Annotated in this window: 44 protein-coding genes (1 of these 44 running past the window's edge); 29 read left to right on the top strand and 15 right to left on the bottom strand. The window is 72.8% G+C overall.

All coding sequences use genetic code 11. The features are described from left to right. Positions 1-427, bottom strand: partial view of a peptide ABC transporter substrate-binding protein gene (locus AB0J71_RS34325; RefSeq protein WP_352324117.1) — the beginning only. The gene continues 1,385 nt to the left of window position 1, outside the view; the window shows 427 of its 1,812 coding nt (coding positions 1-427); it begins with the start codon at positions 425-427; its stop codon lies off the left edge, out of view. Positions 428-647: 220 nt separating this feature from the next. On the opposite strand from AB0J71_RS34325, the gene AB0J71_RS34320 reads away from it, so the two are divergent. The 15 genes from AB0J71_RS34320 (at position 648) to AB0J71_RS34250 (ending at position 23,967) form a co-directional block, all read left to right on the top strand. Beyond that, positions 648-1,796, top strand: a complete 1,149-nt coding sequence (locus tag AB0J71_RS34320) for an ROK family transcriptional regulator (RefSeq protein WP_352324116.1) — start codon at positions 648-650, stop codon at positions 1,794-1,796. An 18-nt stretch (positions 1,797-1,814) separates the two neighbouring features. Continuing rightward, the gene (locus AB0J71_RS34315) at positions 1,815-3,290 is read left to right on the top strand and encodes a M81 family metallopeptidase (RefSeq protein WP_352324115.1); all 1,476 of its coding nucleotides are present in this window, start codon (positions 1,815-1,817) and stop codon (positions 3,288-3,290) included. A 211-nt stretch (positions 3,291-3,501) separates the two neighbouring features. Beyond that, the gene (locus AB0J71_RS34310; RefSeq protein WP_352320542.1) at positions 3,502-5,313 is read left to right on the top strand and encodes a trypsin-like peptidase domain-containing protein; all 1,812 of its coding nucleotides are present in this window, start codon (positions 3,502-3,504) and stop codon (positions 5,311-5,313) included. A gap of 133 nt (positions 5,314-5,446) precedes the next feature. Next, complete coding sequence (locus AB0J71_RS34305) at positions 5,447-5,836, top strand: VOC family protein (protein WP_352320544.1); 390 nt, start codon at positions 5,447-5,449, stop codon at positions 5,834-5,836. 213 nt (positions 5,837-6,049) lie between these two features. Continuing rightward, a complete protein-coding gene (locus tag AB0J71_RS34300) occupies positions 6,050-6,256 on the top strand; it encodes a cold-shock protein (RefSeq protein ID WP_055509312.1) in 207 nt (68 codons plus the stop codon). A gap of 180 nt (positions 6,257-6,436) precedes the next feature. Further along, a complete protein-coding gene (gene asnB / locus AB0J71_RS34295) occupies positions 6,437-8,251 on the top strand; it encodes an asparagine synthase (glutamine-hydrolyzing) (RefSeq protein ID WP_364418055.1) in 1,815 nt (604 codons plus the stop codon). A gap of 16 nt (positions 8,252-8,267) precedes the next feature. Further along, complete coding sequence (locus tag AB0J71_RS34290; protein ID WP_352320548.1) at positions 8,268-9,161, top strand: SseB family protein; 894 nt, start codon at positions 8,268-8,270, stop codon at positions 9,159-9,161. Further along, positions 9,158-9,562 (top strand): hypothetical protein, encoded by a 405-nt coding sequence (locus AB0J71_RS34285; RefSeq protein WP_352320550.1) that lies wholly within the window; start codon positions 9,158-9,160, stop codon positions 9,560-9,562. The genes AB0J71_RS34290 and AB0J71_RS34285 overlap by 4 nt, the downstream gene beginning before the upstream one ends. Before the next feature lie 94 nt (positions 9,563-9,656). Continuing rightward, the gene (locus AB0J71_RS34280; protein WP_352320552.1) at positions 9,657-10,052 is read left to right on the top strand and encodes a YbaB/EbfC family nucleoid-associated protein; all 396 of its coding nucleotides are present in this window, start codon (positions 9,657-9,659) and stop codon (positions 10,050-10,052) included. After that, positions 10,049-10,384, top strand: a complete 336-nt coding sequence (locus AB0J71_RS34275) for a hypothetical protein (RefSeq protein ID WP_352320554.1) — start codon at positions 10,049-10,051, stop codon at positions 10,382-10,384. Before AB0J71_RS34280 ends, AB0J71_RS34275 begins: the two co-directional genes overlap by 4 nt. Before the next feature lie 57 nt (positions 10,385-10,441). Then, positions 10,442-20,737: a hypothetical protein gene (locus AB0J71_RS34270; RefSeq protein WP_364418053.1), complete on the top strand. Its 10,296-nt coding sequence runs from the start codon at positions 10,442-10,444 to the stop codon at positions 20,735-20,737. Positions 20,738-20,783: 46 nt separating this feature from the next. Continuing rightward, entirely contained in the window at positions 20,784-21,308 is a 525-nt protein-coding gene (locus AB0J71_RS34265) for a hypothetical protein (RefSeq protein ID WP_352320558.1), read from the top strand. Next, positions 21,301-21,852, top strand: coding sequence for a hypothetical protein (locus AB0J71_RS34260; protein WP_352320560.1), 552 nt, complete (start codon positions 21,301-21,303; stop codon positions 21,850-21,852). The genes AB0J71_RS34265 and AB0J71_RS34260 overlap by 8 nt, the downstream gene beginning before the upstream one ends. Positions 21,853-21,970: 118 nt before the next feature. Continuing rightward, positions 21,971-23,071, top strand: coding sequence for a family 2 encapsulin nanocompartment cargo protein terpene cyclase (locus AB0J71_RS34255; RefSeq protein ID WP_364418051.1), 1,101 nt, complete (start codon positions 21,971-21,973; stop codon positions 23,069-23,071). A 41-nt stretch (positions 23,072-23,112) separates the two neighbouring features. Further along, entirely contained in the window at positions 23,113-23,967 is an 855-nt protein-coding gene (locus AB0J71_RS34250) for a geranyl diphosphate 2-C-methyltransferase (RefSeq protein WP_352320564.1), read from the top strand. Here the strand turns inward: AB0J71_RS34250 and AB0J71_RS34245 are convergent, their stop codons facing one another. From AB0J71_RS34245 to AB0J71_RS34230, 4 genes are all read right to left on the bottom strand, one after another. After that, entirely contained in the window at positions 23,968-24,771 is an 804-nt protein-coding gene (locus AB0J71_RS34245; protein ID WP_364418049.1) for an MBL fold metallo-hydrolase, read from the bottom strand. Between the two features lie 40 nt (positions 24,772-24,811). Further along, on the bottom strand, positions 24,812-26,002 hold the full coding sequence (locus tag AB0J71_RS34240) for a 4-hydroxybenzoate 3-monooxygenase (protein ID WP_352320567.1): 1,191 nt from the start codon (positions 26,000-26,002) through the stop codon (positions 24,812-24,814). Between the two features lie 69 nt (positions 26,003-26,071). Further along, entirely contained in the window at positions 26,072-27,253 is a 1,182-nt protein-coding gene (locus AB0J71_RS34235) for a cytochrome P450 (RefSeq protein ID WP_364418047.1), read from the bottom strand. 58 nt (positions 27,254-27,311) lie between these two features. Continuing rightward, positions 27,312-28,769 (bottom strand): MFS transporter, encoded by a 1,458-nt coding sequence (locus tag AB0J71_RS34230; RefSeq protein ID WP_352320571.1) that lies wholly within the window; start codon positions 28,767-28,769, stop codon positions 27,312-27,314. A 119-nt stretch (positions 28,770-28,888) separates the two neighbouring features. Between AB0J71_RS34230 and AB0J71_RS34225 the strand changes: the two genes are divergently transcribed. Both AB0J71_RS34225 and AB0J71_RS34220 read left to right on the top strand, forming a co-directional pair. Beyond that, a complete protein-coding gene (locus AB0J71_RS34225) occupies positions 28,889-29,626 on the top strand; it encodes a TetR/AcrR family transcriptional regulator (RefSeq protein ID WP_352320572.1) in 738 nt (245 codons plus the stop codon). Positions 29,627-29,664: 38 nt separating this feature from the next. Continuing rightward, positions 29,665-30,024, top strand: coding sequence for an arsenate reductase family protein (locus tag AB0J71_RS34220; protein WP_352320574.1), 360 nt, complete (start codon positions 29,665-29,667; stop codon positions 30,022-30,024). A gap of 4 nt (positions 30,025-30,028) precedes the next feature. On the opposite strand, the gene AB0J71_RS34215 is transcribed toward AB0J71_RS34220, so the two are convergent. Further along, the gene (locus tag AB0J71_RS34215; protein WP_352320576.1) at positions 30,029-30,877 is read right to left on the bottom strand and encodes an FRG domain-containing protein; all 849 of its coding nucleotides are present in this window, start codon (positions 30,875-30,877) and stop codon (positions 30,029-30,031) included. A gap of 110 nt (positions 30,878-30,987) precedes the next feature. Between AB0J71_RS34215 and AB0J71_RS34210 the strand changes: the two genes are divergently transcribed. After that, a complete protein-coding gene (locus AB0J71_RS34210; RefSeq protein ID WP_352320577.1) occupies positions 30,988-32,040 on the top strand; it encodes an aldo/keto reductase in 1,053 nt (350 codons plus the stop codon). Here the strand turns inward: AB0J71_RS34210 and AB0J71_RS34205 are convergent. Further along, positions 32,037-32,909, bottom strand: a complete 873-nt coding sequence (locus AB0J71_RS34205) for a patatin-like phospholipase family protein (protein WP_364418045.1) — start codon at positions 32,907-32,909, stop codon at positions 32,037-32,039. The two genes, AB0J71_RS34210 and AB0J71_RS34205, sit on opposite strands and share 4 nt — an antisense overlap. 71 nt (positions 32,910-32,980) lie before the next feature. On the opposite strand from AB0J71_RS34205, the gene AB0J71_RS34200 reads away from it, so the two are divergent. Next, complete coding sequence (locus AB0J71_RS34200; protein ID WP_352320580.1) at positions 32,981-33,547, top strand: hypothetical protein; 567 nt, start codon at positions 32,981-32,983, stop codon at positions 33,545-33,547. 44 nt (positions 33,548-33,591) lie between these two features. On the opposite strand, the gene AB0J71_RS34195 is transcribed toward AB0J71_RS34200, so the two are convergent. Then, positions 33,592-34,431, bottom strand: a complete 840-nt coding sequence (locus AB0J71_RS34195; RefSeq protein ID WP_364418043.1) for an NmrA family NAD(P)-binding protein — start codon at positions 34,429-34,431, stop codon at positions 33,592-33,594. A gap of 380 nt (positions 34,432-34,811) precedes the next feature. Here AB0J71_RS34195 and AB0J71_RS34190 point away from each other — a divergent pair, with 380 nt between their 5' ends. From AB0J71_RS34190 to AB0J71_RS34175, 4 genes are all read left to right on the top strand, one after another. Beyond that, complete coding sequence (locus AB0J71_RS34190; protein WP_364418041.1) at positions 34,812-35,378, top strand: response regulator transcription factor; 567 nt, start codon at positions 34,812-34,814, stop codon at positions 35,376-35,378. 88 nt (positions 35,379-35,466) lie between these two features. Beyond that, entirely contained in the window at positions 35,467-36,066 is a 600-nt protein-coding gene (locus tag AB0J71_RS34185; protein ID WP_364418039.1) for an NAD(P)H-dependent oxidoreductase, read from the top strand. Positions 36,067-36,077: 11 nt separating this feature from the next. Further along, positions 36,078-37,079: an ATP-binding cassette domain-containing protein gene (locus AB0J71_RS34180; protein ID WP_352320587.1), complete on the top strand. Its 1,002-nt coding sequence runs from the start codon at positions 36,078-36,080 to the stop codon at positions 37,077-37,079. Next, positions 37,076-37,918 carry an ABC transporter permease gene (locus AB0J71_RS34175; RefSeq protein ID WP_352320589.1) on the top strand — a complete coding sequence of 281 codons (843 nt, stop codon included), beginning with the start codon at positions 37,076-37,078 and terminating at the stop codon, positions 37,916-37,918. The genes AB0J71_RS34180 and AB0J71_RS34175 overlap by 4 nt, the downstream gene beginning before the upstream one ends. A 155-nt stretch (positions 37,919-38,073) precedes the next feature. Here AB0J71_RS34175 and AB0J71_RS34170 read toward each other — a convergent pair whose 3' ends face one another. Together AB0J71_RS34170 and AB0J71_RS34165 are read right to left on the bottom strand one after the other, a co-directional pair. Then, a complete protein-coding gene (locus tag AB0J71_RS34170) occupies positions 38,074-41,256 on the bottom strand; it encodes an AAA family ATPase (protein WP_364418037.1) in 3,183 nt (1,060 codons plus the stop codon). Positions 41,257-41,305: 49 nt separating this feature from the next. Then, positions 41,306-42,502, bottom strand: coding sequence for a cytochrome P450 (locus tag AB0J71_RS34165; RefSeq protein WP_352320591.1), 1,197 nt, complete (start codon positions 42,500-42,502; stop codon positions 41,306-41,308). Between the two features lie 141 nt (positions 42,503-42,643). Between AB0J71_RS34165 and AB0J71_RS34160 the strand changes: the two genes are divergently transcribed. The 3 genes from AB0J71_RS34160 to AB0J71_RS34150 all read left to right on the top strand — a co-directional run bounded on the left by AB0J71_RS34160 (position 42,644) and on the right by AB0J71_RS34150 (position 46,009). Then, a complete protein-coding gene (locus AB0J71_RS34160) occupies positions 42,644-44,161 on the top strand; it encodes an FAD-dependent monooxygenase (RefSeq protein ID WP_352320592.1) in 1,518 nt (505 codons plus the stop codon). Positions 44,162-44,251: 90 nt separating this feature from the next. After that, positions 44,252-45,205, top strand: a complete 954-nt coding sequence (locus AB0J71_RS34155) for an NAD-dependent epimerase/dehydratase family protein (RefSeq protein WP_364418035.1) — start codon at positions 44,252-44,254, stop codon at positions 45,203-45,205. Between the two features lie 51 nt (positions 45,206-45,256). Then, entirely contained in the window at positions 45,257-46,009 is a 753-nt protein-coding gene (locus AB0J71_RS34150) for a sulfite exporter TauE/SafE family protein (protein ID WP_352320596.1), read from the top strand. Here the strand turns inward: AB0J71_RS34150 and AB0J71_RS34145 are convergent. The 3 genes from AB0J71_RS34145 to AB0J71_RS34135 all read right to left on the bottom strand — a co-directional run bounded on the left by AB0J71_RS34145 (position 46,006) and on the right by AB0J71_RS34135 (position 48,591). Beyond that, positions 46,006-47,193 (bottom strand): FAD-dependent monooxygenase, encoded by a 1,188-nt coding sequence (locus AB0J71_RS34145; RefSeq protein WP_364418033.1) that lies wholly within the window; start codon positions 47,191-47,193, stop codon positions 46,006-46,008. The two genes, AB0J71_RS34150 and AB0J71_RS34145, sit on opposite strands and share 4 nt — an antisense overlap. Positions 47,194-47,210: 17 nt before the next feature. Continuing rightward, the gene (locus tag AB0J71_RS34140; protein ID WP_352320599.1) at positions 47,211-47,807 is read right to left on the bottom strand and encodes a PadR family transcriptional regulator; all 597 of its coding nucleotides are present in this window, start codon (positions 47,805-47,807) and stop codon (positions 47,211-47,213) included. Positions 47,808-47,871: 64 nt separating this feature from the next. After that, entirely contained in the window at positions 47,872-48,591 is a 720-nt protein-coding gene (locus AB0J71_RS34135) for a hypothetical protein (RefSeq protein WP_364418031.1), read from the bottom strand. A gap of 198 nt (positions 48,592-48,789) precedes the next feature. Between AB0J71_RS34135 and AB0J71_RS34130 the strand changes: the two genes are divergently transcribed. Continuing rightward, positions 48,790-50,349: a cellulase family glycosylhydrolase gene (locus AB0J71_RS34130; RefSeq protein WP_364418029.1), complete on the top strand. Its 1,560-nt coding sequence runs from the start codon at positions 48,790-48,792 to the stop codon at positions 50,347-50,349. A gap of 60 nt (positions 50,350-50,409) precedes the next feature. Here AB0J71_RS34130 and AB0J71_RS34125 read toward each other — a convergent pair whose 3' ends face one another. After that, positions 50,410-50,988 carry a helix-turn-helix domain-containing protein gene (locus AB0J71_RS34125; RefSeq protein ID WP_352320604.1) on the bottom strand — a complete coding sequence of 193 codons (579 nt, stop codon included), beginning with the start codon at positions 50,986-50,988 and terminating at the stop codon, positions 50,410-50,412. A gap of 144 nt (positions 50,989-51,132) precedes the next feature. Between AB0J71_RS34125 and AB0J71_RS34120 the strand changes: the two genes are divergently transcribed. After that, on the top strand, positions 51,133-52,662 hold the full coding sequence (locus tag AB0J71_RS34120; protein WP_352320616.1) for an MDR family MFS transporter: 1,530 nt from the start codon (positions 51,133-51,135) through the stop codon (positions 52,660-52,662). Between the two features lie 162 nt (positions 52,663-52,824). Beyond that, positions 52,825-55,728, top strand: coding sequence for an AAA family ATPase (locus AB0J71_RS34115; protein ID WP_352320606.1), 2,904 nt, complete (start codon positions 52,825-52,827; stop codon positions 55,726-55,728). Here AB0J71_RS34115 and AB0J71_RS34110 read toward each other — a convergent pair. Beyond that, a partial coding sequence (locus AB0J71_RS34110; protein ID WP_364418027.1) for a M28 family peptidase occupies positions 55,725-57,671 on the bottom strand: 1,947 nt, incomplete at its 5' end. The two genes, AB0J71_RS34115 and AB0J71_RS34110, sit on opposite strands and share 4 nt — an antisense overlap.

Raw genomic sequence — 57,671 nt, 5'->3', positions numbered from 1 at the left:
CGAGATTCCACCAGAACTGGATGTCACGGGTGGTGACGGGCTTGCCGTCGGACCACGTGTTGTCCTTCAGCGTGATCGTCAGCGTCTTGCCGCCGTCGCTCACCTCGGGCGGTTCGGCCATCGAGCGCCCGGGGTCGATGTTGTACTTCGCCGAGCCGTCCAGCAGGTACTCGTACAGGTGACGGTACTGGGCGGAGCCGAAGATGACGTTCTCGCCCTGGGTGAAGCCGGGTGCCGAGATCGGCAGGATCCAGTTCGGGGTCCTGAGGGCGACGGTCACGCCGTCCTTGCTCTGGCCCCCGCTCTGGGCGCCCTTCTGCGCGCCGCCGGCGGACCCGCTGCACGCGGTCAGCGCCAGCCCGAGGGCCAGCACGCCCGCCAGGGCGCCGGTGCCGCGGAGCCCGCGCCGGTGGAATCTGCTCCCCATGGGATCTCCTCGGTTGACGTCGCACGGCGCCCTGCGCTTACCGGGGGGCCTGGTGCGTTCGATGCGGAGAATGTATAGATGGTCCCGCACGAAGTCAACGGAACTAATGCGCTTTGTTCGCCGACTTGTTTCGGTTTAGAGTCGAAGTCGCCGGTGCCTCATGATGGGGCTCTGTTGCGACGACGGGCCTGCCGGGGAACCGGCCTGAAAGAGGAGCGGCATGCCGGAGCCATCGAGTCCCGCCAACCTGCGTGAGCAGGCGCTCAGCCTCCTGGCCAGCGGTGCGGCGACGTCGCGCGCCGATCTCGTGGAGACCCTCCAGGTGGCTCCGTCCACGGTCTCCAGCGTGGTCCGGCGGCTGCTGGAGGAGGGCGCGATCCTGGAGGAGGGCGTCGGCCGCTCCACCGGCGGGCGGCGGCCGCGGATCCTGCGGCTGCGCGACGTCCCTGGCGCCTTCGCGGTGTCCGAGCTGGGCGCCCAGCACGCGCGCGTGGGGCTGTGCGCGCCCGACGGCCGGCTGCTGGCCGTACGGGAGATCGCCACCGACATAGCGGAAGGGCCCGGCCAGGTCTTCGACGCCATCTGGCGGGCCTACGAGCAGCTCAGCACGGCCAACGCCCCCGGCCAGACGTTGCTCGGCATCGGCCTCGCGCTGCCCGGCCCGGTCGAGTACCCGCACGGCCGGCTGATCGGCCCGGCCCGGATGCCCGGCTGGAACGGCTTCGACGCCCAGACCCACCTGAGGGAGCGCTTCGGCGTGCCCGCGGTCGTCGACAACGACGCCAAGGCCGCCGCCATCGGCGAGTACGTCAGCCGGGGCCGCGACCCCGGCGACATGATCTACGTCAAGGCCGGCACCGGCATCGGCGGCTGCCTGGTCAGCGGCGGCCAGATCTACCGCGGCGGCCGCGGCCTCAGCGGCGACGTCACCCACGTGCGGGTGGCCGACAGCGGCGAGCGCGAGTGCTCCTGCGGCAGCCGCGGCTGCCTGGAGACGGTGGCCAGCGGCGCCGCCCTGGTCCGCCAGCTCAAGGACCGCGGCCTGCGGGTCAGCACGCCGCGCGACGTCGTCGCCGCCACCGTCGACGCCGAGCCGTCCGTCGTGACCCTGGTGCGCCACGCCGGCGAGCTGCTCGGGGTCGCCCTGTCCGGCCTGGTCAACTTCCTCAACCCCGACGCCGTCGTCATCGGCGGCGCGCTGTCCAGCCTCGACGTCTACGTGGCCGCCGCCCGGAGCATGCTCTACAAGCGCTGCCTGCCGTCCATGACCCAGTCACTGTCCATCGAGGCCAGCGCCGCCGGCCCGGACGCCGCCCTGATCGGCCTCGGGCACCTCGTGCGTGCCTCGGCCGACGTCCGTCCCTCCTAGGCAAGGAGTCCCCCGCCCGTGTCCCGTCCCCTCCGCGTCGCCGTCGGCGGCGTGCACATCGAGTCCAGCACCTTCTCCCCGCACCTGAGCACCGCCGCCGACTTCGAGGTCACCCGCGGTGACGCCCTGCTGGCGCGGTACGGCTGGCTCGCCGAGCCGTGGGCGGCCGACGTCGAGTGGATCCCGCTCGTGCACGCCCGCGCCCTGCCCGGCGGGGCCGTGGCCAGGGAGACCTACGACGCCTGGGCGGCCGAGATCGCCGCCGGGCTGGCCGCCGCGGGCCCCGTGGACGGCGTCCTGCTCGACATCCACGGCGCGATGAGCGTGGTCGGGCTGGAGGACGCCGAGGGCGACCTGATCACGGTGGTCCGCTCGGTGACCGGCGGCCAGCCGTTCGTCTCGGCGGCCATGGACCTGCACGGCAACGTCTCCCACCGGTTCTTCGCCGGCTGCGACCTGCTCACCTGCTACCGCACCGCCCCGCACGTCGACGTCTGGGAGACCCGCGAGCGCGCCGCGCGCAACCTGGTGGCGGCCCTGCGCCGCGGGCAGCGTCCGCACAAGGCCCTCGTGCACGTGCCGATCCTGCTGCCGGGCGAGATGACCAGCACGCGCGTCGAGCCGGCCAAGGGCCTGTACGCCCGCGTCCCCGAGATCGAGGCCAGGGACGGCGTCATCGACGCGGCCATCTGGATCGGCTTCGCCTGGGCCGACGAGCCCCGCTGCCGCGGCGCGGTCGTCGCCACCGGCACCGACGCCGCCGCCACCGCCGCGGCCGCCCGCGAGCTGGGCGAGCAGTTCTGGGCGGCGCGCGACGCCTTCACCTTCGTCGCGCCCACCGGTTCCATGGACGAATGCCTCGACCAGGCGCTGATCGCGGTCAAGGACCCGGCCCGGCGTCCGTTCTTCATCAGCGACTCGGGCGACAACCCCGGCGCGGGCGGCGCCGACGACGTCACCTTCGCCCTCGAACGCATGCTGGCCCGTCCCGAGATCGCCGGCGGCTCGGTCCGCGCGGTGTACGCCTCGCTGGTCGATCCCGAGGCCGTGGCCGAGGTCGCCGGTCTCGCGCCCGGTTCGCCGGTCAGCCTGCGCGTCGGGGGCCGGATCGACGCCCGCGAGCCGGGGCCGCTGCCGATCGAGGGCGTGCTGGAGGCGGTCGCCGACGACCCCGACGGCGGGTTGTGCGTCAGCGTGCGGGTGGGCGGTCTGAGCGTGTTCGTCACCTCCCGGCGCATGCAGTACCGCGAGCTGGCCTCCTACGCCCGGCTGGGCGTCCAGGTGGACGACGTCGACCTGGTGACGGTCAAGATCGGGTACCTGGAGCCGGAGTTGTTCGACGCGGCGGGCGACTGGCTGCTGGCGCTCACGCCGGGCGGGGTCGACCAGGACCTGCAGCGCCTGCCGTACGAGCGCCTGGTCCGGCCGGTCTTCCCCCTCGACCGCGACTTCGACGCCGACCTCACCGTGATCACCGGCCCTTCGGCGCCCTGACCGCCCGCTCCCTCCTCCGCCGCGAGCGCGGCGGAGGAACCGCTCGCGGCGAACGGGGAGCGTGGCGAGGCCGCCGTGAGCGGCGAGCGCGGGGGCTCGGGAGGGCCGGTTCGGGCAGGGCTTGGAGGGGGCTCCCAGTCGGCTCCAAGCCAGGAACAAGAGGGCTGACTCATCATTTCCGCCTGTGAGCGGATATTTCAGGAAAAGGCTGATGAGGGTCGCCGCGGGTGCGGCGGTCGTCGCGACGGTCATGCTGCCCGCGCTGCCGGCGGCCGCCGACGGCGCCCCCGACGAGCGGCCCGACGTCCCGGTCGGCACCTGGCTGGCGGCGCGTACGCAGCCCGCGGTGCAGCTGACCAGCTTCACCTACACGGCGACGGTGTCCGTCCCGTCCAACACGATCAACGAGGCGGCCTACAACCAGATCGTCCAGGAGGCCGTCGCCGCCGTTCAGTCCGGCAAGATCTCCTCGGACGAGCGCAGCATCGGCAAGTGGGTCTTCCAGCAGATCGCCGCCAACGTGGACACCTACGTGTCCTCGACCACGCCGATGCGCACGGTCGAGGCCGAGGTCGGCGGCATGTGCACCGGCTGGTGGGTCACCCCCGACGGCTACATGGTCACCGGCGCCCACTGCGTCCAGGTCGGCGAGACCGAGCTCAGCCAGCTCTTCGCCCAGCAGGCGCTGGCCAAGTTCAACAAGCAGGACGCCAAGGAGATCATCAAGGGCCTGGGCGACCTCAGGAACGACGAGGAGATCCTCAAGCTCGCCCAGCAGATCTACGTCACCTTCAACTCCAGCCACATGCAGCTCAGCAACCTCAAGCAGAGCCTGTCGGTCATGCAGAGCCTGCCCGGCGGCGGGGTGGACAAGACGGCCAAGGCGGTCCCGGCGGAGCTGGTGTCGGTGGGCGAGAGCTACCCGGGCAAGGACTTCGCGCTGCTCAAGGTGAACGGCCAGCAGAACCTGCCGACCGTGCCGCTCGGCGAGGACGCCGACGTGCGCACCGGTGACACGCTCTACATCAGCGGCTTCCCCGGTCTGGTCACCAACACGCCGTTCTTCAGCCTGGAGTCGAAGCTGGAGCCGGCGCTGACCGAGGGCCCGTACAACGCCAAGCGCACCACGCAGACCGGCGTGCCCTACATCCAGACGCAGGCGCCGTCCTACCACGGCAACTCCGGCGGGCCGGTGTTCAGCAAGGACGGCAAGGTCGTCGGCATGCTGATCGCGGGCACGGTGAGCGAGGGCGGCGAGGCGTCGGAGAGCGAGAGCTTCGTCCTGCCGGTCGGCATCATCAAGGAGAAGCTCGGCGAGAAGAACGTCAAGCCCGCCCAGGCCGTCACGACGACCCGGTACAACGAGGCGCTCAACGACTTCTTCCGGCACTACTACTCCGACGCGCTGCCGAAGTTCCGCGAGGTCCAGGCGCTGTTCCCGAACCACCCGTACGTGGCCAAGTACATCAGCGACTCCCAGCAGGCGATCTCCGCGGGCAAGGACGAGACGCCCAAGCCGATCCTCATGTGGGTGCTGATCGCCGGCGGCGTGCTGCTGCTCCTGGTGCTCGTCGCGGTCGTGGTGAAGGTCCTGCGCGGACGCCGGCGGCCCCAGCCGGCCATCGTCTCGCCCCAGCCCGGGTACGGCGCGGTGCCGCCGCCCCCGTGGCAGCAGCTCCCCGCGGCCCAGGCCCAGCTCTCGCCGCCGGTGCAGCCGATGCAGCAGGCCCAGAGCCCGTACGGCCACGGCGGCGACGGCTACGGCCCCGGCGGGTACGGCGCGAACGGCCACGCCGCGAGCCCGTACGGGTCGGCTCCGGACGCCCACTTCCACCAGCCCCCTCACCAGCAGCCCTCCTACGACCAGCCGTCCTACGACCAGCCCCGCGGCGACCAGACCAGGTCCGTGCGCTACGGCCAGTTCAGCCCGCCCGCGGACAACAGGTCCGGGCAGGTCGCGGACCTGGAACGGCAGATCGCCGACCTCCAGCGCCGGCTCGGCGACCAGCCCCCGAACGCCTGACGGGCCCGCGTGAGCCGAGTCCCGCCAGACACGTCAGGATGCGTGGCCCCGGAACCCCATGACGGGTTCCGGGGCCACGACGCGTGCCCGGCGGATCCGGGTCGCGGCGCCCGCCGCGGCCTACGATGACCACGTGGACGTGCTGAGCAGCCGCGTGCTCCTGCGGCCGACCGACCCCGCCCGGACCCGCCGCTTCTACGCCGACACCCTCGGCCTGGCGGTCTACCGCGAGTTCGGCCCCGACGACGATCCCGGCGTGGTGTTCTTCCTCGGCCAGGGGTTCCTCGAGGTCGCCGGGCGTTCCGACGGCCCCGCGACCGGCGGCACGCTGTCGATCTGGTTGCAGGTGCGCGACGTCGGGCGCGAGGAGGAGCGCCTGCGGCAGGCGGGCGTCACGGTGCTGCGCGAGCCGCGCCTGGAGCCGTGGGGCCTGGTCGAGATGTGGATCGCCGACCCCGACGGCCATCGCATCGTCCTGGTGGAGGTGCCGCCCGGCCATCCGCTGCGCCGCGACCCGCGGTGAACCGCCCCGCGTTTGCCTCCGGAGGAGACCGTGTGCTAACGTTAAGCCCGTTGCAGTTGTGGTACCCATAAAAGACTTTGTGCGCACCTGACCTAGCTGGACTTTCAGGTGCGTTTTTGTTTTCCGGTCATCTCCGGGATGGGCTCATCGCGGCGACACGGGGATCCGCACGGTGCGGATCCCGTCTCTGCACGTCATCTGAAGGAGATCGTTATGGCTACCGGTACCGTGAAGTGGTTCAACTCGGAAAAGGGCTTCGGCTTCATCGCGCAGGACGGCGGCGGCGCCGACGTCTTCGCCCACTACTCCAACATCGTCTCCAACGGTGGCTACCGTGAGCTGACCGAGGGCCAGAAGGTGGCCTTCGACGTCGTGCAGGGCCAGAAGGGCCCGCAGGCCGAGAACATCGTTCCCGCCTGACCTCACGCAGCCCGTGTCTGGGCCCGCACCCTCCTCTGGGTGCGGGCCCAGACCGCTTTCAGGGGCATTCGATCGGGTATGGACCGATCAGCTCCGCGCGGTTATGTTGCGAGAGCGTCAGCCAAGTTGTCAGACGACGCCGGGGAGCACCACCAGGACTGCGTCTGAGAGGACCCTCGCATGTGCGGCATCGCCGGATGGGTGGACTTCGACCGCGACCTGACCAGCGAACGGGCCACCGCCCTCGCCATGACCGCGACCATGAGCTGCCGGGGCCCCGACGACCAGGGCCTGCACCTCGAACCGCACGCCGCGCTCGGCAACCGCCGGCTCGCCGTCATCGACGTCGAGGGCGGCCACATGCCGATCGAGGCCGAGGGCCTGGCCGTCATCACCTACAGCGGCGAGGTCTACAACTTCCGCGAGCTGCGCGAGGAGCTGGCCGCCAAGGGCCACCGCTTCCGCACCAGAAGCGACACCGAGGTCGTGCTGCGCGGCTACCTGGAATGGGGAGAAGGCGTCGCCGACCGGATCAACGGCATGTACGCCTTCGCCGTCTGGGACGAGCGCGCGCAGGAGCTCGTGCTGATCCGCGACCGCATGGGCATCAAGCCCCTGTTCTACTACCCGCTGCCCAACGGCGTGCTGTTCGGCTCCGAGCCCAAGGCGATCCTGGCCAACCCGCTGGCCCCGCCCGTGGTCGACATCGACGGCCTGCGCCAGCTCCTCAGCATGGCCACCGTCCGGCAGCGGTCGGTCTACAAGGGCATGTGCGAGCTGCCGCCCGGCCACCTGCTGCGCGTGGGCCGGCAGGGCGCGCGGCTGCGCCGCTACTGGTCGCTGGAGGGCCGCGAGCACACCGACGACCTCGACACGACCGTACGCACGGTGCGCGAGCTGCTCGACGACATCGTCGGCCGGCAGCTGATCTCCGACGTGCCGCTCTGCACGCTGCTGTCCGGCGGCCTCGACTCCAGCGTCGTCACCGCGCTGGCCAGGACGCACGGCCCGATCCGCTCCTTCGCCGTGGACTACGCCGGTTACGCCGAGCACTTCCAGGCCGACGAGTACCGCGGCGACCCCGACCGGCCGTTCGTGCGGATGCTGGCCGAGCACGTCGGCTCCGAGCACACCGACATCGTCCTCGGGCCGGCGGAGCTGGCCGACCCCGGGCTGCGGGCCTCGGTCGTCCGGGCCTGGGACGCGCCGAGCTTCCTGGGCGACATGAACTCCTCCCTCTACATGCTGTTCCGCGCCATCCGCGAACATTCGACCGTGGCGCTGTCCGGCGAGTCCGCCGACGAGATCTTCGGCGGGTACGCCTGGTTCCACCTGCCGCAGACGGTCGAGGCCGACACCTTCCCGTGGCTGGCGATGGTGATGCGCGAGCAGCAGCCGACCGACATACTCGACAAGTCGCTGATCCGGCAGCTCGACCTGGACGCCTACACCGCCGACGGCTACCGTACGGCGCTGGCCGAGGTGCCCCACGTGGCCGGGCAGGACGCCCGCGAGCGGCGCATGCGCGAGATCTGCTACCTGCACCTCACCCGGTTCCTGCCCTTCCTGCTCGACCGCAAGGACCGGATGAGCATGGCCGTCGGGCTGGAGGTGCGCGTGCCGTTCTGCGACCACCGGCTGGTCGACTACGTGTTCAACACGCCCTGGTCGATGAAGACGTTCGACGGCAGGGAGAAGAGCCTGCTGCGGGCGGCCGGGGCCGGCCTGCTGCCCGAGCCGATCGCGCGCCGGGTCAAGGCCCCGTACCCGGTGACCCAGGACGTGGGCTACGAGCAGGCGCTCCGGGACGCGCTGCGCGAGCTGGCCGCCGACAAGGACGCCCCGGTGCTGCAACTGCTCGACGCCGACGCCGTCCGCGAGGCCGCCTTCGCGCCGGCCGAGAAGGTGACGACCACGATGAGCAGGTACGGCCTGGAGCTGGCGCTGGATCTGAACGTCTGGCTGACCGCCTACGGCGTGCGCCTGGAGGTGTAGCGGGCACACTGGGCGGATGACGTCCACTGATCATCTGCCGGCCACGCCGTTCGAGGAACAGTTGTGGGCGGCCGCACAGGACGGGCAGACCGCCCTGTGCCTGGGCCTGCTCCGCGACGCCGACCTGGCGTTGCCGATCACCGCCGCCGCGGCGGCCGGGACCGAGCCGCCCGCCTGGGCGACGGCCACGGACTCCGGCCGGACGTGGGTGCTGGCCTTCACCTCGGTCGAGGCGATGGTGACCGCGACCGGCGGCCTGGCCACGCACTGCCGGATCGTCTCGCCCGCCGAGCTGGCGGCCGGCTGGCCGGACCCGCGATGGGGCCTGGCGGTCAACCCCGGCCTCGGCGCCTCGTTCCTGCTGGAGCCGGGGACGCTGGCCAGGCTGGCGGTGCCCACGCTCGTCCAGGACCTGCGGCTCGCGCCCGGGTCGGGGGTGCCGGTGGTGCAGAAGCTGCTGTCCCCGGCCGACATCGGCGACCTGCTGGCGTCGGCCGAGCCGCGCGTGTCCGGCTACTGCCACCACGCCCTCGACGTCTCGCACATCGCCACGCCCACGGTGCTGGCCGACGCGCTGGGGCAGCCCGACATGCTGACCGAGAGCGGCTCGCTGAACATCCTGCGCTGGCACCCCGTCGGCCTCGACCTCTACCGCACCCCGTACGGCGGGCTCGACGAGCAGGGCCGGGACGCGGTGGCCGGGTGGGTGGTCGAGGAGCCGCCGTTCGTGGGCATGGGCCTGGTGCCCAACGTCGACCAGGTCATCCGCGAGTACAAGGTGTACGGCGTCGGCCTGCCGCACGGCGCGGAGATCTGGGAGCTCACCCGCCAGGGCACCGAGCACCGGCGTGCGCTCTACCACGGCGACCTGCGGCGATGGCTGCTGATCGGCCGGAAGGAGGCGGCATGAGCTGGCACTTCTACCGCGCCCGCTGGCAGGGCGCCGACTACGTGGCCAGCCCCGAGCCGCACCCCCTGGAGCTGTGGGTGCGCCTGCGCACCACCGGCCCGGCCGACGGCTTCGAGGAGGTCGAGCCCGGCTGCCACGTCCGCACGGTGCCGTTCACCGAGTGCGCGTCCCTGCAGTTCGTGACCACGGAGTGCACGTGGCGGGGCGAGCGGTTCCAGGTGCACGACGAGCGGGACGGCCTGCTCCTGCTCGAATACCTGGGCGGCTCCGCGCCCGCGGCGCTCGCGCTGGGGCTGGAGCGCGTCGAGCGGGGGGTGTACCGGGCGTGGGCCCCGCGGACGGAGATCACCGAGCTTCGCGAGGAAGTTGTGGCGATAAGTCCACAAGATGGGCCTTTTTGAAGATTAGCTCTTGTCTCCTGTTGTTCATGTGACAGAAACTGACCTGAAAGGTGGATGTGACGTAAGAAACACGCAGCATTGGGGCGGGGGTGTCATGGATTCTCCTGACGTGGCGGGGATGCGGGCATACGGCGACGAGCTGCGCGACATGTTCCGCCAGATCCAGGACGTGGGCATGGAGCTGCACGAGCAGGCCAAGGCCGTCCAGGTGACCGAGACCTCGAAGGACGGCCTGGTGTCGGTGACGGTCGGCTCGCGCGGCGAGCTGATCCGGCTCGACCTCGACCCGCGCATCTACCGCCGCCCCGACGCCCGCCGGCTCGCCGACACCATCGCCGAGACCACCCGGCTGGCCGCCGAGCGCGCCCAGGAGCGCGTCACCGAGATCTTCGAGCCGGTGATCCCGCGCGAGGACTTCGAGGCGCACCTGAGCGGCGACCTCGAGACCGTCATGGCCCGGCTGGCCGACCGCATGGGAGGCGCCCGATGAGGCCCTGGGACGGCACCCAGATCATCAAGCCCGTCGTGGACTCGGGCATCTCCCAATGGACCACCATGGCCGAGGACTGGGAGAAGGAGTCCGAGCGGCTGGTCGCCGCGGTCGTCGAGGCGCTGGCCGCCGCCCCCTGGGGCAACGGCATGGAGGGCCAGGCGTTCAAGGAGTCCCATTTCCGCGACGACGGCCCCAACCGCATGCTCAACCAGTGCGTCGACCTCTCCAAGCAGATGCTGGACGCGTGCGGCAGGCTGCGCGCGAGCATCGACAACACCCTCGCCGTGGACGCCGCCATGGAGCAGGACCTCAAAGCGCGAGAGGTCTGACGCGTGACGCACAGCGCCACCGGCTCCCAGGGGCCGACTTCCCAGAATTCGTCGAGTGTGTCCACCGTCTCGCCCCCGGTCCGCATCGACCGGGACGTGGAGCCGGTCTGGGAGACCGAGACGATGCCCGACTGGGTGGTCAACTGGTTGATCCCGATGTTGTCGGCCGGTCAGAAGTGGCCGGAGGCGAGCGAGAGCGGGATGTCCAAGCTCGCCCATGCCTACCACGCGCTCGCCGCCGGGGCGATCGCCACCGCGCCGCGCGCCGGCTCGGCCGTGCGGACCGTGGCGACCGGCTGGTCCTCGCCGGCCAGCGCGGACTTCGTCTCCCGCGCCAAGTACCTGTTCGGCCACAATGCCGGCATGGCGGGCACGGCCGGCAAGTCGCAGAACTACTTCGGCCAGTCGGACAACTTCGCGGTCGAGACCCAGTACTCCAAGCTGTCCGTCAACGTGGCCTTCTGGGTCACGGTCATCGCCATCGCCATCGCGCTCTTCGTCGCCTTCTTCACGGCCGGCTCCTCGACGGCGATCATCGGGCCGTACGCGGCCGCGGCCCGCGCGGCCATCAGCAGGATCCTGGTCCGGCTCGCCATGATCGGCGCCAGGGAGGTGGGCGCCGGCAAGCTGGCCCGGGTCGCCGCGCTCAGCGGCGCCACCGGACGCGGCGTCATCGCCCGGCTGCTGGGCTCCGCGATCGGCAAGGAGCTGATCGAGGAGATCGGCGAGGAGTTCTTCATCGACGCCGGCGCCCAGTACCAGCAGATCCAGATGGGCACCAGGAAGGAATGGGACTGGAAGAAGTCCCGGGCGGCGATCATCGGCGCCGGCAGCGGCGCGCTCGTCGGCACCGGCATGGCCGGGCCCGTCTCCTTTCTCACCCGGCCTCTGCCGGGCATCCCCGGCCGCGTGATGTCCACCGGCGTGACCAACATGATCGCCTCCCCGGTCGGCAGCTTCCTCGCCAACGGCCTGGTGTACGGACAGTGGGACAACCCGTTCACGGCCGAGGCCCTTGCGGGCGCCTACTTCGGCGCCGCGGGGCGTGTCACGTCGATGAGCCCGTTCAACACCGACGTGGTCACCGCGCTGGCCCACCCGGTCACCGCCCTGGCCTCGGCCTACGACACCGCGGCCCGTACCGACGCCGCCCGCGCGGGTGGCGGCGACCCCAACGCCGGGGGCGGGAACCCGCCGCCCGGCGGCCCGGCCCCCTCGGGCGGCGGGCCCGTCGTCCCCGCCGGGGCGACACACTCCGGCGCGCCCTCCTCCAGCCAGAACGACGACGTCAGGCGCGGCACGCCCGCCACGCCCGCCCCCGATTCGGACGCGAACCCGCGTCGCCAGGCGCCCCCGAGGACCGACCAGCAGCGGGACGACGACCGCGAGCCGCGCGCCGACGCCGACGAGACCACGCCGCAGTCCCCCGACGCGCAGTCCCGGAACAACCGCACATCGCCGGAGCAGAACACCCGGCAGAACGACCAGCGGAACACCCTGCAGGACGACCAGCAGGAACCGGCGCCGCGGCAGGACGCCCAGCAGACCAACCAACTGGACAACCAGCAGACCACCCAGCAGACCGACCAACAGGGCGACCAACAGACCGACCAGCAGGGCGACCAGCAGGCCGACCAGCAGGGCGACCAGCAGGGCGACCAGCAGGAACCGGCGCCGCGGCAGGACGGCCGGCCCGAGCAGGTCTCTCAGGAGAACGGCCGGCCCCAGCCCGCACCCCAGCAGGACGCCCAGCAGGGGCCTGTCGCGCCGCAGGCGGAGAACGACTCCTCCACGATGTCGGCCGACGTCCCCGACGGCGCCACCGTCCCGGCGGCCGTCCCGGCGACCGTCCGGGCGCGTACCGCGCTCATGGACGCGCTCGCCACGGACTTCCCCCGCTCGGCCGTGGCCCCGAACGGCGACCTGCTCATCCTGCTGCCCGACGGCCGCGTCAGCTTCATCCGCGCCGCGACCATGCGACGGGTGCGCGCCGCCCTGGACGCCCGCGCCGAAGAGGTCACCGATGCCGAGGACCTGCGGGTGGAGGCCACCTCGCTGATGCTGATGGCCCAGGCGTCGGAGCCGGGCCGGCCGCCCACGAGCCGGCCGGGCACGACCACGTCGAGGCCGCGCAGGCGAGGGGGCCGCAGGTCGGGCGGGCGCAGGTCCGGGGCCGGCAGGGTCACGTCGAGGCCGGTGCCGGGCACCCGGCACGTCACCGAAGGCCGGCCGGGCACCCAGTTGAATCCCGACGAGGTACGTGCGGGAGCCGACGCGGTACGCCCGGACCACTTCCCGGGCCAGGGCGTGCAGGAGATCACCTGGTCGGCCGACGGCAGCACGCTCGTCGTCCGCACCGACAACGGCACCCACCACTTCCGCCCGGTCATCGGCGGCCTGAGCGAAGATCTCATGGGCGAGACCGAGCTCTCGACGGGCGTGGACGCGCAGCACGCCCACGTCGTGCACTTCGCCCCCGGCGTCAACCCGAGCCAACTGTCCCGGGTCTGGCTGCACGAGATCACCGACACCCTGCAGAAGCTCCAGGAGGACGCCGCCCCCAAGCGGCGGGGCTTCCTGCGCCGCAAGCCGGCGACCAGCGAGCCCACGCAGGACATGTGCGCCCAGGCCCAGCTCAACGAGCTGGCGTTCCTGGCCGAGCAGTGGCACGCCGCGCAGACGTCGCAGGAGCAGCGGCTGCTCGCCCTCGACATCGACGGCGTGTCCCGCCAGCTCAGCGAGCGCGGCCACACCCCGCCGCCGCCGCCGTGGGCCCCCAAGCAGGAGTCCCGGCCCACGCACGCGCCGCCGGTGCCGAAGGGCCGCCCGGCGCGCGAGGAGCTGCCGGCCGTCATCGACGCGCTGCAGCGGGCCGAGCAGGCGCTGCAGGAGCAGATCGCGGCGAAGCGGAAGAGCGCCGAGGAGGCCCAGGAGGCGATCCGCAAGGCGCGTCAGGAGGCGCGGAAGGCTGACAGGCAGCACGACCAGGGCCACGCGGAGCGAGCACGCAAGGCGCGGCAGGAGAGCCGTACCCATCGCGCCACCCGGGAACGGCACACCAGGATCGCCGACGCGTACGAGGTCGCGCTGCGCGAGGCGACCCGGACCCGGCAGACGTACCAGCAGTTGCTCACGGCGTTGAACGAGATCGAGAACCCGAGCGCGCCCGCCGGGCCGGTCGGCATGCGGCCCGTCGCCGAGCGGCTGGCCAACCAGGTCCTGCAGCAGCACGCCGCGTACCTGGACGCGCTGGCCGCCGCGTTGCCCCAGGAGATCAACCTGGCCGCGGCCCAGCCGACGGGCCGGCTGGCCCACGTGTCCGCCCTCACCACCGCCGTCAACGACCTGCTGGCCGACAACGGCATCGGCCACCGGTTCACGACGCACGAGCTGGAGAGGGCGATCCGGGCGGACTTCCACAAGGTGGTCTCCGCCGACGGCCTCGTCGTGCAGGTGGGGCACCACGGCGAGGCGGCCGAGGTGCGCATCAAGCTGACGCTCGCCGACCTGGTCGAGGTGCTCGATCCGGCCATCAAGGGGTCGGAGATGATGGTGGGCCTGTTCCACCAGGCCGGCCGTACGGCCTCGGTCAGCCAGGCGGGCAGCGGCGGGCTGTCGATGGGCTTCGACACCAGCGTCCTGGCCCAGTTCATGCCCGAGGACCACGTGGCCAGGACGATGACGCAACTGCTGGGCGTCGGCCTCGGCGCCTCGATCGGGCGCAACTGGTCGAACACCGGCGGAGCCGGCATGTTCGCCCAGAACGGCTCGGTCTCCGACAACCGCAGCGAGTCGCTGCTGTTCGACGCCGCCGCCACCTGGACGGCCGAGATCCGCACCGGCCAGGACGAGAACTGGCGGGGCGCCGTCACGGTCGACTCCGGCGCTCCCGGCGACTCGTCGAGCCAGCGGGTGTGGTTCTCGCACTCCGCCACCGACCAGACGCCGCGCAAGCTGGAGTGGATCGACAGGGCCAAGCGCCGCAAGGAGATGCCCAACGTCATCGTCCAGAGCATGAGCGACCTGGAAGGCGCCGTCGACATGCTCGCGGACGCGCTCGGCGGCGACTACGCCGAGGTCGGCACCCCGGCCCGCGACGCGCTGCGCGGGTTCGTCACCCACAACCTGCCCACCAGCCTGCGGACCGCGGTCAACGAAGGGCTGGAGCGCGTCTTCACCAAGGACGGCAAACCGCAGGTCCGGGTACGCGCCGAGAGCCGGGTCGTGGTGGAGCTCTCCCAGCCGGTCGGCGGCTCGACCTCCGAGGAGTGGGAGGAGGAGGTGCTGGTCGACTTCGTCGCGACGCCCGCGGGGGCGTCCTCGGGCGCCTCGCTGGAAGGCAGCGCCTCGGCCGGGTTCAAGGCTCCGGGGTTGGAGGGCGTGGACCTCGGCGCCTACCATCCCACGATCGGCCCCAAGGCCAACGGGGCGAGAGGGGCGTCGCGGTCGTACTCGGCCACGGCCAACAAGCAGGCGATCCACCCCAGCGTGCGCCGCCTGACCCACCACAAGCAGAGCTACCGGCTCGTGGTGGTCACCACGTTCACCGTGGAGCGGTTCGGTGAGCCGCCCGTCACGTTGACGCCGGTGCGCAGCACGGTGCTGGCCGACATGCGCGAGAAGGCCGCCTTCCATTTCGGCCTGCCCGTGGACACCGCCGCGCTGGTCCGCAAGGGCGGACAGCCGGTCATCGACGCCAACGGCGTGCCGGTCCTGCGCGGCGACCCCGACCCCGCCCCGCCGCCCGGCCGCAAGCCGGAGCTGCCCATATGGCTCGGCGAGGGGCCGGGGAAGATGCGCGGCGCGGGCCCGGCGCTGGTGGAGGAGATCGAGGGGCTGGCGGAGTTCCGGGAGAAGATCCTGGAGGAGCTGGCCAAGCGGGGGGTCATCCCCAAGGTCGTGAACGGCGTGCCGGAGTACTCCACCAACGATCTCGCCCGCGCCAGCCAGATCCTCAACCGGCAGGAGCTCATGGAGCAACTGTCGGAGCAGCGGCTCCGCGCCGCCTACGACTCCCTGGCTCAGGACGGCATCGTCCTCGAGCTGACGCTGCAGGGTCTCAACGCCGCCCCCGAGCACTTCATGCTGCGCCTGTCGCTGCAGCAGGACTTCAAGGACGTGACCTACGTCGGTCACACCGACACCCAGACGGTGGTCAACCTCGACATCGGCTCCGACACCTCGGCCCGCGCCATCAGCAGGTCCAGGACGTACAGCGGCGGCGCGTCGGTCAGCGAGAGCGACGGCCCGGACAAGGGGCACGACGGCCTCACGCACGAGGTCGGCGTCAACGGCGGCGGCAACCGCACCCGTACGGCGGGCTCCAGCGCCGGCGGCACGACCAACATCGTGACCCTGGAGGAGAGCAACGGCCCGGTCGCGATCCTGAAGCTGGGCCACAAGATGACCGCCGACCTGCTGCACAACGGCACGACGACGACGATCGCGACCACCGAGGGCTCGGCCCAGCTCGTCTTCGCCGCCGACCTGCTCCCGTCGACGAAGGAGACGCCGCCCACGCCGATCGGGCGGATGTCCCCGAAGCTCAGGTCCATCGCCCGGTTGCTGCACGTGGACGTGGGCAGCCCCCTGGACGCGGCCCGCCAGGTGCTGCCACGCGGCACGACCGCCGACTCCGTGGCCCTCCAGCACCTCATGACGTTCCTGAACGTGCGCAACCTGGTCGGCCATCCGAAGCTGCTGAACCAGCCGTTCACCACGGACGGCGCGATCCGGCCGAACGGCGGCCCCACGCGCTCGTCGTTGTCGGTGTCCGGCGAGATCGGCGAGACCGAGGTGCTGGGCATCATCGACCCCGTCACCGGCAAGATCAAGTTCGGGATCGGCAGCGCGGGGATCTCGTGGGGCGGCTCGTCCGGTCTGTCCGCGGCGATGTCGACGAGCGCCTCCGACCTCGACGACGGCGGCACGACCAGCGACGGCGGCTCGCTCTCGCTGCCCTCCCGGTCCGGCGGCACGTCCGAGTCCACCTCGCTCCTGGACATCTGGGGCGACGAGGAACTGGTGATCAACTTCGGCCGCCACTACCTGCTGCGCAGCAGCGTCGATCTCACCCTCACCGGCTCCGAGAGCGCCGAGCACGGGGTGCCGACCGGCGAGCGCATCACCGTCAGCGGGCCCAGGACGGAGACCGTCTCCGGCACCGCGCTGTTCGCGGTCGGCGAGGACGACGCGCTGCTGATGTACGGGGAAGGCGACCTCGACCTGCCGCTCCACCTGGTCGGCGACGCGGTCGAACGGTTCCTCAACGGCAGCCTGGCCCTCGACCGGAGCATCGCGGTCCCGCTGGTGCAGCGCTACGTCACGGACATGGCGCAGTCGGGGGTCACCAACGAGTACACCGAGCGCCACACCCCGCAGGCCCTGCTGACCAAGCTCAAGGAGGTCGCCGGCCTCGGCTCCCCCGCCCCCGGAAGCCCGCAGGAGAAGCTCGACCAAGCCCTGGACGACGCCGCCGAGCAGCTCGAACGCTCCAGGGACGTGGTGCTCGCAGCGCCGTACGACCGGTCGGTGGGCGCGAGCGCGACCGAGTCGCTGACCCTGACGGACGAGAACGGCGACCCGGTCGACGTGATCGACGCGGTCCGGCGCGCCGTGCAGGACGCCGTGCCCGGGGCGCTGGAGGAGAGCCCCACCCTCGGCGAAGAGCTGAACGTCGACTTCTCCGAGGACGCCGCGGTGATCCACGTCGCCGACATGTGGTCATCGCGGGGCTTCGAACGCAGCTACCACGTCCAGCAGGGCGCGCAGGTGACGCAGGCCGAGGAGGTGACGGTCAGGGTACGCCTCGAACCCGTCGGCGACCCGCGCTCGGCCACGCTCCTCAGCCAGACGTCGCAGGCCGGTCTGATCGTCCAGCGCTACCGGTACACCGACAAGACGCATGCGGAGTCGTACAACGGGTCCTATTCGGCCGGTCTCGACTCGTCCACCGGCGATCCGGCCGGCGGCCAGGGCGGCGGCCTGTCCACCGACCGCGGACGCGGGTACTCGGGCTCCACCAACCACCAGAACACGCGGCTGCAGCGGGTCGGCCTGTTCAACGGGCTGACCCAGGTGGAGCAGCAGATGCGGGTCGTCATCGAGGTGGAGCGCCGTCCCGTACGGGGAGGCAAGATCCCGGCCCGCGCCAAGAGGACCGCCGACAGGCTCCAGCGCAAGCCGCGCGCCACGCCGCCGGTCGTCTACGACGCCACGCTGGTGCGGCGCATCCCGACCGGCATGACCAGGCCCGCCGCCGAGGATCCGGGGCCGGTCGTCATGAACACCGACCCCCGGCAGGCCGAGCTGCATCCCGGCTTCTTCCCGGAGTCGTTGTGGGAGAACCCGGCCAAGCCCAGCCTGTACGAGGTCGTCACCGCCCAGCTCACCAAGATGCTGGGCGCGGCGGCGGTGCAGGAACGCCGTCCCGAGCTGATCAGGCGGCTGGCGCCGTCGGCGCTGCTGACCGCGTTCGAACGGATGACGGACCCCTCCGGCGAGCCGATCGTCCCGGTCTCCAGGCAGAAGTTCAAGGACCAGGGCGTGACGGTCACCGCTCACGCCCGCCTGTCCGACCTGACCATCGTGGCCGGCCCGTACGACGGGGAGAAGGGCCAGGTCGACCGCCAGGCCGACGCCCAGAACGTGACCGTCTCCCGCGGGCACACGACCCCGCTGGGCTGGGGCGTCAACGGGTCGGACAAGTCGACCGGCATCAACGGCGGTGTCAAGGGCGGGGAGCAGACGTCCGAGAGCGTCAGCGACCACCACGGGGCGCGCCGCGAGCGCAGCATGTTCGAGAAGGGCAAGCTCTACACCGTACGCTTCCGGGTCGACTACGACCTCGACTTCCAGTACATGGCGCGGCTGCGCGACGGCAACGAGCACCCGGTCGGCGACGCCGTCCACCTGCCGTCCGCCTCGACCGGCGAGGTCGACGTGATCATGTTCGGGGAGGAGATCGAGGAGCTGCGCGAGCGCATGGCGGCGGGCGTCCGGCTCGGGCCGCCGCGTGCCGACGGCCCGCCGCCCGCGACGTTCACCTTCGTGCCCGCCTCCGCGAACCAGAACCCGATCCAGACACTCCAGGAGGCTCGCCTGGCCGCCCGCGACCGCGGCGAGGTCGCCCGGGTGGCGATCCGGGAGGCCGACGGCCTCCACCGCTACCGCGTCATGCCCGACGGCTCGCTGTACAGCGAGACCCTGGACGGCGGCTTCGCCGAGTCGATCGCCGGCCTCGCGCCCGACCTGCTGGACGCGGCCCGCGGCGCCGGACTCGACCTGCGCGACGTCTTCATGAACCCGGCCACGGACGGCACCTTCACCGAGCAGGTCAACGCCGCGCTCGGGGCCCTCGACGCCCTTCCCGCGCCCGCCCCGCCGCCCGCCTGGCCCGCCGGGGCTCCGGCCACCGCCGGGCACCCGGACCCGATGGGCGGCAGCGTGGCGCAGGGCGCGACGGCGGCCGCCGGGATGCCGTCCCCGGCGATCGAGAACACGCCGTTCAGCAGGTCGTCGCGCCCCGAAGGGGTCCCCGACCTGAGCCTGGACGAGCTGCGCGGCCAGCCGCTGTCCGCCGTCGACCTCGGCGGCGCCGCCGCCCACGTGGGCTGGACCGGGGAGAACGTCCTGACCGTCCAGGTGCCGGGCGCGCCCGACCAGCACGTCCGCGTGGAGGTCGGCGAGCCGGGCGAGGGCCTGAACGCGGTCACCGTGCCGCGCGCGGGCACGGCCGCGGATCCGCACCTGCTGCGGATCTGGGGACGCGTGCATCCGGACCTGGTGTCGTCGGTCCTGGTCCACGACCTCTCGCACGTCACCCAGGCGGCGACCGCGGCGGCCGCCGGCATGCCGCAGGGCGTGCTCAGGACGTCGCCACAGGGCGAGCAGACCGAGGGCACCGACCTGTGCCTGCTCCCCCGCATGGACGAGCACGCCCACCTGTCCGACAAGTGGCACGCCACCACCGACCCGGCCCGGCGGGAACGCCTGGCGGCGGCGATCGACGCCGTCGCCGAGGACATCCGCCGGCGCGGCCACACCCCGCCGGCCCCGCCGTGGGGCACCGGGCCGCGTGCGCCGGCCGCACCCGAGCCGCAGAGCCGGATCGCCCGTCTGCTCAACGGCGGCTCGGCCACCGGCCTGGACACCTCGCCGCCCGGCCTGGGCAAACTGGCCGAGATCGCCGGCGTGCCCGCCATCACCCCGGGAGCCGGTTCCGTCAACGGGGCGGCCCCGCAGGTGGGGCCCGCGGACACGTTCACGGTGACCACTACCGGCGGCGAGTTCACGCTGACGCTGGCCGAGGCCGCGCCCGGCGCGGCCGAGGTGACCGTCGAGCCGGGCGCTCCCGGCCACCTGACGCTGCGGGTGCCCGCCGACGCCGGCTCCCGGGCCACGACGGCCGTCGCCGAGCACGTCGCGGCCCACGCCGCCACACTCTCGGGCGACCCCGCCCCCGGCCGTCCGGCGCAGAACCGTCCCGCGGAGTCCGGGCGGCCCGGTCCGGCCGAGGCGGCGGCGCTGGCCCGGCTGCGCGGGCTGGCACGGGCGGTCGCCGAGGCGGGCCCGATCCGCTCGCGCGCCGAACGGGCGGCGCTCCAGGAGGAGGCCCGGCGGCTGGGGCTGACCGGCGACCGGCAGGGCGCGCCGTCCAGGCTGGTGGAGCTGTCCCGCTCGGGCGACCTCACGCCGGCCCACGTCACGGCGATCCGCGGGCACGCGACGCTCCCCGAGACGGCCGCCGCGGGAGCCGTCGTACGGGCCGCCGCCCTCATGGGCGCGCGCGTCGTGATCCACGGTCCTGGCCTGCTCGACATCGTGCTGCCCGGCCGGGCGCCCATCACCGTCGACGTCCGGCCGCCCGGGTCCGGCGAGCCCCACCCCGGCGTGCTGACCTACGAGGTGGACCCGGCCCGCACGATCGGCGCGAACGAGCGGGCCGCCGCCGGGACGGCCGCCGCCGCCGTCGCCCGCGCGCTGGGCCTGCCGCCGGCCGACAGCCAGGAGCTGGCCGAGCTGCACGAGGCGGTGCGCCAGGCCCGCGTGGCCAACATCAGGCAGCGCCCTGGCCGCCTCGGCGTGCTGTTCGACCTGGTCACCAGGGCCCGTCCGGAGATCCTGCGGCTGCTTCCGCCGCAGGTGGCCACCGAGCTGGCCACCCTGGCGGACGGCCGCCGCCCCCGCGACTGGCCCGCGATCCTGGACCGGATCCGCGTGACGGCGAACACGACCGGCTGGAACCCGCCCGAGGCCGAGTGCGTGTGCCCGGCCGACGGCCCGTGCATGTGCGGCCTCCGGCTGAACGACACCCCGCTGGTGACGCCGGCCCCCGAGGCGGTGGCGGTGTGACAGGCGGGACGTCGGGCATCATGGGAACCCCGAGGAGAGGACGGCTATGGCTTTCGCGGTGGCGCGGACGAGGGACGAGGCGCATCTGTACCTCGACCTCAACCCCTGCGCCTGCGGGTCCACCGACACGACCTGGCGCAACGGGCTGGTCGACGTCGAGGGCGAGCTGGTCAACCGGTACTTCGGCCCGTGCGAGGAGTGCGGCACGCCGCGCGAGTTCGTGTTCGGGCTGCCGGAGCGTCCGGTGATGCCCGCCGGGTTCCCGACGTTCGGCGGCCCTGAGCCGTCGGAGCTGCTCGACGCGGGCGAGTGGTTGTGGGTGGCCGACCTGACGGCGAGCGACGTGCCGGTGGCCGACCGGGCCGAGGCCCTGCGCACGCTGAGGATCGCCGCCGCGGCGGTGGAGGAGGTCGTCAAGTTCGTGCCGGCGGGCGCGGACGCGGTGCCCGACGACGGGTTCTGGTCCGAACGCGGGCAGGAGGTGCGCGCGGCCGAGCCCGGCAGGTTCCAGCTCGACCGGCTGCTCGTCGTCCGCGACACCTACCAGGCGCTGGCGGGTGAGTATGCCTGAGCAGGGTCTGGGCCGCTCGCTCGTCGAGGCGTACGTCTACATCGACCTGGTGGCCCACTCCGGCACGCCGGGCGCCTCGCGCGGCGCCACCGTCGACCAGGACGCCGGGAGCCTGCGGGTGCGGCTCGGCGACGTGGAGGTCGAGGTCCCCGTCGAGGCCGAGCGCGCGGCCAGGGAGACCGGCGCGACGTTCGGCACCGGCCTGTCGGAGCTGCTCGACCCCGGCCAGTGGGTGCTGATCGCCACCACGTACGCGAGCCGGGCCCTGGAGGAGGGCCTGTTCTACGCCGCCGGCCCGGCCTCCCCCGAGCGGTACGACGCCGTGGCGACCGGCTGGCGCTTCGCCGCCGACGCGGTGGCCGAGGCGCTGAAGTTCTTCCCGCCGCAGGCCGCCGAGCTGCCGCCCGACGCCTTCTGGAGCGACCTGGGCAGGACCGTGCGCGAGACCGAGCCGCAGCGCCTGACGCGGGCGAAGCTGGAGGACGACCTGGCCTTCTACCGCAAGAGCCTCGACGACTTCGAAAGCCTGCACACAAGGCCCTGACCGGCAGAGTGCGCCCGCCGGAGGGTAAGGCTCTCATTACCGATTGGCTACTCTACTTTTAGTAGCTGAATAACTACTTTCGGTAATGTCCTGCTCCTCCTCAGGGAAGAGGCGCGCCATGCCCCAGTACGCCGCGGTCCCGCGGCTCCCGACCGGCCCCACCGGCCTCGGAACCTCCGCGCTCCACCTTCCGATCCCCGCTCCACCCCGCGCCCCCAGGCAGCTCCCGGCCCCTATCCCGTATGTCGAGCGGGAGTGGGGCGACGGCTCCTACCCCCCGCTCTACTGCCCCGAGACGGTCCGCGACGACCCGGCGCTCGGCGCGGAGGTCGACCGGCGGCTCGTGGCGTGGGCCGAGAAGGTGGGCCTGCACGCCGGGCGGATGGACGAGTTCGCCGCCACCGGGTTCGGCCGGCTGGCGATGCTCGCCCACCCCGACAGCGACGACCCCGACCTGCTGCTGATCGCGGCGCAGATGAACACCGCCTGGTGGGCGGCCGACGACTACTACGCCGACGAGACCGACCTCGGCGCGAGCCCCACCGAGCTGCCGCCGCGCCTCGCGCTCGTCATGTCGGCCATGGACCCGCCCCCGCCCGCGGGCGTGTACACCGAGCAGCTAGAAGCGGCGATCGAGGCCGACCCCGTGCTGGTCTCCCTGCGCTCGGCCACCGGCCACCTGTCCCGCCACGGCACCCCGTCGCAGGTCATGCGGGCCTGCAACACCACCTTCCAGATGTACGTGAGCTGGACCGCCTACGCCGCCTGGCGCTACCTGGAGACCCCGCCGCCCGTCTGGCGCTACCTCGCGGCCCGGCAGCACGACAGCTTCTACACCTCCATGACCCTCATCGACGTCGTCGCCGCCTACGAGCTGCCCGCCAACCTGTTCTACGACCGGCGCTTCCACACCGCGCTCATGCAGGCCGGCACGGCCAGCGTCATCGTCAACGACCTCCACTCCGTCGCGCGGGAGGCGGCCGACGAGCTGCCCGACTCCAACGTCGTCCTGCTCATCGCGGGCGAGGAGAAGTGCTCCACGCGCGAGGCCACCGAACGCGCCGTCGCGCTGCACAACGACTTCGTCAAAGGCTTCGAGACCAGCCAGCGCGAGCTCGCCGCCGTTCCGTCCGTGGAACTGCAGCGATTCCTGCGCGGCGCCCAGGGCTGGATGGCCGGTTGCCTCGAATGGCACGGCAGCAGCAGCCGCTACCACTGATGACGACCGGCCGCCCCCGGCCGGAAAGGAGCTCTTCCCAGGTGACCGTCAACACCCAGTCCCCCGTCCTCACGAGCCACTACCAGCACTCCGTCGCCAGCTACTGGAACGCCGAGAAGAACCCGGTCAACCTGCGCCTGGGCGACGTCGACGGCCTGTACCACCACCACTACGGCATCGGCGAGGTGAACTGGACGGTACTCGACGGCCCCGAGGACACCCGCGAGGACCGCATCGTCAAGGAGCTCCACCGCCTGGAGACCGCCCAGGCCGACCTGCTGATCAGCCATCTCGGCCCGCTCGAACCCCACCACCGGGCGCTCGACGCCGGCTCCGGCCGCGGCGGCAGCAGCCTCCTGGTCAACATGCGGTACGGCTGCGAGGTCGACGGCGTGTCCATCTCCGAGTCGCAGGTCGCCTTCGCCAACGACCAGGCCAAGAAGCGCGGCGTCGACGACAAGGTGCGCTTCCACTTCCGCAACATGCTCGAGACCGGCTTCGAGACTGGATCGTTCCAGGCCAGCTGGAACAACGAGAGCACCATGTACGTCGAGCTGTCCCTGCTGTTCGCCGAGCACGCCCGGCTGCTGCGCCGGGGCGGCCGGTACGTCTGCGTCACCGGCTGCTACAACGACGCCTACGGCCTGCCGTCCCGGGCGGTCAGCCAGATCAACGCCCACTACATCTGCGACATCCACCCCCGCAGCACGTACTTCGAGCAGATGGCGGCCAACCGGCTGGTCCCGGTCAGCGTCGTCGACCTGACGGCGGCCACGATCCCGTACTGGGAGCTGCGCGCCCGCACCCATCTGGCCACGGGCATCGAGCAGTCCTTCCTCGACGCCTACAAGAACGGCAGCTTCCAGTACCTGCTCATCGCGGCCGACCGCGTCTGATCAACCGGCCACCGCGGCGGCCAGCTCCCACGGGTCGTGGGCCGAGAAGACGCTCACCTGGTCGCCGTGGTCCCGTACCAGCTCCCGCAGCCGGGCCTGGGTGCCGAGCCGCAGGTCGTGATGGACCTCCGAGCGGGTCTGCACGACGTCCATCAGCGGGTGCGGATGCGGGTCCGGCTGCAGCTCGCGGTGGTAGTAGTAGGCGTCGCCGCAGTGCAGCAGCCAGCGGTCCCCCTCGCGGACGGCGACGCCGGTGTGCCCGGCGGTGTGCCCGCCGAGGGGGACCAGCCTGATGTCCTCGGGCAGCCCGTCGGGCTTGATCGAGGCGAAGCCGAACCAGTCGTCGTTCGCCTCCGGGGTGTAGGTGACCCAGTCGGGGCCGTGCGCCCAGTGGGCCGGGCGGTAGCGGTAGCTCGGGGCCTCGGCCAGCGCCGCCTCCAGCTCGGCGGCCAGCAGGTGCACCCGCGCGCCGGGGAAGTCGGGCAGCCCGCCGCAGTGGTCGACGTCGAGGTGGGTGACGATGACGTGGCGCACGTCGTCCGGGCGGTAGCCGAGCCGGACGACCTGGCGGACGGCGGTCTCCTCCTCCAGCAGCGCGGGCTCGGCCATGGCCACCCAGTCGGCGCCCAGCGTGCCGGCCGGGTCGCGCACATCGCCGAGCCCGAGCCCGGTCTCGACCAGCACGAGCCCGTCGGCCGGGGTCTCCACCAGCAGGCAGTGGTTCACGGCGGGGGCGGCGGGCGGGCCGTCGTAGGTGGCTTCGATCGTCCGTACGGATCCGCAGTTCAGGTGATGAATCCTCATGGGGAGGATCGTCGTACTTGAACCGCGGTTCAAGTCAACTTCAGCCGCCCGCCATCATGTCGCCGAAGGCGCGGGCCGCCGGGCCCGAGGTGAACAGCCGGTCGAGCCGCGCCCTGGCCAGCCGGCGGCGGAACGGCCCGGCCAGCGTCTCGTCGCCGGCCTCGTGGGTCATCTCCGTCATCCAGCGGGAGAACTCCTGGTGCTGCCACACCCGTTCCAGGCAGGTGGCGGAGTAGGCGGCCAGCGGCTCCTCGTCGCCCTCGCGCAGGGCGGCGCGCAACGCGCGGGCCAGCACGTCGGCGTCGGCGACCGCCAGGTTCATGCCCTTGCCGCCCATGGGCGTGATGATGTGGGCCGCGTCGCCGACCAGGAAGAGCCGGCCGTGGCGCATCGGGTCGACGACGTGGCTGCGCATCTCGACGAACGCCTTCTCCCCGATCGGGCCGTCCGGCAGGCCGTCGTCGGCCAGGCGCAGCCGCAACTGGGCCCAGATCCGCTCGTCGGGCCAGTCGGCGGCGGTGGCGTCGGGGGCGCACTGGAGGTAGAAGCGGCTGGCCCGGGGGCCGCGCGGGAAGTGGGCGGCGAACCCGTGGGCCGTGATCGCCATGAGCGGGTAGCTCGGCGGCGGGACGTCGGCGAGCACCGTCAGCCAGCCGATGCCGTAGTCGTGGGAGTAGGTGGTGAGGGCGTCCGCGGGCACGCAGGCCCGGCTGACGCCGTGGTGGCCGTCGCAACCTGCGACGTAGGAGCAGGCGATCTCGTGCGTGACGCCGCCGGCGTCGCGGTAGGTGACCGTCGGCGCGGCCCCCCCGACGCCGCGCGGGGTCACCTCGGCCGCCTCGAACCGCAGGTCGCCGCCGGATTCCAGAAGTCGCGCCAGCAGCCTGCCGACGAGCACCTGCTGCGGCACGAGCCGGCCCGTCCGGCCCTCGGTGATCGCCGGGACGTCGAGGAAGCGCCGCTCGCCGTCGACGCGGAACTCGAACCTGGTCTCCTGCGGCATGCCCGCCAGGACGGTGTCGGCCAGGCCCCACTCCTCGAAGACGCGGGCGCCGTGGTGGTCGAGGATGCCCGCGCGCTGGCGCTGCTCGACGTACGGGCGGCTCTGCCGTTCGAGCACCACGCACTCGACGCCGGCCTGGCCGAGCAGGCTCGCCAGGGTCAGCCCGGCGGGGCCGGCTCCGATGACGACGACCTCGGTCTGCTCTCGCCTGCTGGTCTCCCCGGACATGGCGGTCCTTTCGCCTCGGTGACGCGCAGTGGTACCCGGCCAGGATGATCACGATGATAGTCCGTGCGATCACCACCGCACCGGGAGACCGAGCACCCCGTGGATGTCGGTTCCGGCGCGCACCTGCACCTCCTCGGGCGCGACGGCCAGGCGCAGGCCGGGGAAGCGGGCGACGAGCGCGGGAAGGGCCGTGCGCAGCTCCACCCGGGCCAGCTGCTGGCCGAGACATTGATGGATGCCGTGGCCGAAGGACAGGTGGCCGGTCGCGTCGCGGCGCAGGTCGAGGCGGTCGGGGTCGGCGTACCTGCGGGGGTCGCGGTTGGCGGCCGCGAGTGACACGACGACCGACTCGCCCGCCCGGATCAGCCGGCCGGCCAGCTCGACGTCCTCCAGCGCGGCCCGTACGCCGGTGTGGGCGATGGTGAGGTGGCGCAGCAGCTCCTCCACGGCCTGGGCCGCCCGCTCCGGCTCCGTCCGCAGCACGTCGAGCTGGGCGGGGTCGCTGAGCAGCGCGTACGTGCCGAGCGCGAGCATGTTCGCGGTCGTGTCGAGCCCGGCGGCGAGCAGGAAGGTGCCGACGCCGGCCAGCTCCTCGTCGGTGAGGTCGGTGGCGGTCAGGTCGCCGAGCAGGTCGTCGGTGGGCCGGGCGCGCTTGGCCTGGACCAGGCCGTCCACGTACCGCTGGAGTTCGTCGTAGGCGGCGAGCTGCTCCTGCTCGTCGGTGTCCACGCCGGTCAGCGCGGCGGCGTGGTGCTGGAAGGCGTCGCGGTCGGCGTACGGGACGCCCAGCAGCTCGCAGATCACCAGCGCGGGGATGGGCTGGGCGAAGACGCGTACCAGGTCGGCGGGCGGGCCCAGGCGTTCCATGGCGTCCAGGTGGTCGGCGGTGATCTGCCGCACGCGTTCGGTCAGCAGGTTCATCCTACGGACGGTGAACCTGCCGGTGAGCAGCCTGCGGTAGCGGGTGTGCTCGGGCGCGTCGAGGCCGGTGAGGTCGCCGGGCGGGGCGGCCGGCAGCGGGCCGATCGCGGCGGTCGGGTGGTGCAGGGACTCGTAGCGTGAGCTGAACCGCCGGTCCGCCAGCACCGCCCTGACCTCGGCGTGGCCGGTCACCAGCCAGCCGCGGTGCCCGTCGGGGAAGGCGAGCGGGGTGACGGGCGCCTGCTCACGCAGCTCCGCCAGGCCCGCGGGCGGGTCGAAGGGGCAGCCCGCGGGACGGGCGACGGGAAGCGTGACGGGGGCGTCGTTCATGAGGGTCCCTTTCAGTGGGGTCGCGTCTCAGTCGGGTCGCGTTTCAGTGGGTCGCGTTTCAGTGGGTCGCGGTGAGGGACGGTTCCTGGGCCGGCTTGCGTTCGCCGCGCATCACGACCAGCGCCAGGACGGCGGCGGCGACCACTCCGGCCGCGCTGATCCCGAAGGCGGCCGACATGGCCGAGGTGAACGCCTCGCGGGCCACCTGGGCGAGACCGGCGTCGCCGAGGGCGAGCGCGTCGCCGATCGAGCGCCGGGCCGCCTCGGGCGCGCCCGCCGGCATCCCCCGGGTGTAGGCCCCGGCCAGGACGCTGCCGAGGACGGCCACGCCGAGCGCCGCGCCCGCCTGCTGGATGGTGTCGTTCAGCGCAGAGCCGACGCCGGCGTGCTCGGGCGGGATGGTGCCCATCAGCGCGGCGATGGCCGCGGGCATCGCCAGGCCGCCGCCGGCGCCCATCACGAACAGGGCCGTGCCGGCGAGGAGGAAGCCGCTGCCGGAGGAGACGGCGGCGAGCAGGCCGAACCCGGCGGCGCAGACGAGCAGCCCGCTGACGATCATGGGACGGTTGCCGAGCCGGGCGCCGAGGCTCGCGCCCAGGCCGTTGAAGAGCAGCGAGGCGACCGCCATCGGCAGGAACGCCAGCCCCGCCTCGGTGGGCGTGTAGCCGAGCACGTACTGCAGGTACTGGGTGAGCACGAGCAGCAGCCCGCCGTTGCCGATCTGGACGAGGGTCAGGGAGAAGCTGCCGCCGCTGAACGTGCGGTCGCGGAACAGGGCGAGCGGGACCATCGGGTGCGGCGTGCGCAGCTCCCAGATCACGAAGCCGGCCAGGGAGAGCACGGTGAGGGCCAGGGCCGGCCAGGACACGCCGTGCGGCAGCTCGATGATCGTCCACACCAGGGCGGACATGCCGGTCGCCGACAGGATCACGCCCAGCGGGTCGGGCTTCGTCCAGGGGCCCTTCGACTCGGGCATGAGCAGCAGGGAGGCGACGATGGCGAGCAGCGCGACCGGCACGTTGATCAGGAACACCGCGCCCCACCAGAACCAGGCGATCAGCGCACCGCCCAGGACCGGGCCGCCGATCATGCCGATCATCGCCACCGCGCTCCAGGCGGCCATCGCCTTGCGGCGCTCGGCCTCGTCGAACACGGTGATCAGGATCGACAGCGTGCTCGGCATGATCAGCGCGCCGCCGACGCCCATCGCGGCGCGGGCCGCCACGAGCTGCGCCGGATCGGCGGCGTAGGCGGCCAGCAGGGACGCGCCGCCGAAGAGCGCCAGGCCGATGATCATCACCCGGCGCCGGCCGTAGCGGTCGGACAGGCTGCCGGCGGTCAGCAGCAGGCCGGCGAAGACCAGGATGTAGGAGTCGAGGATCCATTGCAGGTCCTGGGCGTCGGCGCCCAGGTCGGCCGCGAGGGGCGGGACCGCCACCGTCAGCACCATGTTGTCCACGACCAGCACCAATGTGCTGAGGCACAACACCACCAGGATCCACCAGCGGCGGTTCATGGGTTTCTCCCCTTCGACTTGCGTACGTCGCTCTCGGAATGCGCACACTGTACGCACAAGAAAGCGATGTACGCAATCGGGTGTTCGCTGATGCGTACAGTGTGCGCTAAGCTCGGGTCATGCCAGCATCGCAGCCGCCCGTCCCCTCGGTCTGGGTCCGTCAGCGCCGGCAGCGGGAGCGGCCCGCGCTCAGCCTCGACCGGATCGTGTCCGAGGCCGTCCAGCTGCTCGACGAGGAGGGGCTGGAGGCGCTGAGCATGCGCAGCCTCGGCACCCGGCTCGACGCGGGCGCGACCTCCCTCTACCGCCACGTCGCCAACAAGGACGAGCTGATCGAGCTGGTCGTCGACGAGGTCTACGGCGAGCTGCGCGTGCCGTCCCTGGAGGAGGCAGGGGGCTGGCGCGACGGGCTCGCCGTGGCCGCCCACAGCCTGCGCGCGGTGATCCTGCGCCACCCGTGGATGGCGGCCGTGCTCGGCCAGGTCGGGCTCACCAGCCTGGGGCCCAACGTGATGCGGCGCTCGGAGGACCTGCTGGCGCTGGCGCACTCGGCCGGGTTCGTCCCCGGCGAGGCCGACCGGGCGGTCAACACCGTGCTGGCGTACGTGATCGGCGTGACCATCGCCGAGGCGGCCTACCTGTCGACGCTGGCCCGCAGCGGCCGCACCGAGCAGGAGTGGATCGACGCCGTGCGGCCGACCACCGAGCAGGCGTTCGAGGACCACCCGTGGATGCGGGCGGAATACGCGGCCAAGGGGTTCGACGACCCCGAGCGCGTCCGGGAGGAGGACTTCCGCTACGGCCTCGACCGGGTGCTCGACGGCCTGCAGGCCCGGCTCGACGCATCGGCCGGCTGACCGGCGCCGGGCGCCCCGGGCGTGAGAGCCTCGGCGTCATGGAAATCTGGATCAACCCCGACTGCTCCAAGTGCCGTTCGGCCCTGTCGATCCTCGACGCCGAATCGGCCGACTACAAGGTCCGCCGCTACCTGGAGGACCCGCCGTCGCCGGACGAGCTGCGCGCCGTCCTGGCCCGGCTCGGGCTGGAGCCGTGGGACATCACCCGTACGGGCGAGCCGGTCGCGGCCGAGCTGGGCCTCGACGCCTGGCCGCGCGACCCGGACGCCCGCGAGCGCTGGATCGCCGCGCTGTCCGCGCACCCGATCCTGATCCAGCGGCCGATCATCACCGCCGACGACGGGCGCGCCGTGATCGGCCGCACCGAGGACGCCGTGCGCGGCACGCTGCCCGGATGAGCGGTCAGTCGTTCATCCGGCCCTCCTGCTGGCCGAGGCGCTCGGGCCCGGACATGCTGGAGCCGCCGGCCGGCACGTCGACGCTGCCCGGGGAGTAGTAGCGGCGCAGCCACTCGGCCAGCCCGTCGAGACCGGGCAGCAGCACCCGCTCGGTGATCCCGGCCTGGTCGAGCCGCCGCCGGATCTCGACCTTGACCCCGGCCGGGATCGACCAGCCCCGCCACAGCCCGGGATGCTCGGCCAGCCAGTCGTCGAGCTGGTACGTCGCCCCCGACATCGCCGAGAGCACCGACGACTGGTTGACCATGCGCTCGTCCAGCGACGGCGGCTCGAAGAAGGCGACGAACGGACGGTCGCGGCCGAGCGCGTCGAAGCCGGCCAGGCCGGCGGCGCGTTCGGCGAGCATCTCGGTGCTGAACAGCAGCGCGCCCTCGCCGTCGAGCACCTCACGCAGCGGCTCGGGCAGCAGGCGGTGCGCGCCCGCGCAGTCGACGGCCAGCAGCACGGCGTCGTCGCCGGGCCAGGACGCCGTGGCGAAGTGCAGCGCGACCAGCGGGGAGAACGTCCAGTCCAGGAGGCGGGTGGGCAGGCCGTGGTGCTGGCCGAGGGCCAGCCAGTCCCAGACGGAAGGGCCAGGGGCCGCTCTATGCGCGTATTTCCTAAAATTTCGTATCAAGTGAGTTTCTAGGGTGGCGTAGTCGCCCGCCAGCCGCGCCAGGCTGTGCACGTGCGAGTACGTGCTCTTCGCCAGGCCGCGGAAGACCAGCGTCGAGTGCGCCTGGGCCGGGCCCTCGGTGTGGCCGGCCGCGCTGATCGCGTCGTCCAGCTCGCGCCAGGACGACACCGTCACCATCCCCATCCGCCTCCGGTGCCCCTGGACGCTCCTGTCACACCTGCCGCCGGCAGGGCCGCGAGCCCTTGAGGTGGAGTGGACTCCAGGTCCTAAAGTCGCAGACTATGACAATGCGCTACCGCGTACTCGGCGGCACCGGCATCGAGGTCAGCGTCCACTGCCTTGGGGCGATGATGTTCGGCGCCGTCGGCAACCCCGACCACGACGACTGCGCCCGCATCATCCACGCCGCGCTCGACCAGGGCGTGAATTTCGTGGACACGGCGGACATGTACTCCGCGGGCGAGTCCGAGGAGATCGTCGGCAAGGCGCTGAAGGGCCGTCGCGACGACGTCGTGCTGGCCACCAAGGTGCACTTCCGGATGGGCGAGGGGCCGAACAGGTCCGGGAACTCGCGCCTGTGGATCATGAAGGAGGTCGAGCAGAGCCTCCGGCGGCTCGGCACCGACTGGATCGACCTCTACCAGATCCACCGGCCCGACCACACGACCGACATCGAGGAGACGTTGTCGGCGCTGACCGACCTCGTACGGCAGGGCAAGATCCGTGCGTTCGGCTGCTCGACGTTCCCGGCGGCGGAGATCGTCGAGGCCCACCAGGTGTCGGAGCGGCGGGCGCTGCACCGGTTCAGGACGGAGCAGCCGCCGTACTCGCTGTTCGCCCGCGGCATCGAGAAGGACCTGCTGCCCGTCTGCCGCCGGTACGGCATGGGCGTCCTGACCTGGAGCCCGCTCGCGTCGGGCTTCCTGAGCGGCCGTTACCGCAAGAACGGCGACATCGACCTGACCACCGGCCGGGCCGCGCTGACCCCCCACCGCTTCGACCCGTCGATCCCGGAGAACGCCGCCAAGCTCGACGCCGTCGAGAAGCTGGTCGAGCTCGCCGACGACCTCGGCTGCACACTCCCCCAGCTCGCCGTGGCCTTCGCCGCCGCACACCCGGCGGTCACCTCGGTGATCACCGGGCCCCGGACGATGGCGCAGCTCGACGACCTGCTGAAGGGCGCCGCGCTCACGCTCGACGACGCCGCGCTCGACCGGATCGACGAGATCGTCCCGCCGGGCCGTGACATGTACCAGCCGGACGGCGCGTGGCGTCCGGCCTCACTGACCGACCCGGCCTTGCGCCGCCGCCCGCTCGCCGAGCGCGCCGCGGCCGGCTAGGTCCACAGGCTGTGGACGACGGCGGCCACCCGCCGGCCCTGCTCGCGGCCGGCGTGGGCCGCCGGTGACCGGACGGCGGGGTCGAGCGGGTTGGCGCCCATGGCCGCGACGGCCCCCTCGTCCGGGCTGACGACCTCGACCGCGGAGCCCTCCTTGCGCAGCAGGGCCACCTCCTGTTCGAGGGACGTCCAGGGGGAGGCGGGGGCGCCGGGCGGCTGGGGCGAGACCACCAGCACCCGTTCGAAGCCGGCGGCCAGGTCGGCGTTGTCGCTGGACCGCACGCCGCCGTCGACGTAGCGGCGGCCCTCGATGGTGACCGGCGGCCAGACCCCCGGCACGGCGCAACTGGCCGCCACCGCGTCCACCAGGTCCACCCCGGACGCCCGGTCGAACAGGCGGGTCTCTCCGGTCGCCGCGTCGAGCGCGACCAGCACGAGCGGCCGCTCCGGCCAGTCGGTCTCGGGCAGGCGCGAGGCCACCGCGGCACGCCGTTCCGGCTCGCCGACCGTGGGGGCCTCCAGCGCCCAGGCGCCGATGCGCCGGTGCAGCTCGTCCCGGTCGTGGGCGCCGGTCAGGATGCCCTGGAGGGCGGCCGCGAAGGAGGCCGCGTCGAACACCGCGGGGATCTCCCTGGCCTGCAGCGCGGGATCGACCTGCCGCTGGAACAGCTCCTCGACGGTCAGCCGGCTGCGGGCCTGGGCGCCGACCGCCGAGCCGGCCGAGGTGCCCACGATCAGGTCGGCGTCCCGTACGTCCACGCCCTCGTCGGCCAGCCCGGCCAGCACGCCGGTCGCCCAGGCGATGCCGGCCACGCCGCCGCCCCCGAGAACGAGGGCCCGGCGGCGGTCAGAAGCTTCGATTCGATCCATGAGCCTCATCATTCACCCAACAGGAACAAAACGCGCGTCTCATCCGGGCCGTCCGTGTGTATGGTGAGGCTGTGGAACGTACTCATGATTTTGGGTACAACCCCGCCGTCGAGAGCCTGCGACTCATCGATCACGGGCTGCCGAGGTCCCTTCCCGGCAACCTGAGCGGACGCTTCCGCTTCACCCCTGCCTCCCTGTACGTCGGCGACCGGATCGCGGCGACCGCCTTCGCCCGCCTGGACGGCTTCGGCCTGTCCTGGGTGGACGTCTGGCTGCTGTCGTTCCGCCGCGGACGCTGGGCGCTTCGCGCCGGCGACAGCATGTCCGCCGCGCGCAGCGACGACCTGCTGGCCCACCGCCAGGGCGTCGCGGTGCTCAAGGAGCACGGGCTGACCGACGAGAACGGACGTTTCGACACCAACGCGGGTCGCTGGTTCCCCCGGCCGAAGCGATGGGTGGCCTACGGGCTGCTGCGGCTGTCGGCCGAGGTGGAGACCGTCAGGCTGGCCGGGCGGGAGGTGCCGGTGCCGGGACACGGCCTGCAGGCGCTCGCCTGGCGGCTGGAGGCCGGCCCGGTGGTGGCCGACCTGCTCGACGACATGGGCGAGACGGTCGCGGCGGTGACCCTGACCGCGTAGGCGGGCTCCAGGCTGCGACCAGGCCGGGTGCGTGGGCGTGGGCTTCAGGCCGTGAGGAAGTCGGGGGCGTGGTCGCGGGCCCAGGAGCGGAACGTGCGCGCGGGCCGGCCCAGCAGCTCCCGGACCGTGGCGGTCACGCGTTCCGGCGTGTGCGTGAACGACTCCCACGCCCTGAGCCGGGCCTCGACGAACGCCGGATCCCCCCAGGCGGCCGTCAGCTGCTCGCGGGCGACCTCCGGCGGCAGGTCCTCCCAGCGCACCTCGCGGCCGATCTCCTCGCCGACGGTCCGCGCCAGCTCCTCCTGGGTGATCGACTCGGGGCCGGTGATCAGGTACTTGGCGCCGTCGTGGCCGGGGGTGGTGAGCACGTGGGCGACGACGTCCGCGATGTCCCGCTCGTGGATCAGCGATCGGGCGGCCTTGCCGTACGGGAGGCGGACCACTCCTCGCCGGATCTGGGCGGCCCAGGCCAGCGTGTTCGTGGCGAAGTCGATGGCCCGGACGAACGTCCACCGCGTCCCTGAGGCCCGGATCAGCCGTTCGATCTCCTGGTGGTAGATCGTGGCGGGCTCGCCGTCCGCCAGGTCGGGCACGTCCGCCGACAGGTACACGACCTGCTCGGCCCGTCCGGCCATCGTGGTCACCACCCGGGGATCCACGGGGATGCCGGGCCACATCAGGTACACCCGGTCGACGCCGCGCAGGGCGGGCTCAAGGCTGCCGGAGTCGGCCAGATCGCCGCGTACGGGCTCGACGCCCTCCGGGAGCACCGCCCGGGCCGGGTCGCGCACCAGCGCCCGCACGTCATGTCCGGCCTCCGCCAGGGAGGAGACGACATGCCTGCCCACGTTGCCGGTCGCGCCGGTCACCAGAATTCCGCTCATGGAAGGCAGCCTAGAACCTCAACCGCACTCAAGGTCTAGTGACAGAACTGACTCGGTGAAGTGATAAGCCGCACATTCCGGGTAGCGGCAGGAACGGTGATCGCGCTTCAAGGGATGGGAAGGGCTCGGCTGCGGCCGGGCCCTTCCGTTTTCCCGGGCCTTTCGGGCGCCCCCGTACCCGCCGCGAGGGTCCCCATCCGGTCCTCATCCACGTCACAAGCCGTCCTCAGACAAACCTCATGCACGACCGGCATCGTTTCCGGCATGCACCCGACCGGTCCGACCGTCGCGCCCGGGTCCGCGCGCGACTCGTATGCCGTCCTCGTCGTGGACGAGGGCCCGCTCGGCGAGTCCCTCTCCCGCGCGATGCGCCGCTGGACGTGCGCAGCCTGGACGGCGGCGACGCGATCAGGACCGCGCGCGGGTTCCGTCCGGGGGCGATCGTCCTGGACGTCAGGGGCGGCGGCCGGTTCCTGCCCCGGCTGCGGGCCGCGCTGCCCGGCGTGCCGATCCTCTTCCTGACCGCGCCGGACGCCCTGCCCGGCCCGGCGCTCGGGCTGCGCGCGGGCGCCGACGACTACGTGATGCGGCCGTTCGGCGTGGACGAGGTCGTGATCAGGCTGCACGGCCTGCTGCGCCGCTCGGCCGACGCCCTGTCCGTGGGCGACCTCACCCTGGACCAGGAGACCCGCGAGGTGCGGCGGGCCGGCCAGGAGGTCCGGCTCACCCCGACCGAGTTCGAGCTGCTGCGGCTGCTCATGCGCCACCCGGGACGCGCGCTCAGCAAGGCGCACATCCTCGACCGGGTGTGGGCCTACGACTTCGCCGGCCAGGGCAACATCGTCGAGCTGTACATCTCCTACCTGCGCCGCAAGATCGACGCGGACCGCCGTCCGATGATCCACACCCTGCGCGGCGTCGGCTACGTGCTCAGACCGGCCGCCTGACGGCCCGCTAGATCCCGTCTAGCGGCCGTCTGGCGGCCGTCTCGCGCCTCCTTGGTGAGAGCCCGGAACGGGCCGAGGGAGGTGCACGATGACGGGCAGGGACGACACCGCCGGCGGGAGCGCCGCACCGGTCCGGCTCGCGGTGATCATCGCGAGCACCCGCGTCGGGCGGATGGGCGAGACGGTGGCGAAGTGGTTCGCCGGCCGCGCCCGCGACCGCCCCGACCTGGCGGTCGGCCTGCTCGACCTGGCCGACTACGCCTTCCCCGACCGCTACCCCGAGCGCAGCACTGCCTCGATGCGCCGCTTCACCGCGGCCGTCGGCGAGGCCGACGCCTTCGCCGTCGTCACCCCCGAGTACAACCGCAGCTTCCCGGCCTCGCTCAAGCAGGCCATCGACTACGCCTACGACGAATGGCAGGCCAAGCCGGCCGGCTTCGTCGCCTACGGCTCGGGATCTTCCGGTCTGTACGCGGTCGAGCAACTCCGTACCGTCTTCTCCGCCCTGCACGTCGTGACGATGCGCGACTGGGTCGGCCTCGACCTGCTGGGCGACGACGTGGCCGGAAGCGGCGAACCGTACGACACCGACGACCGCGCGCGTGCGGTCGCGGCCATGCTCGACCAGCTCACCTGGTGGGGCCGGGCGTTGCGCGACGCCCGGCGCGCCCAGCCGTACTGCTCATGAGAGGAACACCCATGCGAGACCTGGCGATACAGACCTCCGGCCTGGTCAAGGTCTTCGGCGACAACCGCGCCGTGGACGGCCTCGACCTGGAGGTGCCGGCCGGCACCGTCTACGGCGTGCTCGGCCCCAACGGCGCGGGCAAGACCACCGCCGTCCGCATGCTGGCCACCCTGCTGCGGCCGGACGGCGGCGAGGCCACCGTGTTCGGGCACGACGTGGTGCGCGAGGCCGACGCCGTACGCGGCCGCGTCAGCCTGACCGGCCAGTACGCCTCCGTCGACGAGGACATGACCGGCGCCGAGAACCTGATCCTGCTCGGCCGCCTGCTCGGCCACCGCAAGCCGGCCGCCCGGGAGCGGGCGGCGCAGCTGCTGGAGGCGTTCGGGCTGACGGAGGCCGCGGGGCGGCAGGTCAAGACGTACTCGGGCGGCATGCGGCGGCGCATCGACATCGCCGCCAGCATCCTCAACACGCCTGACCTGCTCTTCCTCGACGAGCCGACGACCGGCCTGGACCCGCGCAGCCGCAACCAGGTCTGGGACATCGTCCGCATCGTCGTCGCCCACGGCACCACCGTGCTGCTCACCACCCAGTATCTGGAGGAGGCCGACCGCCTGGCCGGCCGCATCGCGGTCATCGACCACGGCAGGGTCATCGCCGAGGGCACGCCGGGCGAGCTCAAGTCGTCCGTCGGCGCGGGCTCGGTCCACGTGCGGCTGCGCGACCCCGCCACCCGTCCCGAAGCCGAACGGCTGCTGTCCCAGGTCCTCGACGCGCCCGTCTACCTGGACGCCGACCCCGTCTCGCTCACCGCCCGCATCACCGGCCACGGCCGCGAGGCCGCCGCCGCCGAGCAGGCCTCGCGCGCGCTCGGCCGCCTGGCCGAGGCCGGGATCGTCGTCGACGACTTCTCCCTCGGCCAGCCCAGCCTGGACGAGGTCTTCCTCGCCCTCACCGACCACCCCGCCACCGAGACCGCCGAGTCCGCGACCGCGCAGGAGGCCGCAGCATGACCGCCACCACCGAGACCGCCACGACCTACTCCCCCGCCGCCGACGTGCTCGGCACCGTCCTGGCCCCCGGGGTGAAGCCCCCTCGGCCGAGCGCGTGGTCGGCGTCGGTCACGTTCGGCTGGCGGGCCATCCTGAAGATCAAGCACGTGCCCGAGCAGCTGTTCGACGTGACGGCGTTCCCGCTCATGATGACGCTGATGTTCACGTACCTGTTCGGCGGCGCCCTGGCCGGCTCGCCGACCGACTACCTGCAGTTCCTGCTGCCGGGGATCATGGTCAGCAGCGTCGTGATGATCACCATGTACACCGGGGTGGAGGTCAACAAGGACATCGAGAAGGGGGTGTTCGACCGCTTCCGCACCCTGCCGATCTGGCGTCCCTCGACCATGGTGGGCTACCTGCTCGGCGACGTCCTGCGCTACACCCTGGCCTCGACGGTCATCCTCGCCGTCGGCCTGGCCCTGGGGTTCCGCCCGCAGGGGGGCGTCACCGGCGTGCTGGCCGGGATCGTGCTGCTGCTCGGCTTCTCCTTCGCCTTCTCGTGGGTGTGGACGATGTTCGGCCTGCTCATGCGGAGCGAGAAGTCGGTGATGGGCATGAGCATGCTCGTCCTGTTCCCGCTGACCTTCCTCAGCAACGTGTACGTCGACCCGGCCACGATGCCCGGCTGGCTGCAGATCTTCGTCAACGTCAACCCGATCACCCGCCTGGTGGCCGCCGTCCGCTCGCTGATGGCGGGCAGCCCGGACGTGGGTGAACTGACCTGGGTGCTGATCGCGTCCGTCCTTCTCATCGCGGTCTTCGGCACCCTGACCATGCGCCTCTACAACCGCAAGTAGCCCGCCACCGCACGGATCGGGCGCGAAGCAGGCATCCCTGCCTTCGCGCCCGATCCGTGCTGCTTCGATAAGTGCGGCTGCCCCCGGGCTAGCAGTAGTGCGGGACGCGGGCGGTGAACTCGGCGGTGCCGGCGGCGCGGGACGGGGCGGCTCGGTCAGAGGTGCCAGGTGATGGGGGTGGTGGGCTGGTAGCGGCAGGTGGCGCCGGTGGAGATGGTGGCGCGGAGGTGGGTGGCGAGTTCGGGGTGGGTCTGGGTGAGTTTGCGGAGGGTGTCGCGGATTCTGGCGGTCACCGTCTTGCGGGCCCGTTCGGCCTCGTCGCCCAGACGGCGGGAGCGGCCGCCCAGCCCGGCGGCCGTGCGCAGCTCCTCCAGCAGGGCCGCGCGCTCGCGGTCGTACTCGGCCGCCCGGTCGTCGTCGCCGCGTTCGGCCGCCCGGTCGATCTCGTCGTCGAGGACGGACAGGCGGCGGCGGTAGTCGGCCTTGGCCTCCTCGTCGAGCACGGCGTCGCCGCCCATCGCGCGGGCGGCGAGCACGACGTCGCCGCCCTCCGGGGCGAGCAGGGCCACGGCGGGGATGTCGGCGCCGGGGTGGCCGAGCAGGTGGTGCAGGTCGCGCAGGCCCTTGGCGTCGGGCATGTGGGCCAGCCGCCCGGCGAACCTGAGGGCCCAGACCTCGCCGTCCTTGCGGAAGTCGCCGGTGGCCGGCTCGGGGCCCTCGTCACGTGCGGGGGCCCGCGGGGGTGCGGGCTCGTCGGCGGCGCCGCCCCGCGACGGGAGGGTGTCGAGGACGTGCTGCATGCCGAGCTCGGCCGCCTCGCGCCGGACCTCCTCCAGCAGCGGACGGGCCCCGGCGGTGTCGCCGCCGGTCAGGAGGGCCTCGGCCAGGCGGGCACGGGCCAGGACCGACCACGGGCGGGCCCGCATGCGGTCGGCCGACCGGTACGCCCGCGCGAACCCCTCGGCCGCCTCCGCCCACCGGCCCTCGGCCAGGTCGAGCAGGGCGATCCACAGGTCGTAGGGGCCGCTGATGTCCCAGCCGTAGTAGGACACCGCCCACCGCCCCCGGTGCGGCAGCAGCGCGGCCCGCGCGCCGGCGGCGAGCTCCCGGTCGTGGGTGGCGGCGGCCAGCTCCGCCTGGAAACGCAGCCACAGCGGCTCGGCCATGCGCCCCACCCGCGCGCCGGCCGCGTGGTGGCGCAGCGCGGTGCCGACGTCGCCGGCCTGCAGGGCGGTCAGCGCCTCCAGCAGGCCGCGGTCGGGGTGGCGGCCGGCCCTGAGCCTGCGCAGGACGTCTTCCTGCTCCTCCACCCTGCCCTGGAGCCAGGCGATCGCCCAGCGGTGGTGGTCGAGCATGACGTCGAAGTCGTGGTCCTTGCCGTCGAGGGACAGGCCCGTCATCAGCGACTCGGCCTCGGCGAAGCGGCCTGCGAGCGCGGCGACGATGCTGGCGTCGACGGACGTGGTGAGGTTGAGGTGGGCGTCGTCGGTGCTGCGGCCCCTGGCCGCGTAGTCGTGGAACCGGTCGAGGTAGCGGGGGTCGCCCTCCTCGATCATGGCCACCCAGCGCAGGGCGCCGGCGAGGTGTTCGAGCTCGCGGTCGGAGGTGCGCCGGGCGACGTCGAGCAGCTCGCCGGTCAGCGCCACCCGCTCGCCCGCCGTGCCGGGGCCCCAGATGATGTCGTGGTGGGCCCACAGGCTGAAGGCCAGGACGTCGTCGTCGCCTCCCTGGCGGGCCTGGGCGGTGAGGTGGAAGACCAGGTCGAGGGCCAGGCGGTCGTCGGGGGCCGGCTCGCCGACGAGCTCGGCGTGGGCCCGGCGCAACCGGTCGAGCGAGTCGTCGTGGCCGTAGTGGGAGCGGAAGACCAGCGCGACGCGGGCGGTCAGCTCTGGGTCGCCGAGTTCGGCGGCGACGGCGCCGGCCTCCTCGAACAGCCGGCGGCCCGCGTCGCGATCGCCGCGGTGGTGCAGCTCCCGGCCGAGGTCGAGGCAGACCAGCACGCGCCGGCGGGGCGCGGCGGCGGCGCTCAATTCGTGGGCGCGGCGCAGGTGGCCGAGCTCCTCCTCGCCGGCGAGCCGGCTGCGGGCGGCGCGGGCGGCGGCCTGCAGCAGGTCGATCGCGCGCTCGGGGTCGACGCGGTCGCCGGCGAGGTAGGCGTGCCGGGCCAGGTCGCTCGGCAGCACGCGGCGGGCCAGGTCGGGGGCGCCGTCGAGGGCGCGCACCACGGCGGCGTGCAGGTCGCGCACGTCGGGGACGGCGTCGTAGAGGGTCTCGCGGACGAGGTCGTGGGCGAAGGCGAACCGGCCGCCGCCCTTGGTGACCACCAGCCGGGCGATCACGGCGGTGTCGAGGAGCCGGTCGACGTGCGCCACGGGCGCGGCCACGGTGGCGGCCAGCACCTGGCGGTGGAACTCGCGCCCGAGCACGGCCGCGGCGGGCAGCAGCTGCGACACCGGACGCGGCAGCAGGGACAGCCGGCGCAGCAGCGCGTCGCGGACGCCGGGCGCGACGGCCGTGGCCGAGCCGCCGCTGCGCCACAGCCGGGCCGTCTGCTCGACGAAGAACGGGTTTCCGCCGGTGCGCACGTGGACCTCGGCCACCAGGTCGGGGGGCGGGTCGAGCCCGGCGGTGCGGGCCATGAGGGCGCCTACCCCGGCCTGGTCGAGGCCCGTGAGCGTGATGGTGGTGGCCTTGGCGACGAGCGGGGACAGCAGGTCGCGCAGCGGGTGGTCGACCGGCTCGACCTCGGCGTCGCGGTAGGTGCCGACGAGGAGCAGGCGCTCGAACCAGGTCTGGCGGGCCGCGAACTCGAGGAGCCGCAGCGAGGCGGGGTCGGCGGCGTGGAGGTCGTCGATGACGATCACGAGCGGGTGGTGCTGGGACAGGGACACCAGGGCGGTGGTGACCGCGTCGTAGATCTGGAACGCGGAGGCGGTGTCGGTGTCGGCGGCGGTGTCGGCGGCGGTGACCTCCAGGTGTGGCTGGGCGAGCGCCGCCGCTTCGCCGAGCAGGGCGGCCAGGCTGCCGCCGGCTGACTGCTCGGCCTCGGCCCACTCGTGGGGGGCGGCCGAGCGGCGCAGGGCGCGGATGACCTGGACCCAGGGCCAGTAGCCGGGGGCGCTGCCGGAATCCCAGCAGGCGCCGCCGACCACGAGCGCGCCCCTGCGCCTGGCCTCGGCGGCGGCGCTGGTGACGAGCGTGGTCTTGCCGATGCCGGCCTCGCCGGTGACGAGGACCAGGCCGCCGTGGCTGTCGACCACCCGCGCGACCTCGGCGCGCAGCAGCGCGGCGGGGTGGTCCCTGCCGATCAGCTCGTGTGGCCTGGCTTCGGTTGGCATGACACCCGCACGTTATCCGGCGCCGCCGACAAAATCCGCGTGCCCGCCGCTACCAGGCGACCTCCAGCTCGGTCAGGCCGTAGACGACGTTGAAGGAGCGGAACTCCGGCGTGGACCCGGTCGGGCGCAGGCCGGGGAAACGTTCGAAGAGCGCGGGGAAGGCGATCTTCATCTCCATGCGGGCGAGCGGCGCGCCCAGGCAGTGGTGGACGCCGTGACCGAAGGCGACGTGGCCGGGGGCGCCGCGGGTGATGTCGAGGGTGTCGGGGTCGGCGATGAAGCCGGGGTCGCGGTTGGCGGCGGGCAGCGAGCACAGGATCATCTCGCCCGCGCCGATGGTCCGCCCGGCCAGCTCGACCTCCCTGGACGTGATCTTGATCGTGCCGGAGTGGACGATGCTGAGCCAGCGCAGCAGCTCCTCGACCGTCGCGTCGATGCGCTCGGGCTCCTTGCGCAGGAGTTCGAGCTGCCCGGGGTTGCGCAGCAGGGCGAGCGTGCCGAGCGAGAGCATGTTGGAGGTGGTCTCGTGCCCGGCGAGCAGCAGCAGGTTGCCGATGCCGACGAGCTCGCTGGTGGTCAGGTCGTCGCCGTGCTCGCGGATGAGCATGCCGAGCAGGTCCTCGCCCGGGTCGGTGCGCATGCGGGTGACCAGCTCGCGCATGTAGGCCCGCGACTCGAAGTTGGCCGCCACCCGCTCCTCGACCGGCAGCGACAGGTCCAGCATGCGGCCGGAACGCCGCTGGAAGTCGGCGCGGTCCTCGTACGGCACGCCCAGCAGCTCGCAGATCACCAGCGACGGGATCGGCAGCGCGAACGACGACACCAGGTCGGCCGGGGAGCCGGCGGCCTCCATGGCGTCGAGGTGCTCGTGCACGATGTCCCTGATGCGGGGCTCCAGCCGCTTCATCCGGCGGATCGTGAACTCGGGCGTCAGCATCCTGCGCAGCCGGGTGTGCTCGGGCGGGTCCTGGCCGAGGAGGTTGCCCGCGCGCAGCTCGGCGAGCTGTTCCTCGGTCAGCTCGGGCGCTCCGGGCATGCGGGCGGAGCCCTGCCTGGCGAGCCTGAACCGGTCGGCGTCGCCCAGGACCTCGCGGACGTCGGCGTACCGGGTCACCACCCACGCCTCCAGGCCGAGGAGGGTGTCGATGCGCTTGATCCGTTCCTGGTCGCGCACCTCGCCCAGCTCGGGGGCCGGATCGAACTCCAACCGCCGCATGTGCAGCGGCACCGCCGAGGACTCAGTCATGGAACGACCGTAACAAGTCCGGCGGCCGTCCTCTAGATCGTTCCCGATCGGTGATCCGGCGGGCGGTTTCGGCCCGAGCTTGACGTGGGACGCGCGGCGCTTGGAGTATGCCGATGATCACCATGACGAATGGGAGCAAGCGTGCGCCAGACCGACATACCGGTACTGATCGCCGGAGGCGGGCCCGTCGGGCTGGCGACGGCCGTGGAGCTGGCCCATCACGGGGTGCGCAGCATGGTCGTCGAGCCGCGCGAGAGCGTGTCGTGGCTGCGTCCGCGCGCCAAGACCACGTCGGCGCGGTCGATGGAGCTGCTGCGCAGGTGGGGGCTGGCCGAGACGGTCCGCGCCCGCGCGCCGCTCGCGGTCTCCTGGTCGGACGAGGCGGTGTTCACGACCGGCCTGCTGGGCCGCGAGATCACCAGGATCGGCGGCTGCTTCGGCCTCGACCTGACCGGCTCCGACCTGGCCGCAGAACCCGGCCAGCAGGTGCCGCAGCCGATCGTCGAGGAGGTGCTGCGCGAGGCCGCCGGTGACGCGCTGCTCACCGGCTGGCGGGTGACCGGCCTGCGCGAGGACGCCGACGGCGTCACCGCCGACCTGGCCGCCGCGGACGGCGGCACCCGCCAGGTGCGCGCCGCGTACGTCGTCGGCTGCGACGGCGCCCGCAGCGTGACGCGCCCGGCCATCGGCGCCCGCTACGAGGGCCGCCAGGACGCCAGGCCCAACTTCAACGTCGTCTTCCGCGCGCCCGGCCTGGCCGAGCGGGTCCCGCACGGTCCCGCCGTGCACTACTGGGTGCTGAACCCGGCCCAGCCCGGCATGCTCGGCCGGCTCGACCTGGAGGACCTGTGGTGGTGCATCGCCCAGGGCGTCCCGGCGGAGGGGACCGACCCGGTGCGCCTGGTCCGCAACCTGGTCGGGGCCGACGTCGAGGTCGAGATCCTGGCCACCGACCCGTGGACCGCGCGCATGCTGCTGGCCGACCGGTACGCCGGCGAGCGGGTGTTCCTGGCGGGCGACGCCGCGCACCAGAACCCGCCCTACGGCGGCCACGGCTTCAACACCGGCATCGGGGACGCGGTCAACCTCGGCTGGAAGCTGGCCGCCGTACTGAACGGATGGGCCCCGGCGGCCCTGCTGACCAGTTACGAGGCCGAGCGCCGGCCGGTCGCGGCGGCCACGATCGAGGCCGCCGCCGCCAACATGGCCACGCTCGCGCCGGAACTGGCCGATCCCGCGCTGATGGGGTCGGACGCCGAGTTCGAGCGGGTGCGCCCGGCCGTCGCGGAGGCGGTGCGGCGGACCAAGGACAGCGAGTTCCACAGCCTGGACCTGGTGCTGGGGTACACGTACGCGGGGTCGCCGGTGGTGGCCGGCGGGTGCGGCGAGCGGCTGCCGCACCGGTGGCTCGCTCCGGGCGAGTCGCTCTACGACCGGCTCGGGCCCGGGTTCAGCCTGGTGGGCGACCTGTCGTCGCCGGAGGCCAAGGTGCTGGTGGAGCGGGCGGCCGAGCTGGGGGTGCCGCTGCGGGAGGTGGACCTGCCGGACGCGGCCGGCACCCTGGCCCTGGTCCGCCCCGACCAGCACGTGGCCTGGCGCCCGTCGCCGGGCCAGGACCCGGCCCACGCGTTGGACCTGGCGATCGGGCGCCCTGCCTGAACGCCCCCGACCTGGCGATCGGGCGGCCTGCCTGATCGCCGCCGGGCACGGCGATCGGGGGGCCGGTTCGAGCCGGTCTAGGGTGGGTGCATGCGCGTAGTGGTGATCGGGGCGAGTGGGCACATCGGCACCTATCTGGTCCCGCGCCTGGTGGACGCGGGCCACGACGTGGTCGCGGTGAGCCGGGGCAAGCGGGAGCCGTACACGCCGCACGGCGCGTGGGAGCGGGTCGCCGGCGTGGTCGCCGACCGGGAGGCCGAGGAGGCCGCGGGCACGTTCGGGCGGCGGATCGCCGAGCTGGAGCCGGACGTCGTCGTCGACCTCATCTGCTTCACCGAGGCGAGCGCCCGCCACCTGGCCGGGGCGCTGGCCGGCCGGGTCCGGCAGTTCCTGCACTGCGGCACGATCTGGGTGCACGGCCCGAGCACCCGCGTCCCGACCACCGAAGACCGCCCGAAGCGGCCCATCGGCGAGTACGGCCGGCAGAAGGCCGCGATCGAGGCGTACCTGCTCGACCTGGCCGCGCGGGAGGGCTTCCCGGCCACGATCGTCCATCCCGGGCACATCACCGGTCCGGGCTGGATCCCGGTCAACCCGGCCGGCAACCTCGACCCGGCCGTGTTCCAGGCCCTGGCCGACGGCGAGGAGGTGCGGCTGCCCAACCTGGGCATGGAGACCGTGCAGCACGTCCACGCCGACGACGTCGCCCGGCTGTTCGTGGACGCCATGAACAACCCGGCCGCCGCCAGGGGCGAGAGCTTCCACTCGGTGGCCGTGACCGCGCTGACGCTGCGCGGCTACGCCGAGGCGGTGGCGGGCTGGTCCGGCCGGGAGGCGCGGCTGTCGTACCTGCCGTGGGAGCAGTGGCGGGAGACCGTGCCGGAGCACCACGCCCGCGTCACCTACGACCACATCGCGCACAGCCCCCACTGCAGCATGGAGAAGGCCGCGCGGCTGCTCGGCCACCGCCCCCGGCACACCTCGCTGGAGGCGGTGGCCGAGGCGGTCGACTGGCTGGTCCGCGCGGGCACCCTCACCCGCTGACCCCCACCTGACCAGCGAGCGCACCAGGGCCACGCACTAGAGTCACCCGCCATGACACCTTGGGAGATGGCCGCGGTCTTCGCGGCGGGCGTCGGAGCGGGAGGCATCAACGCCGTCGTCGGTTCCGGGTCGCTGATCACGTTCCCGACGCTGCTGGCCGTCGGCCTGCCGCCGGTCACCGCCAACGTCTCGAACAACATCGGCCTGGTGCCCGGCGGCGTGACCGGCGTCCTCGGCTACCGCGCCGAGCTCAAGGGTCAGCGCGGCCGCCTGCTCCGGCTGGCCTCGGCCTCCGCGCTGGGCTCGCTGATCGGCGGGCTGCTGCTGCTCAACCTGCCGGAGCGCACGTTCACGGCGGTCGTGACGGTGCTGATCGGGTTGTCGTGCGTGCTGGTCCTGGCCCAGCCCAGGATCAGCCGGCTGCTGGCCAGCCGTCCGCGTCAGGCGCACGGCGGGCCCTGGTTGTGGCTGGGCGTGCTGGCCGCCGGGGCGTACGGCGGCTACTTCGGCGCGGCGCAGGGCGTGCTGCTCATCGGGCTGCTCGGCATCTTCCTCGACGAGGAGCTGCAGCGCGTCAACGCCGCCAAGAACGTGTTGTCGCTCGTGGTCAACGCCACGGCCGCCGTCCTGTACACGCTGGTGGCCGACGTCGACTGGTGGGCCGTGCTGCTGGTGGCGCTCGGCTCGACGGTCGGCGGGTTCCTGGGGGCGCGGGTGGGACGCCGGCTGCCCGCGCCGGTGTTGCGCGGTGCGGTCGTCTGCATCGGGGTGGTGGCGATCGTCAAGCTGCTGACCGCTTCCTAGGCCGTCACCGGCTCGTCCCAGTCGACGTGGTGGCGCTGCTCGGGGCCGAGGGCGCGTTCGGGGGCGAGGAACGTCCGGGTGGCCAGCGGCATCATCAGCCGCATCATCGTGACGGCGAAGGGCCCGAGGGTCTTGCTGCTGTTCGTCCGGGAGGCGCGGGCGGCGACCCGCTCGACGCGGTCGCGGCGCAGCCGTACGTAGGCGTCGAACGCGGCGGGCACGCCGGGCAGGTCGCGCAGGCAGCGGGCGAGCTGGACGGCGCTCTCGGCGGCCAGCGAGGCCCCCTGCCCCGAGCTGGGCGAGGGCGCGTGCACCGAGTCGCCCACCAGCACCATCCTGCCGCGGTGCCAGTGCGGGACGCTCGGCATGATCTCCACCGTGCCGAGCGCCACCAGGTTCTCGGGGGACGTGTGCCGCACCAGCTCCCGCCCCGGCTCCTCACCCGCGAAGAGCTCGCCCAGGCGGCTCAGCCACTCCGCGGCCGGCACCCGGCGCGCCTGCGCGGACGTCGTCGGCTCGGCGTGCGGGACGTTGCAGAACCAGGCCGTGCGCCCGTCGGGCTGCACCCAGTAGCCGAGGAACGCCCGCCGTCCGAACACGAAGTAGGACGCCTGCCTCCCGGCCGGCACGGCGACGTCGGCCAGGCCGCCGAAGTTCAGCAGGGGCACGTGGCGCGGCCCCGGCGCGGCCGGGTCGATCAGGGACCGGACCACGGAACGGATGCCGTCGGCCCCGACCAGGATGTCGGCGCTCGCGCTGCCGCCGTCGGCGAAGCGCGCGGTGACGCCGCCCGGGTGCTCATCGACGCCGACCAGGCGCCGGCCGTACTCGGTGCGGATGCCGGCGGCCAGGGCCCGGTCGCGGACCGCGCCGTAGAGCTGCGAGCGCCACATCGCCTGGCTGGGCGGCAGGTCGGGCAGGCCGGCCAGCTCGCCGATGCGCCTGCCCACGCCGTCGCGGACGACCGTGTGCGCCACCGGCTGGCCGACCGCCCGGACGGCCTCCTCCGCGCCGACGGCCCGCAGCGCCGCGAGCCCGTTCGGGGCGATCGTGAGCGTGCCGCCGACGCCCTCCGCGCCGCGGTCGTACGCCTCGTACAGGGTCGCCTCGATCCCCGCGCGGCGCAGCGCCATCGCGGTGACGGGGCCGGCGATGCCCCCGCCGATCACCAATGCCGTGCTCACTGCCGTGCTCACTGCTGTCATTGCCGACTCCCGAACATCTCGTGCCAGGTCCTGGCGTAGTCAGGTGCGCTGAGGGACTCGATGAGGCGGGCGACGAAGGCCAGCTCGGCGTCGAGCACCGCGAGGCGGTAGTCGTCCTCCACGAGGAACACCCAGGCCACGCCGCCCGCGCGGGCGGCGTCGGCGGTCCGGGCGAGCTCGGCCCGCTGGGCGGTCATCGCCGCCGCGCGGCGCTCCAGCAGCCCGACGGCCTCGGCCGGGTCGAGCACGCTGATCAGCGACAACGCGACGCCGAAGTGCGGATAGTCCTCCTGTGGCGTCGAGACCAGCTCGCGCAGCCAGTCGTAGAGCTCCTCGCGGCCCTCGCCGGTGAGCTCGTAGAGCGTGCGCTCGGGCCGCTCGGTGTCGCGGACGGTCTCCCGCTCGACGATGAACCCCGCCTTGGCGAGCTGCTTGACGACCATGTAGAGCGAGCCGCGGTTGTACTTGAAGCTCTTGTCCTTGTCCGTCTCCTGCAGGCGACGGCCCAGCTCGTACGGGTGCATGGGCTCGACCAGCAGGAACGCCAGCACCGCCAGCGCGAGCGGGTTGGCCACCTTGCGGCGCTTCTCCATCGGAGTCCCCTTTAGTTGATGTCAACTATCCATCGTCGGCTAGTTGATGTCAACTATAGAGGAGTCAGCCCGCCATCCCCACGAGGAACGCCGCCGGGACCAGCGCCAGCGTGAGGACGAGCGCCCACCAGCGGGGCGCGGGGCCCGTCCGGAGCACCGCGACGCCCATGGGCACCAGCGCGACGGCGAGCCCGGCCAGCGCGGCCAGCGAGACCGGGTCGCTGCTGCCCTTGAGCACGCCGAGCGGCAGCCCGGCCGCCAGCGCCAGCGCGACGCACCTGGCCACGCCGACCGGCCCGTCCCCGAAGGCCCGGGCACGGAAGGCGCCGACGGCCAGCACGACCCAGCCGCCCATGATGCAGACGTTGACCGCCTTGAACACGTGGAAGGCCCCGTACGTGCCGGCGACGACCTGTTCGGCCGCCTCCGGGCCCAGCGCGTCCACCAGCTGGAACGCCAGATGGCTCACCCCGGCGTGGAACACCCTGCCGAACAGCCCCAGCACCGCCAGCGTCACGCCCCACCCGGCCAGAACCGGACGGGTGGCGGCGATCACCCGGCCGAGCGCGGAAACCGCCGGCCACAGCAGCACGGCGCCCGCGGCGTACAGGCTGTAGGACAGGGCCATGCGGCCCGGGTCGGCGGCGTAGGCGGCGAGCTGGCCGGGGAAGAAGTCGTCGGCGCCGAGGCGGACGAGGACCCCGGCGAGCAGCAGCGCCGGTGCGAGCACCAGCCCGGCGCCCTCCACCCAGCGCCCGGGGATGGTCATGCGCGTGATCGTCATGCCCGCCATTCAAGTGACGGACGCGTCCGGGCACATTGGCGCGGCCGCGAGGACCCGCACTCCACCTGGCACTACCAGGGCATGAAAGTTTCAGGCGTTCGCGCAGGTCAAAGGGGTTGACCGGGGTGCTCGCATTGACGTGCCCGAACGCGGCGGCCGAGCATGACGCCGCGTTCCCCCTCGCGGAAAGGGCACCCCATGCAGACCTCGAAGGCGGCACTGACCGCCCTGGCCACGGTGGTGGCCGGAGCGGCTGTCGCCGTCGCGCTGACCACCACCCCGGCGGGCGCGGCGACCGGAACAGGGACCGGCTACCTGCACACCAGCGGCAACAAGATCCTCGACAGCACCGGCGCGACCGTGCGGCTGACCGGGATCAACTGGTTCGGGATGGAAACGGACAACAAGACCTTCCATGGTCTGTGGTCGAGCAACCCCTGGAAGAGCCAGATCGACAAGATGGCCGCGCTGGGCTACAACACGCTGCGGGTGCCGTACTCCAACGACGCGCTCAAGCCGGGGGCCACCGCCACCGGGATCAACGACTACGTCAACCCCGACCTGGTCGGCCTGTCCCCCATGCAGATCCTCGACAAGGTCGTGGACTACGCGGGCGTCAAGGGCATGCGGATCATCCTCGACCGCCACCGCCCGACCGCGGCCGGCCAGTCCCCGCTCTGGTACGTCAGCGCCACCCCCGAGAGCACCTGGATCAACGACTGGAAGACCCTGGCCCAGCACTACGCGAACAACCCCACGGTCATCGGCGCCGACCTGCACAACGAGCCGCACGCCGAGGGCACCAACCCCAACGCGACCGGCGCCTGCTGGGGCTGCGGCGACCAGGCCCGCGACTGGCGCCTGGCGGCCGAACGGGCGGGCAACGCGGTCCTGGGCGTGAACCCCAACTGGCTGATCTTCGTCGAGGGCGTGAGCTGCCCGAGCGGCGGCCTGTCGAACGTCTGGGACAACGATCCCAGCAACGACGAGGACTGCGGCTGGTGGGGCGGCAACCTGTCGAAGGCCGGCCAGTACCCGGTACGGCTCAATGTCGCGAACCGCCTGGTCTACTCACCGCACGAGTACGCCACCTCGGTCTACCACCAGACCTGGTTCGACGCCCCCGACTACCCCGCCAACATGCCCGCCATCTGGGACAAGTACTGGGGATACCTGTACCGGCAGAACATCGCGCCGATCATGATGGGCGAGTTCGGCACCACGCTGGCCTCGAACGTCGACAAGGTCTGGCTCCAGGAGCTCATGAAGTACACCGGCACCGGGGTGAACGGCATGTCGTTCACGTACTGGTCGTGGAACCCGAACTCGGGCGACACCGGCGGCATCGCCAATGACGACTGGACCACCATCAACCAGGCCAAGCAGGACATCCTCCAGCCGTACCTGATCCCGCCGGCCGGGGGCGGGAGCAACCCCACGACGTCGCCGACGGCGACCCCGCCGGGGCAGTGCACGGTCGGCTACAAGCAGACCAACGCCTGGCAGGGCGGCTTCCAGGGCGAGGTGACGGTGAAGAACACCGGGACGTCCCCGATCAACGCCTGGACCGCGACCTGGACGCTGCCCTCGGGCGTCACCCTGAACAACGCCTGGAACGCGGTGGTGACGGTCTCGGGCACCACCTGGACCGCCAAGGGGCCCGACTGGGCGCGGAACCTGGCGCCGGGCGCGTCGGTGGTGATCGGCTTCACCGCCAACGGCACGGCCGCCACCCCCGCGAACACGACCTGCTCCTGACGCCGCCCCCCGCTCCCTGCTCCCACTCCCGCCCGCGTTCCCCCATCGGGACGCGGGCGGTCAGCTGAACGGGCGGGACATCTCGTCGAGCATCTCAGCCATGACCTCCCGCAACGAGCGCGACTGACGCTCCTCGACCCACAGGTGCGACCCGAGCCGCAACGCCGTGAGGAACCCGGCCGCCATCACCTGGGGACGCACCGGGCTCTCCCGCTCGGAGATCGCCTGGACCAGATCGCGCTCCAGCGCCGCGTGGTTGGCCAGTTGCCGGGCCAGCAACGACGGGTGCCGCTTGGCCAGGCGGGCGCGCACGGCCCACTCCCGCGCCGGCTCCCCCACCTCCTCGAACACGTCGTCGATCGCCCCGCAGAGCGCCTGCCAGGCGGTACGGCCGGCCGGCTGGGCGCGCACCTTCTCGACCAGGTCGCGGATGCGCTGCTCCTCGCCGTAGAGGACGGCGTCCTCCTTGCCGGCGAAGTAGTTGGAGAACGTGCGGCGCGAGATGTTCGCGGCGTCGGCGATGGTCTCCACCGTGACGGCGTCGAGGCCGTGCTCCCCGACCAGCCGCATGGCCGCCTCGTGCACGGCCTGCCGCGTCTCGGCCTTCTTGCGCTCGCGCAGCCCGCCGGTGCTGTCCATGATGCGCCAAGCCTACCGTCCGGGAATATATGCTCAGCGGGCAAACTTTCCCATTGGGCATTGTTTTAACGTAGGAGGAGGCCGCGCATGAGCGCACCGACCGTCCCGGCCGCGCCGCCGGGCCAGATGAGCCATCGGCAGATCATGGAGGCCCTGAGCGGGCTGCTGCTCGTCCTGTTCGTGGCGATGATCAGCGGCACGATCGTGTCGGTCGCGCTGCCGCAGATCATCGGCGCGCTGAACGGCACGCAGTCGCAGTACACCTGGGTGATCACCGCCTCGTTGCTGGCGTCCACGGCCTCCACCCCGATCTGGGGCAAGCTGGCCGACCTGTTCAGCAAGAAGCTGCTGCTGCAGATCTCCATCGTGATCTTCATGGTCAGCTCGGTGGCCTGCGGCTTCGCCCAGGACACCGGCCAGCTCATCGCCTTCCGCGCCCTGCAGGGCCTCGGCATGGGCGCGCTGCAGGTCCTGGTCCAGGTGATCATCGCGGCGATGATCAGCCCCAAGGACCGGGGCAAGTACAACGGCTACCTCGGCGGCGTCATGGCCGTCGCGACCGTGGCCGGGCCGCTGCTCGGCGGCCTGATCGCGGACACCTCCTGGCTCGGCTGGCGCTGGTGCTTCTTCGTGGCGGCGCCGTTCACCGTGGTCGCCTTCCTGCTGCTGCAGAAGACCCTGCGGGTGACCCACGTGCGCCGCGAGGGCGTCAAGGTCGACTACGTCGGCGCCACGCTGATCGCGGCCGGCGTGAGCGTGCTGCTCATCTGGGTGACCTTCGTCGGCAACTCCTTCGACTGGCTGTCCTGGCAGACGGCCGCGATGGTGCTCGGCGGCGTCGCCGTCCTGGCGGTCGCGACCTGGGTGGAGACCGTGGTCAAGGAGCCGGTCGTGCCGCTGCACGTCATCCGCCGCCGGACGCCGGCGCTGGCCATCCTGGCGAGCCTCGCGGTGGGCATGGCGATGTTCGGCGGCTCGGTCTTCCTCGGCCAGTACTTCCAGATCGGCCGCGGCTACAGCCCGACCGAGGCGGGGCTGCTGACGATCCCGATGATGCTCGGCGTGCTGCTGTCCTCGGCGATCTCCGGGCGCATGGTGTCGAGGAGCGGGAACGTCAAGCCGTACATCGTGACCGGGGCGGTCGTGCTGACCGTCGGGTTCCTGGTGTTGTCCACGATGGACCACCAGACCTCGCTCGTGCTCATCGCCGGTGCGATGGTGCTGGTCGGCGCGGGCGTCGGCATGTCGATGCAGAACCTCGTCCTCGCGATCCAGAACACCGTGCCGCTGCGCGAGCTGGGCGCAGCCAGCGGGGCCGTGACGTTCTTCCGGTCGCTGGGCGGCACGGTGGGCGTGTCGGTGCTCGGCGCGGTGCTGGCCAACCAGGTCGCGACCGGCATCGCCGAAGGGCTGGCCAAGGCGGGCATCGACCCGGCCAAGGCGGCCGCGGGCGGCAGGAGCACGCTCAACATCGCGGCGCTGCCCGAGCCGTTCAAGGGCATCGTCAGGGCCGCGTACGGCGACGCCACCGGGCACATCTTCCTGATCTCGGCGGGCATCGCGGTGATCGGCGTGATCGCCACCCTGTTCCTCAAGCCGGCCAAGCTCCGCGACAGCGTGGACCTGGCCGAACCCGCCCCGGCGGGCGACGGCAGGACCACCGTCGCCCCCTGAGGCGCCGCCCGCGCGGGACGGGGCGGCCGAGGGCGCCGGGATCACCGGCGCCACCAAGGGCACGGCATTTGACCGGAAAACAGAGGGTTGACCCGCGCTGACCCGTGATGGATAACAGTATTCCGACAGGGGGAGTAAACCTGCACTGTTACGGAGACCCCGATGACAAGCCTGGCTTCTCCTGGGTTGATCGGGCGTGACGCCCAGTTACGCTCACTCGTCGACGCCATCACCGGCCCTCCGGCCGTCATCCTCGTGCAGGGCGAGGCGGGGATCGGGAAGACCCGGCTGGTCAGGGCCGCGCTCGACCTGTTGCCCGACGGCGAACGCACCGTCCTGATCGGCCATTGCCACCAGATCCGCGAGCCGTTCCCGTACGGCCCGGTGTTCGATGCGCTGCGGCACGTCGGGTGCGCGCTGCCGGAGACGGGCACGCTCAACCCGGTCACCGGCGCCCTGCGCGGCTATTTGCCGGAGCTGGCCGGGCACCTGCCGCCGGTGCCGTCGCCGCCCCCGCTGGACGACCCGCGCGCCGAGCGCCACCGCCTGTTCCGCGCGGTGCACGCGCTGCTGGCCGCGGCGGGCCCGGCGGTGCTGGTGATCGAGGACCTCCACTGGGCCGACGACGGCACCCGTGACCTGCTGCGCTTCCTCACCGACCAGCCGCCGGCGGGGCTCGCGCTGGTGGTGACGTTCCGCCGGGAGGGCCTGCCGGTGCCGGGACTGCCGTTCGGGCGGGCGTACCGGCGTCCGCCGGGGGTGCGCAGCGAGGTGATCTCGCTGACGCCGCTGGACGTCGAGGGGGTGCGCCGGCTGACCGGGGCGCTGCTCGGCCGTTCGACGCTGACCTCCGACTTCGTCACGAAGCTGCACGACCGCACGGCGGGGGTGCCGTTCGTGATCGAGGAGGTGGTGCGCTCGTTGCTCGACGACGAGGGCCAGCTACTCGGCGGCGAGGAGGAGCCGGAGGTCCTGGAGCGCATGGCGGTGCCGCTGCTGCTGCGCGAGGCGATGACCGAGCAGCTCACCGGGCTCACGCCGGCCGCGCTGCACGCCGTGCACGCCGCCGCCGTGCTCGGGCTGCCCGCCGACGAGCAGCTCATCGCCGCCGTCTCCGGCCACCCCCTCGGCGACGGGCTGAGCCAGGCGCTCAAGGCGGGCGTGCTGCTCGAACAGCACGACGGCCAGTACGGCTTCCGCCACGCCCTCGCCCAGCAGGCCGTCTACGACGCGATCCCCGGCCCCGACCGGCGGCTCACCCACCAGCGGGCGGTGACCGCGCTGTCCGCACTCGAACCGCCGCCGCTCGTCCAGCTCGCCTACCACGCCAGGCGCGCGGGCGACTTCGAGTCCTGGCAGCGGCACGGGCCGGCGGCGGCCGACCAGGCCGCCGCCATGGGCGACATCCCGCTCGCCGTCGAGGTGCTGGCGGGCATGCTGGCCGACCCGAAGCTGCCGCACGACGCGCGCGGCCCGCTCGCGCTGCGGCTCAGCCGGGTGGCCGCGATCGGGCTGTCCTACCGGCGGGTGGTGCGCTCGCTGCGCCACCTGCTGGCCGAGGACTTCCTGTCCCGGCACGTACGCGGCGCCGCCCGGCTGAACCTGGGCGTGCTGCTGTCCAACCAGGCGGGCCTGGTCGCCGCCGGCCGCCAGGAGATCCTGCTGGCCCTGCCCGACCTGCACGACCGGCCGAGCCTGGCCGCGCGCGGGCTCGCGCTGCTGGCGATGCCCGCCTGGGGCGACGAGCCGCTGGCCGTGCACGAGGAGTGGATGAACCAGGCGGAGAAGCTGCTGGCCACGGTCGAGGACCAGGATCCCGAGCTGACCGCCGCCGTGCACGCCAACAAGATCAGCCTGGCCATGATGCTCGGCTCGCCGGACGCCTTCGACCTGGCCGCGACGCTGCCCGCGAACGACCCCTCGGCGGCGGTGCGCCGGCAGGTGGCGCGCGGCTACTCCAACCTGTTCGAGGCGGCCATCGCGCTCGGCCACTACGCGGCGGCCGAGCGCTTCGCCGACCAGAGCAGGCGCATCGCCGAGGAGACGGGCGCCCAGTACCCGGTGTTCCTGGTGGAGATGTCCTCGATCCGGCTCGCCCTGCTCACCGGCCGCTGGGAGGGCCTGCGGGAGCGGGCCGTCGCGGCGGTCGAGATGACGGCCGAGGCGCCGCTGCTGGCCGTGGACGCCCGGCTCGCGCTGGGCATGCTGGCCCTGGCCAGGGGCGAGTGGGAGGAGGCCGCCGAGCACCTGGTGGCGGCGGGGGTCAACGATCTTGAGTCGGGGTTCCTGCCGGTCGCCGCCGTGGCCTCCGGCGGCCTGATCGAGCTGCACCTGACCCGCGACTGCCCGCACGAGGCGCTGGCCGAGGCCGAGCGGGCGGTGGCCAGACTGCGGCGCAAGGGCATGTGGGTGTGGGGCGACCAGCTCGTGCCGCCGGCCGTGGCGGCGCTGCTGAAGGCCGGACGGGCGGAGGAGGCCGAGGACCTGGTGGCCGAGTTCGCGGCGGGCATCGAGGGCCGCGACGCCCCCTCCGCGCACGCCGGCCTCGACGCGGCGGCCGGCTCGCTGGCCCTGGACCGGGGCGCGTACGAGGAGGCGGCCAGGTGTTTCGCCAGGGCGCGGGCCGCGTACGAGGCGATGCCGAGGCCCTACAGCGTGGCCAGGACGGCCGAGTCCGAGGCGGCGGCCCGGCTGGCGACGGGCGACCGGGCACGGGCCGCCGACCTGATCGCGGACGCCTGCGAGCGGTACGCCGGCCTGGGCGCGACCCACGACGCCGCCCGCTGCCGCCACCTGCTGCGCGAGATCGGGCCGGGCAGCGCGCCGCGCCGGGGCAGGAAGGGCCGCAGCGGGGTGTTGTCGCCGCGGGAGGCCGAGGTGGCCAGGCTGGTCGCGCTGGGCCGGACGAACAGGGAGATCGCCGAGGTGCTGTTCCTGTCCCGGCGGACGGTGGACACGCACGTCGCGCGGGTGCTGCAGAAGCTCGGCGTGCGCACCCGCAACGACGTGAAGGAGCCCCGGCCGGATGACCGGCCGGGGCTCGCTACTCCTGATTCCGATGGTTAGACCGTGATGCTCCAGGAGTCCAGGAATCCGGTGTCACCGGCGTAGACGTCCTCGATGTCGAGCGTCCAGGTGCCGGCGGCCTGCTGGCTGACCGGGATCGAGAAGGTCCTGGTGCCGTACTGCGTGCAGGTGGTGCCGCCGTAGGCGTCGACCACGTACCAGGTGCCGCTCGGGCCGCGGAGCCAGATGTCGAGGTCCTCGGCGCAGGTGTGGCTGATCGTGATGGACACCTTGACCGGGGAGGCCGCGGTGCCCGTCGCCGTGGACGTGATCGAGCTCTGGGTGTTGGCGTAGTCCCTGATCTGGTAGTCGGTGTCGTTGGTGAACGTCCGGTTGCCCGAGGTGCCCTGGACGGTCAGCGTGTACGTCGTGGTGTGCGTCGTCGTCTCGCCGGTGCCCGTCACGGTGATCGGGTAGCTGCCCGCCGGGGTGGTGGGCGAGGTCGCGATCGACAGGCTGGACGAGCCGCCCGACGTGATGCTGGCCGGGTTGAACGACGCCGTGGCGCCGGTCGGCAGGCCGCTCGCGGACAGGTTCACCGTCTGGGCGGTCCCGTTCGTGGTGGTCGAGCCGATCGTCGTGGTGGCGGTGGAGCCGGCCTGCACCGTGCCCGAGCCGGGGTTGGCGGAGAGCGAGAAGTCACGCGGCTGGGTGGTGCCGCCGACCGCCTGCTTCCAGATGGCGTACGCCGCGGCGTCCGCCGCCCGGTCGAGGACGGTGTCGTTGATGTTGGAGGTGGTGTCGCAGGAGGAGTGGTAGCAGGAGTCGTAGGCCCGGTTGGCCGTGCCGCCCCACTTGGTCGCCTGCGCCGAGGTCTTGATGGCGCTCGCGCCCGCCGCCACGCCCGAGCTGGCGATGCCGGCGTTGCGGAAGGAGGCGTCGTCGGACCGGTTGGCGCCCTCGGTGTTCTCCTCGGGCTGCAGGTTCAGCTTGTCGTAGAACTCCTTCAGGTAGGACGCGCCGGTGGTGGTGATGTTGTTGATGAAGTAGCCACCGTTGGGCGAGCCGACCATGTCGTAGTTGTAGTAGACCTTGATCTTCGACCGCTCGGTCGAGCTGAGCGAGGCGACGTAGGCCTCGGAGCCGTTCAGGCCCTGCTCCTCGTCGGTCCACCAGCCGAACCGCACGTGCTTGGTGAGCGTGGGGTTCTTCTGGGCCAGGGTCAGCGCGACCTCCAGGAGGGTGGCCGAGCCGGAGCCGTTGTCGTTGATGCCCGGTCCCGCGGCCACGCTGTCCAGGTGGGCGCCGGACATGATGACCTGGTTGGCGTCGCCGCCGGGCCAGTCGGCGATCAGGTTGGGGCCGGCGCCGCTGGTGCAGTAGGAGACGCTGCAGGCCTGGCGGGTCACGGTGTACCCGGCCGCCTGGAGCTTCTGCTCGACGTAGGAGACCGACTGCAGGTAGCCCTGGCCGGTGGACCTGCGGGTGCCGCCGTTCGCGGTGGCGATGCTCTGGAGCTGCGCCAGGTGCGTCTTGACGTTGGCGACGCTGACGTCAGGCGGGTCCTGGCCGCCGGGGCCGCCGGTGCCGACCGTGAGGGTGTAGGTCGCGGTGTGCGTGGTCGAGCCGGTGCCCGTGATGGTGATCGGGTAGGTGCCCTGGGCCGTGGAGGCGCCGACGGACAGGGTGAGCGTGGAGGAGTTGCCCGAGGTCACCGAGGCCGGGTTGAAGCTGGCGGTGGTGCCGCTGGGCAGTCCGGAGGCGGTCAGGTTGACGGTCTGGGCGCTGCCCGAGGTCGTCTGGGTGTTGACCGTGGTGGTGGCGGTGCCGCCCGGCTGGGCGCTGCCGGAGGACGGGTTCAGCGTGAGCGAGAAGTCCGGCTGAGCGGTGCCGCAGGCCGGCTCGCCGGAGGCGGCGGCGACGCTGACGGCGCTCCAGGCGGCCTTGGTGCTGTTGCACTCGGCGCTGTTGGCCCCGTACAGCTCGATGGCCGCGGCCACCGA

The organism is Nonomuraea sp. NPDC049637 (assembly GCF_040675235.1).
GTDB lineage: Bacteria > Actinomycetota > Actinomycetes > Streptosporangiales > Streptosporangiaceae > Nonomuraea.
This window is presented reverse-complemented; position numbering and strand designations above follow the sequence as displayed.

Coding starts and splice junctions, on each gene's coding strand:
- AB0J71_RS34320 (WP_352324116.1), top strand. CDS start 648: ATGCCGGAGCCATCGAGTCCCGCCAACCTGCGTGAGCAGGCGCTCAGC.
- AB0J71_RS34310 (WP_352320542.1), top strand. CDS start 3,502: ATGAGGGTCGCCGCGGGTGCGGCGGTCGTCGCGACGGTCATGCTGCCC.
- AB0J71_RS34300 (WP_055509312.1), top strand. CDS start 6,050: ATGGCTACCGGTACCGTGAAGTGGTTCAACTCGGAAAAGGGCTTCGGC.
- asnB (WP_364418055.1), top strand. CDS start 6,437: ATGTGCGGCATCGCCGGATGGGTGGACTTCGACCGCGACCTGACCAGC.
- AB0J71_RS34290 (WP_352320548.1), top strand. CDS start 8,268: ATGACGTCCACTGATCATCTGCCGGCCACGCCGTTCGAGGAACAGTTG.
- AB0J71_RS34285 (WP_352320550.1), top strand. CDS start 9,158: ATGAGCTGGCACTTCTACCGCGCCCGCTGGCAGGGCGCCGACTACGTG.
- AB0J71_RS34280 (WP_352320552.1), top strand. CDS start 9,657: ATGGATTCTCCTGACGTGGCGGGGATGCGGGCATACGGCGACGAGCTG.
- AB0J71_RS34275 (WP_352320554.1), top strand. CDS start 10,049: ATGAGGCCCTGGGACGGCACCCAGATCATCAAGCCCGTCGTGGACTCG.
- AB0J71_RS34265 (WP_352320558.1), top strand. CDS start 20,784: ATGGCTTTCGCGGTGGCGCGGACGAGGGACGAGGCGCATCTGTACCTC.
- AB0J71_RS34260 (WP_352320560.1), top strand. CDS start 21,301: ATGCCTGAGCAGGGTCTGGGCCGCTCGCTCGTCGAGGCGTACGTCTAC.
- AB0J71_RS34255 (WP_364418051.1), top strand. CDS start 21,971: ATGCCCCAGTACGCCGCGGTCCCGCGGCTCCCGACCGGCCCCACCGGC.
- AB0J71_RS34245 (WP_364418049.1), bottom strand. CDS start 24,771: ATGAGGATTCATCACCTGAACTGCGGATCCGTACGGACGATCGAAGCC.
- AB0J71_RS34240 (WP_352320567.1), bottom strand. CDS start 26,002: ATGTCCGGGGAGACCAGCAGGCGAGAGCAGACCGAGGTCGTCGTCATC.
- AB0J71_RS34235 (WP_364418047.1), bottom strand. CDS start 27,253: ATGAACGACGCCCCCGTCACGCTTCCCGTCGCCCGTCCCGCGGGCTGC.
- AB0J71_RS34230 (WP_352320571.1), bottom strand. CDS start 28,769: ATGAACCGCCGCTGGTGGATCCTGGTGGTGTTGTGCCTCAGCACATTG.
- AB0J71_RS34225 (WP_352320572.1), top strand. CDS start 28,889: ATGCCAGCATCGCAGCCGCCCGTCCCCTCGGTCTGGGTCCGTCAGCGC.
- AB0J71_RS34220 (WP_352320574.1), top strand. CDS start 29,665: ATGGAAATCTGGATCAACCCCGACTGCTCCAAGTGCCGTTCGGCCCTG.
- AB0J71_RS34215 (WP_352320576.1), bottom strand. CDS start 30,877: ATGGTGACGGTGTCGTCCTGGCGCGAGCTGGACGACGCGATCAGCGCG.
- AB0J71_RS34210 (WP_352320577.1), top strand. CDS start 30,988: ATGCGCTACCGCGTACTCGGCGGCACCGGCATCGAGGTCAGCGTCCAC.
- AB0J71_RS34205 (WP_364418045.1), bottom strand. CDS start 32,909: ATGGATCGAATCGAAGCTTCTGACCGCCGCCGGGCCCTCGTTCTCGGG.
- AB0J71_RS34195 (WP_364418043.1), bottom strand. CDS start 34,431: ATGAGCGGAATTCTGGTGACCGGCGCGACCGGCAACGTGGGCAGGCAT.
- AB0J71_RS34185 (WP_364418039.1), top strand. CDS start 35,467: ATGACGGGCAGGGACGACACCGCCGGCGGGAGCGCCGCACCGGTCCGG.
- AB0J71_RS34180 (WP_352320587.1), top strand. CDS start 36,078: ATGCGAGACCTGGCGATACAGACCTCCGGCCTGGTCAAGGTCTTCGGC.
- AB0J71_RS34175 (WP_352320589.1), top strand. CDS start 37,076: ATGACCGCCACCACCGAGACCGCCACGACCTACTCCCCCGCCGCCGAC.
- AB0J71_RS34170 (WP_364418037.1), bottom strand. CDS start 41,256: ATGCCAACCGAAGCCAGGCCACACGAGCTGATCGGCAGGGACCACCCC.
- AB0J71_RS34165 (WP_352320591.1), bottom strand. CDS start 42,502: ATGACTGAGTCCTCGGCGGTGCCGCTGCACATGCGGCGGTTGGAGTTC.
- AB0J71_RS34155 (WP_364418035.1), top strand. CDS start 44,252: ATGCGCGTAGTGGTGATCGGGGCGAGTGGGCACATCGGCACCTATCTG.
- AB0J71_RS34150 (WP_352320596.1), top strand. CDS start 45,257: ATGACACCTTGGGAGATGGCCGCGGTCTTCGCGGCGGGCGTCGGAGCG.
- AB0J71_RS34140 (WP_352320599.1), bottom strand. CDS start 47,807: ATGGAGAAGCGCCGCAAGGTGGCCAACCCGCTCGCGCTGGCGGTGCTG.
- AB0J71_RS34135 (WP_364418031.1), bottom strand. CDS start 48,591: ATGACGATCACGCGCATGACCATCCCCGGGCGCTGGGTGGAGGGCGCC.
- AB0J71_RS34130 (WP_364418029.1), top strand. CDS start 48,790: ATGCAGACCTCGAAGGCGGCACTGACCGCCCTGGCCACGGTGGTGGCC.
- AB0J71_RS34125 (WP_352320604.1), bottom strand. CDS start 50,988: ATGGACAGCACCGGCGGGCTGCGCGAGCGCAAGAAGGCCGAGACGCGG.
- AB0J71_RS34120 (WP_352320616.1), top strand. CDS start 51,133: ATGGAGGCCCTGAGCGGGCTGCTGCTCGTCCTGTTCGTGGCGATGATC.
- AB0J71_RS34115 (WP_352320606.1), top strand. CDS start 52,825: ATGACAAGCCTGGCTTCTCCTGGGTTGATCGGGCGTGACGCCCAGTTA.